This is a genomic window from Streptomyces sp. NPDC014995, from assembly GCF_043080745.1.
Classification (GTDB): Bacteria; Actinomycetota; Actinomycetes; order Streptomycetales; family Streptomycetaceae; genus Streptomyces.
The window spans coordinates 73,812-126,698 of sequence record NZ_JBIBVX010000023.1; the positions used below are offsets into that span (position 1 = coordinate 73,812).

Below are 52,887 nucleotides of genomic sequence, written 5' to 3' on the forward strand. Positions count from 1 at the left end.
CGACCCGGATCGCCGACAGGAGGTCCTCGGGCTGCGCGTCCTTCAGCAGGAACCCGGACGCCCCGGCGCGCAACGCCTCGTACACGTACGCGTCGAGGTCGAAGGTGGTGAGGACGAGCACCCGCGGCCGGCTCTCGAGCGCGGTGACGAGACGGGTCGCGGTGAGGCCGTCCATGCCGGGCATGCGGATGTCCATCAGCACGAGATCGGGCGCCTCGGTGGCGGCGAGCGACACCGCCGACGCCCCGTCACCGGCCTCGCCGACGACGGTCAGGTCGGGTTCGGCGTCCACGATGGCGGCGAATCCGGCACGGACCACCGCCTGGTCGTCGACGACCATCACGCGTACGGCGACGGGGACACCTCCTGGACGGGCGCCGGACTCGGCCCGGCCGGCAGCGACACCCTCACGATACCGGCCTGTTCGAACGCGATACGGCCCGGTCCGGAGCCGGCCTGCACCCGCAGCCGTTCGGCGACCGGCCCCGTCACGGCCAGCGGCACACCCGTCACCGTGATCCGCAGGCCGTCCCGGCGTCGCTTCAGGGTGACCCGGGCGGGTCCCCGGTCGCCCGCGCCGAGGGCCGCCTCGACGATCCGGTACGCCGACAGCGCCACCGACGCGGGCAGGTTCCGCGCGGCCTCCGGCAGGCCCCGCAGGGTCACGTCCCTTCCGGCCGCGCGCAGCTCACGGCAGAGCACGTCGAGGTCCGCGACCGTGGGCGCCGGCGCGAGCCGCTGCCCGGGGTCGTCCGACTCGCCCAGGCCGTGCAGGAGTTCACGCATCGCGGCGAGGGCCGACCGGGCCTCGGCGGCCACCTCGTCCAGCCGTCCCCGCCGGGCCTGCTCGACCAGGGCGGCCGTGCGGTCCAGCACGGCGTCGCGCAACTTCGCCGCCAGCCGCAGCCGTTCGGCGTCCGCGGCCCGCTCCGCGTGCCACAGCGAACTCGCCAGCGCGAAGTCCTCGTGGACCAGGACGCGCAGCCGTCGGCGCCGTACCGCCAGCCCGGCACCCCACACGGCGGCGAACCCGACGGCCAGCAACACGCACAGCGGCACGAACATCAGCGCGACGGCGACCCACACGGAGCCCTCGCCCGCCACCTCCCCGTCCGTGGCCGCCGTCGCGAGGAGCACCCCGGCGAGCGACACCGCCGCCGCGCCCACCGCGGGCCAGGTACGGGCCGCGCCCCGGCCGTAGACCGCCAGCGCGTACACCGCCAGCAGCTCCGCGAGCATGCCGCCCGCGAAGAACTGGGACACCCGCGACGGCACGGACGCCAGGGCGACGGTCAGGGGCCACAGCCACGCCGTGCCCAGCACACCGAGGAACACGGCCCACGGGGCACGCCGGCGCCACAGCAGCGGCACCGCGTGGACGGTCAGCAGCGCGGCCACGACGAGCAGGCCCGGCACCGCGCCCCGCAGCCGCGCACCCGTCCACTCCTCCGCGGTCACCAGCGCAACCGCCAGGGGCAGGGCCACCGCGGCGAACACCAGCGCGGGGTCGGTCAGCCGCTGCTCCCGCAGCACGTCACGCCGGTCCGCCGCCTCGGCCGGCTGCCACGGCCCGGTGCCGTCCGGCAGCGTCGCCCGCACCCGCCAGCCCCCGCCCGGCCCGGGACCGGCCGTCAGCTCACCGCCGGCCGCGGCCGCCCGTTCCCTCATCCCGGCGATGCCGCGTCCCGACCCCAGCCCGCCCACGGCGTGCGGCACCGGACCGCGCGGGGCGGCGTTGTCCACGGTCAGCTCCAGTACGCCGTCCCCGCGCCGCACGCTCACCCGCGCGGCGGCACCCGGGGCGTGCCGCAGGGCGTTGGTCAGGGCCTCGCGGACGATCCCGTGGACCGCCTCCGCCGCCGGACCGGCCAGGTCGTCGGGGAGTTCGGCGGCGATCGGACGCCCCAACCGGCCGAATCCCGCGATCAGTTCCTCGATGCGCGCGGTCATCGGACGCGGGTCGGGACGGTCGGCGTCCCGCATGAGCCCGACGAGCCGTCGCAGCGACGTCAGCGTCTCCGTGCCGGTGCGCTCCGCGAACGCCAGCGCCTCGGCGGCCATCGCGGGCCTGCTGCCGCCCAGCCGACGCGCGGCGTCGGCCGTGATGACGACCGACGTCAGATGGTGGGCGCTCACATCGTGCAACTCGCGGGCCAGCCGCCGCCGTTCGGTGTCGCCCGCCCGCCGCCGGGTCTCCTCCGCCCCGGCCAGCCGGCGCGCCGCCCGCAACCGGCCCTTGAGCCACTGGCGCCGGCCCTCGCCGAGCCCCGCGCAGACGACGTACACGAGCGCGCCCACCGCCCACTCCGAGGCGAGCGCGGGCCGCCACCCCATGTGGGCGAAGGACAGAAGCCACTCCGCGGCCACGACCGCGGCGACCGCGCGCAGCGTCACCGGCAGCGGGCGGCGGACCGCGACGGAGTACAGCGCGATGAGCGCGCCCAGCCCCAAGTGGCCTTCCTGCCAGGCCACCTGGCCCACCACGAGGGCGCCCAGCGCCCACGCCAGCGCCCGTACCGGTGCCTGTCGCCGACGGCCCAGCGCCACCGTCTCCACCACCAGCGCGCCCACCACGGCGACCAGGCGGGCCGTCCCGGGCACCTCCTCGCCGGCCAGGGCGGTCCCGGGCCACAGCCAGGCGGCCTGTCCGGCCGCGAGCAGGGCGGGGAGCAGCCAGTTCCGTGTCGTCTCCATGTCGCCACGAGCGTAGGACGCGGCGGAGGCGCACGGCACCCGTCCCCGGGACGAGGCCGGTCTCTACCCTGCGATGGAGACGCCGTTCGTGCCCGGGGCCGACGCCGGGAGCCGGGCCGCCGGGGAGGCTTGCTGCCATGACCCACCCACTGCCGGCCATGACCCCTGCCCCCGCCCCCGTAAGCGATCCGCACCGCCCCGAGCCGCTGGCGTACCACCGCCTGGCCCGCGTCTCGGCGCGCCACCGATGGTGGCGCCCCGTCCTCGGCACCCTCTTCGTGGCCGTCGCGTACGTGCTCGTCGTGGGCCTGCTCGACGTCCTCCTGTACGCCCTGGGATCCGCGAGGGGCTACCCCGAGGCCCCCGAAGGCACCGTGGAGTTCGGCCCCGTCTCGGGCACCGCCGTCGACCTGCTGATGCTCGCCGTGGCCATCCCCGTGGTCCTGCTCGCGGTGCGCTGGATCGGCCGCCGCCCGGCCGGCACGGTCTCGTCCGTGACCGGCGGCCTGAGATGGCGGCTCCTGGGCTGGTACGTGCTGGTGGCCCTCCCCGTCCTCGCCCTGACCACCGGGGTGATGTTCCTGCTGCCCGGGGACGACGGCCCGCCGTCGCGGTGGGCGGGCTGGGAGACCTTCGCGCCCGCGCTGGCCGTGCTGGTCGTCCTCGTGCCGCTCCAGTCGGCCGCGGAGGAGTACGTCTTCCGCGGCTGGCTCACCCAGGCCGTGGGCGGCTTCCTCCGCTCGCCCTGGTGGGCGATCGTCCCGCAGGCGGTCCTGTTCGCCGCCGCCCACGGCTGGGGCACCCCGTGGGGCTTCGCCGACCTGGTCGTGTTCGGTGGGGTGGCGGGCTGGCTGACCGTGCGCACCGGGGGACTGGAGGCGGCCATCGGGCTGCACGCCGTGAACAACCTGTTCGCCTTCGGCCTCTCGGCCGCCGTCGTCGACGGCCTCCGGAGCGACGACACCGCCGCCGACGCCCCCTGGCAGTACGTGGTCCTCGACGTGGCGGGCATCGCCCTCTACGCGGCGGCCGTCCTGTGGCTCGCCCGCCGCCGCCCGCCGACCCGGACCACCCGGGCAACGCCACCGGTCCCGCCGCCCACGCCCTTCCCGGGCACACCCGGCGGGCCGCCGGCCACCTACGGCCCCGTCCCCGGCTTCCCGGTGCCGTACGGCGGTCGGCCTTACGGCGGTCGGCCTTACGGGGGTCGGCCTTACTGGGGTCGGCCTTACTGGGGTCGGCCTTACTGGGGTCGGCCTTACGGGGGTCCGGTCGCGCCCGGCGGTGAACTGTCCGGTATTCCGGTCGCGCCCGGCGGGCAGCCCTACGGTGTTCCGGTCGCGCCCGGCGGTCATGTCTCGGGTGTTCCGGTGCCGTCCAGCCGCGCGGACGCGCCGGATCTGCCCCTGAGGGCAGCGCCCTCTGCCCCTGCGTCCGATGACGCCCACCGCGCCCCGCGCTAGCGTCCGTTCGTGAGCAACAGCATCTCCCCGCGGCGGCCGGTGGCGTGAGCGACGACGGCGCCCTCGAGACCCGACCGCACGAGACGCGCACCGCCGAGGAACCGCCGGACGCGGCCCGGTCGACGCCCGTCCCGCCCCGGCCGGAGCCGGCCGCGCGACGCACCCCTCGGCGCGGCCCCGGAGCCTTCACCCTGCTGGTGCTGCCCGGTCTGCTGACGCTCTCCGCGGTGGCCGGCTTCCTCGCCCTGACGGGCGGCCTCCCTGCCGACTGGACCCCGGGTGCGGACACCGAGCAGCAGGCGACGAGCGGCGTGAACGAGACCTACCTGCCGTGGCTGCGCAAGGCCGTCGCGACCTGCACGGTCGTCACCCCGTCCGTCCTCGCCGCCCAGATCGACCAGCTGTCCGGCTGGCGCGACGACACCGGCACCGCCTCCGGCGAACAGGGCATCGCCGGTTTCACGGACGCCGAGTGGCGGACCTGGGGCAAGGACGACGACGGCAGTGGGACCGCCTCGCCGCGCGATCCGGCCGACGCCATCATGGCGCTCGGCCGACAGGACTGCTCCCTCGCCGGGAAGGTCACGGACCTGCGCACCGAGGGCACCGTCACCGGCGACCTCGTCGACCTGACCCTCGCGGCGTACGCGGTCGGCACGGACGCGGTGGCCGAGGCCGGACGCGTGCCCGCCGGGGCCCGGACCTACCTCGCGGAGGTGAGGCAACTGCTGCCGCGTTACGAGGCGTTCGACCGCGAGGCCCCGAGCGGCGGCGGCCCCGCGGACGCGATCCTGGCCGCCCCCGTGACCACCCTCACCGTCACCTCCCCGTACGGCTCACGCGAACATCCCCTCACCGGCGTGACCAAACTCCACACCGGCGTCGACTTCGCCGCACCCCAGGGAGCCCCGGTCCTCGCCGCGCGCCAGGGCCGGGTCGTCTTCGCGGCCCCGACGAAGGCGTACGGCAACCGCGTCGTGATCGACCACGGCACCATCGACGGCAAACGGCTGGAGACGACGTACAGCCACCTCTCCGCCCTGGACGTCGCCGTCGGACAGAGCGTGCAGGGCGGGACCCTCGTCGGCCGGGCCGGCTCGACCGGTCTGTCCACCGGCCCGCACCTGCACTTCGAGGTCGTCTACGACGGCTACTACACCGACCCGCAGCCCTGGCTCGCCCTCGGCGGCTGAGACGGCCCGGACAACCGAGACCGCCCAGAGAACCGACACGACTCAGAGAACCGACACGGCTCAGAGAACCGACACGACTCGAGAACTGAGACAGCGCAGAGCGTAGAGCGCAGGGCGCAGGACTGGGGTCAGGGGCCCGGGCAAGGTGCCGCCCACGACGGAATTCGGACACCGGGGGCGCACGGGCGGCGGCCTCGTGCGCTCTGTACGCGCCCCCGCGGGCATGGGCAGAATGCCGGACTGCCAGTGATCACATGGCGGGGGAGTCGTCTCCTTTCCGCCAACTTCCAGGGAAGGCAGGTCGGTTGCCGTGTTGTTGCGTCTTCCCACCTCCATATCCGAAGCGCAGGAGTGCCTCGCTGAGGGGGCCGTACCGGTCGGGGGCGCCAGCCTGGTGTGGGCGACCTGGCAACGGGATGGCTTTCCCGAACTGGCCGTGTCCCTGCGGGAGGTGCCCGAGGCCAACGTGATCGGGGGCGGGACGCTCGGCGCGGCCGTGGTGCTCCACCGGATCGACGACACGGTGCCGGAGGTGCTGCGGCGGGCTGCCGCCACGGTGGGCACGGGAGCCGTGCGCCGGACGGCCACGGTCGGCGGCAACATCGTCGGCAGCACCCTGCGCTGCCTGCTGCCCGCCGCGCTCGTCCTCGACGCCCGGGCCACGGTGCTGGAGCCCGACCGCGTCCACGTGACCGATCTCGCCGAAGTCGTCGCCAAGCGCCCCCTCATGCTCGGCATCCACTGGCAGAAGCCCCTGATCAGCGGCTACCGCAAGATGCCCGCCGAAGCGGGCGGTCCGCCGCCCTTCGTGGTCGCCGTCGCCGTGCACGCGGACGACGACGGACGCAGGCTGCTGCGCGTGGCCGTCCGTGACGGCTACGAGGTGCTCAGCGAGAGCGCCCCGTGCGACGCGGGACGCGGACGGACCCTCGACGCCCTGGAGCGGACGGACATCGCCGCGCTCCCCGCGCAGGCCCGCGAAGCCGTCCGCCATCAGGTCACCGACGTGCTGAACCGCCTCTCCGACGGCTGACGGCCCGACCTCCCCGAGGGCGGCCCCACCGGGCCGAGGGCAGTGCCGGCCCTCCAAGGCCACCCGCCCGCCCTCGTCTACGTCTCCCGCAGCGGCGCGTACACCTCCGGGTGCAGTCCGAACGTCCACGCGACGCCCTGCCGGGCCGTCCGGGTCGACGGCGGGACCCGCAGCCAGTACGTGCGCCGGCTCCCGTCCGGCTCCGGCGTGGAGTTGAGGACCTCCACCATCACGACCGGCTCGTCACCGTCGAGGTCGATCCGCCACAGCGTGCCCGTCTCGTCCCGGTGGAGGGGACGGGCCCCGGAGTCGGCGAGATAGCGCTCGTAGCCGTAGTGCTCCAGCATCACGCGGCGCAACTCGGCGTTCTCCTCGGAGCGGATCCGCTCCGGTGTCAGCGCGCGCAGCTCCGTGAGGAAGGCGGCCGGAACCGGCATGCCCCGCCAGGCGTGCAGGGCGAAGCCGTCCGGGTAGGCGAGCGCCGGGCCGTCCCCGCGGTCCAGCCGGCCCGCCTCGTCGCGGTGCAGGGCGACGGGGCGTTCGCTCACGACCGCCACCCCGGCGAACGGCCACCACCAGCCGGCGCTGCGGCACACCTCGGCCAGTCCGGCGAGCGGACCGTCGTCCGTGGGGAACGCGGCGAGCCACGGGGCGTCGTGCTGGCCCAGCACGGCGTCCAGCAGGAGCAGCCGGATCTCCGCCTCGTTGCCGCGGCCGTCGGCCGACCCCTCCAGCACGCCCCGGCGGATCCGCTCGACGAGCGCCTCCGTGGACTCCCACAGCCGGCCGCCGGTCGCCGCCCAGTGCGCCGACCAGCCCGCGGCGCCCAACTCCTCGTGCAGCCGCCGCCGTTCGAGCGCCCAGGGCGCGGTCCGTACCGCCTCGCGCACGCTGGGACCCCTGTCCCGCAGACCCCGTATCAGCGCGACCGCCGCGCGCGGCGAGCCGGAGCACACCACCCGCTCCGGCTCCTTGAGACCGGCCTGCCGGTAGGCCCGGCGGACACCGGCCTCGGCGCGCGCCCGGTCGGCGGGAACGGCCGCCGCGGCGCACGCGCGCCAGAAACCCGCACCGTTGCCGACCGCGCCCCCCGCGCCCGCCCCCACCAGCTCGTCCGTCCCGGTCATCCGCCCCTCCGTCATCCTCTGCCCCACCCCGCTCAGTCCGCCACGATCCGCACGGACCCCGGCACGTACTCCCGCTGCCGGATCACCCGGTACCAGCCCCGGGGAAGGGGGATCGCCGCGTGCTCCTCGTGGACCACCCGGCCGCCCTGCGGCAGACGCAGCAGCAGCGGGCCGAACGGCCCCGGCTCCCGCACCATTTCCCCCGGCCCGACCACCGCGTGGGCGTGACCGGTGACCTCGCCCAGCGCCAGCACGAGCCGCCCGCGCCCGTCACGCGGCTCCCTCGGCGCGGTGGCGACATGCGGCGGCACCGCCTCCTCGGCCACGGGCACGATCAGCACGTCTCCCTGCCGGTACACGAAGCCCTCCCCTCCGCCGGCGCACCGCGCACCGGCCTCATGTCGCCGACAGTAGGGGCCGCCACCGACAACGGCCCGACCGCCGCCCCGGCCCCGGGCGTTGTCAGTGGCTGTTGGTAGAACTGCGGTCACACAGGAAGCACCCGTTCTCTCCCAGGAGCAGCCGCATGACCATCGGTGACCACCTCCACGCGCTGTACCGGCTGCCCGCCCGCACGTTCCCCGGCCCCGGTGCGCGCACGGACGACCTGCCCGAGGCGGACTCCTTCGCCTGGCGGATCACCAGCGACGTGTACGACGCCGACGAGGACTGGACGCAGGCCTTCGCCCGCTTCTGCGCCGCCGTCGACACCACCCGCGTGCGCGCCCTCATCGTCGGCGCCTGGCAGGAGGCGTACGACACGGACCCCACCCCCGTCATCGAGGCGCTGCTGGCCGCCCGGGACCGCTTCCCCGCCCTGCGGGCGCTGTTCCTCGGCGACATGGTCGGGGAGGAGTGCGAGATCTCCTGGATCCACCAGACGGACGTCACGCCCCTCCTGGCCGGCTTCCCCGGCCTGGAGGAGTTCGGCGTCCGCGGCGGCTCCGGCCTGCGCTTCCCCGCCCTGCGCCACACCGGCCTGCGCAGGCTGACCATCGAGACCGGAGGCCTGCCCGCGGAGGCCCTGCGGGGCGTCGCCGCCAGCGACCTGCCCGCACTGGAGCACCTCGACCTGTGGCTGGGCACCCCCGAGTACGGCGGCGACGGCGAGGCCGCCGACCTGGAGCCCATCCTGTCCGGCGCCCGCCTGCCGCGCCTGCGCCACCTGGCCCTGCGCAACAGCGAGATCCAGGACGCCGTCGCCGCCGCCGTCGCCTCCGCCCCGGTGGTCGCCCGCCTGGAGGTGCTGGACCTGTCCATGGGCGTCCTGACCGACGAGGGCGCCACCGCCCTCCTCGCCGGACAGCCGCTCACCCACCTCAAGAAGCTCGACCTGCACCACCACTACCTCAGCGAGCCCCTCCGGGAACGCGTCCGGCGGACCCTGGAATCCGCCGGCGTCGAGGTGGACCTCGACCGCGACGACGCCGACGAGGACCACGACGACGACGGCACGGTGTGGCGTTACGTCGCCGTGGGGGAGTGAAGACCGTCCCCATGCACCGACCCGTCACCTCGCCCCCGGCCGGCACCACCGGCACCCCGGGACGGGACGCCCTGCCCGCCTCCCGGCCACGCTTCGCGGTCGTCGGCAACCCCGGGAACCGCCGGGTCACGCTCTTCGCGGACGCGGTGCGCGCGGCCGGACTCCCGAGCCCGCGCGTCATCTCCTGGACGGACGTCCTCGGCGCCGGCGGAGCCGGGTTCGGCGCGGAGGAGATCGTCCGCGTCGACTCCCCCGGGGAGGACGCGGACGTCGACCGGCTGCTGCGCGGCACCCGGGACCCCACCCGGGTGGAGGGCTCGGCCCGCTGGTACGCCGCATTCACCGCCGCCCTGCGGGGCCTGCGCGGCGGCATCCGGCTCGACGACCCGGACGACCTCGCCGTGCTCTTCGACAAACGGCGCTGCCACGCCGTCCTCGACGCGGCGGGCGTACCGGTCCCCGCCTCGCCCACCTCGGGGCCGCGGGCCGCGCCGGTGCGCGGCTGGGACGACGTACGGGCCCTAATGCGCGAGCACCGGATGCCCCGGCTGTTCGTCAAGCCCGCGCACGGCTCCTCCGCGTCGGGCGTGCTCGCCGTGGAGTCGGGCGGCGCCGGACGGATCAGGGCCACCACGTCCGTGGAACTCGCCGCGGACGGCCGCCTGTTCAACTCCCTCAAGGTGCGCCGCTACGAACGCGAACGGGACATCGCGGCGATCGTCGACACGCTCGCCCCGGACGGACTGCACCTGGAACGCTGGCTGCCGAAGGCCTCCCAGCAGGGCCGCGCCGCCGACCTGAGAGTCGTCGTCGTGGCCGGCCGGGCCACCCACGCCGTGGTCCGCACCAGCCGCACCCCGCTGACCAACCTCCACCTGGGCGGCAGCCGCGGCGACCTCGACACCGCCCGGCAGGCCGTCGAGGCGGCGGGCGCCCGCTGGGCCGACCTGCTCGGCGTGTGCGAACAGGCCGCGGCCTGCTTCCCCCGCACCCTGTGCGTCGGCGTCGACCTGCTCCCGGCCATCGGCTGGCGCGCGGCCGCCGTCGGCGAGGTCAACGCGTTCGGCGACCTGCTGCCCCGCCTCACCGGCCTGCCCGGCAGCGGCGCCGAGGGCCTCGACACCTACGCCACCCAGGTCGCCGCCGCCCTGCGCGCCCACGCCCCCTCGCACCACCGGCACGGAAACAGAACAGGACCCACCCATGCCCTCGCCCGCCCCGACGCCTGAGCCGCTCCCACCGACCACGACGGCACCGGGCGAGCCGGACATGAACGAGATCGTGGGCAGCCACGACCTCCTCCTCGTCACACTCGACACCCTGCGCCACGACGTGGCCGCCGAGCTGGCCGAGGCCGGCCGCACCCCGAACCTCGCCCGCCACCTGCCCGGCGGCCGCTGGGAGCGGCGACACGCCCCCGGCAGCTTCACCTACGCCTCCCACCAGGCGATCTTCGCCGGCTTCCTGCCGACCCCGGCCGCCCCGGGACCCCACCCGCGCCTGTTCGCGGCGAGCTTCGCGGGCAGCGAGACCACCGCCGACAGGACCTTCGTCTATGACACCCCCGACCTCGTCTCCGGACTGGCGAAGGCGGGCTACCACACCGTGTGCGTCGGGGGAGTCGGCTTCTTCAACAAGCAGGGCGCTCTCGGCTCGGTCCTGCCGGGCCTGTTCCACGAGTCCCACTGGGCACCGGAGTTCGGCGTGACCTCGCCCACCTCCTTCGAGAACCAGGTGGCCCGCGCCGAACGCGTCGTCCGTGAACTCCGCGCCGAACAGCGGCTGTTCCTCTTCGTCAACGTGTCCGCCCTGCACCAGCCCAACTGGTTCCACCTGCCCGGCGCCACCCGCGAGGCCGGCGACACCCGGGAGACCCACGCCGCCGCCCTGGAGTACGTCGACCGGCACATCGGACGCCTCTTCGCCGCCGCGAGCAGCAGACGCCGCTGCTTCGCCATCGTCTGCTCCGACCACGGCACCGCCTACGGCGACGGCGGCTACACCGGCCACCGCCTCGGCCACGAGTCCGTCTGGACCGTGCCCTACGCCCACTTCCTCCTCGACCCCGCCGAGGCCGCCCGATGACCACCGCGCCCCGGACCACCCGCACCAGCCCCTACCAGAGCTACGTCTACGCCTACCCCCACAAGACCGCCTACCGGGCCCTGCGGGAGCGGCCCGCGCTCACGGACCTGTGGGCCGCCGAACCCAAGGACGCCCTCTCCCTCTACCTGCACATACCGTTCTGCGAGGTCCGCTGCGGCTTCTGCAACCTCTTCACCCGCATCGGCGCCCCGGACGGCCTCACCGGCGCCTACCTGGACGCGCTGGAACGCCAGGCGACGGCCGTCCGCGAGGCGCTGGGGGAGGGGGACGAGGTCCGCTTCGCCACCGCGGCCTTCGGCGGCGGCACCCCCACCTTCCTCACCGCCGCCGAACTGGAGCGCCTCTGCGACATCGCCGAACACCGCATGGGCGCGGACCTGGGCGCCGTCCCCCTGTCGGTCGAGGCCTCACCGGCCACCGCCACCGCCGACCGGCTCGCGGTCCTCGCCGCCCGCGGCGCCACCCGGCTGAGCCTGGGCGTGCAGAGCTTCGTCGACTCGGAGGCCCGGGCCGCCGTACGCCCGCAGCGCCGCGCCGACGTCGAGGCGGCCCTCGCCCGCATCCGCGACGCCCGCGTCCCGGTCCTCAACATCGACCTCATCTACGGCATCGACGGCCAGACCGAGGAGACCTGGCGGCACTCCCTGGACGCGGCCCTGGCCTGGCACCCCGAGGAGCTCTACCTCTACCCCCTCTACGTCCGCCCCCTGACCGGCCTCGACCGCCGCCGCACCGGCCCCGACCCCGCCTGGGACGAGCAGCGGCTGCGCCTGTACCGGGCCGGACGCGACCACCTCCTCGCGCACGGCTACACCCAGCGGTCCATGCGCATGTTCCGCCGCGCCGACGCCCCGCCCCACGGCGCGGACGACCACGCCTGCCAGACCGACGGCATGATCGGCCTCGGCTGCGGCGCCCGCTCCTACACGGCGGACCTGCACTACTCCTTCGACTACGCCGTCGGCATGCACGAGATCCGCGGGATCATCGACGACTACGTCTCCCGCCCGGCCGCCGACTTCGCCCACGCCGAGGTCGGCCACCCCATGGACGCCGACGAGACCCGCCGCCGTCACCTCCTCCAGTCCCTCCTCCAGGCCGAGGGCCTGGCCCCGGACGACTACCGCGCCCGCTTCGGCAGCACCCCTGCCGACGACTTCGGCCCCGAACTCGCCCGCCTCGCCGACCGCGGCTGGCTGAGCGACGACGACCCGGCCACCCTGAAGCTCACCCCGGAGGGCCTCGCCCACTCCGACGCCGTCGGCCCGGAGCTGTTCTCCCCGGCCGTCCGCGCCGCCATGGCCGCCTACGAGAGGAAGTGACCGGCCCGCCATGGACCTGACCCTCCTCTACCGCGGCCCCCTCGCCTCCTGCGACTACGACTGCCCCTACTGCCCCTTCGCCAAGCGGCGCGACACCGGCGCCCAGCTCCGCGCCGACCGCGCCGCCCTCGACCGGTTCGCCGCCTGGGCCGCGGACCAGGCCGGCGACCGCCTCTCGATCCTGTTCACCCCCTGGGGCGAGGGCCTGGTCCGCTCCTGGTACCGGCGCGCCCTCATCGAGCTGTCCCACCTGCCGCACATCCGGCGGGTGGCGATCCAGACCAACCTCAGCTGCCGCACCGACTGGCTCGCCGACGCCGATCCCGACACCCTCGCCCTGTGGTGCACCTACCACCCCGGCCAGACCCCCTACGACCGCTTCCTCACCAAGTGCCGCGGACTCACCGCGCGCGGCATCCGGTTCAGCGTCGGTGTCGTCGGCCTCCCCGACCACCTGGAGGCGGCCCGCCGCCTGCGCGCCGACCTCCCCGACCACGTCTACCTGTGGGTGAACGCCGCCGAGGGCCACACCTACCCGGACGCCGACGCCGACCGGTGGACCGCCCTGGACCCGCTCTTCCCCTACAGCCGCCACCCGCACCGCAGTGCCGGCCTGCCCTGCCGCACCGGCGACTCGGTGGTCTCCGTCGACGGCGACGGCACCGTCCGCCGCTGCCACTTCGTCCGCACCGAGCTGGGCAACCTCTACGACGGCTCCTACCGCGCCGCCCTGCGCCCCCGCCCCTGCCCGCTGACCGTCTGCGACTGCCACATCGGCTACGTCCACCTCGAGACGCTGCCCCTGTACGACGTCTTCGCGGGCGGCGTCCTGGAGCGCGTCCCCGCTACCGGCACCGACGGAACCGCCGTTCACCTGCCGCGTCCCGTGCGCAGGGGCGGCGCCGCGGAGGTTTGAATTCGCGCATCGGGTCAACCGGGAACACATGAGCCAGTCGACACGGGAGACGGAACGAAAATACGAGGTGCCGGCCCCGGGCGGCTTCCCCCGGCTGTCCGGCCTGACCGGCGAGGGCGACGGCACCTCACTCGTCGACGCGGGCACCCACGACCTGGACGCCGTGTACTACGACACCACCGACCTGCGCCTGACCCGCTCCGCCGCGACCCTGCGCCGCCGCACGGGCGGCTCCGACGCCGGCTGGCACCTCAAGCTGCCGCTGGCCGACGACTCCCGCGAGGAGATCCGCGCGCCGCTTCAGGAGGAGATCCCCGACGAACTGCGCGAGTTGGCGCTCTCCCGCACCCGCGGCGCCCGTCTCGAGCCGGTGGTCCGCATCCGCTCCCACCGGACCGTGCGCGACCTCGTCGACGCCGACGGAGCCCGAGTCGCCGAAATCGTCCTCGACCAGGTGGCGGCCGACTCGCTGCGGCCCGAGGGCGGACACACCGCCTGGACGGAACTGGAGGTCGAACTCGTCGAGGACGGCGACCCGGCCCTCCTCAAGCGCGTCGACAAGGCCCTCGGCAAGGAGGGCTTCGCGCGGCTGAGGACCCCGTCCAAGCTGGCCCGCGCCCTCACGGAGACGGCCCCCGACAAGGAGACGCTCCCGGACACCGGGCCCGCACCGGACCGGCCCGCCGACGTGACCGCGGGCTCGGCGGGCGACCACGTGCTCGCCTACGTCTCGGAGCAGGTCCGCACCATCGTGGACCTCGACCCGGCCGTACGGCGCGGGCTGCCCGACGCGGTGCACAGGATGCGGGTCGCCTGCCGGCGCCTGCGCAGCTGCCTGCGCTCCTACCGCTCCCTGTTCGACCGCGAGGTCACCGACCCGCTCCGGGAGGAGCTGAAGTGGCTCGGCGGCGAACTGGGCGTCGAACGCGATCAGGAAGTGCTGTCGGACCGGTTGCGCGAGGGCGTGGCGAAGCTGCCGCCCGAACTGGTCCTCGGCCCCGTCTCCGCCCGCCTCCAGGCCTGGGACGCCACCCGGTCCTCCGCGGCCCGCGAACGCTCCCTCGCCGCGCTGTCCTCCCCCCGCTACGTGACCCTCCTGGAATCGCTGAACCGGCTGACGACCCACCCGCCGCTGCGCTCCAAGGCCTCCCGGAAGCCGGCGAAGGCCCTGCCCCGGGCGATCCTGAAGGAGCACGACCGGCTTGCCGGCCGCATCGAACGCGCCCGGCGCATGCCGCCCGGCCCGGAGCGTGACGCCGCCCTCCACCACGCCCGCAAGGGCGCCAAACGCCTCCGCTACGCCGCCGAGGCCGCCCGCCCCGCCCTCGGCACGTCCGCCTTGGCCCAGCACGTCAAGGCGGTGCAGAAGGCACTCGGCGACCACCACGACAGCGTCGTGGCCCGTGAGGACCTGCGCCGCCAGGCGGTGGCCGCCCACGCCGCGGGCGAACCCGGCTTCACCTGGGGCCTGCTGTACGGCCAGGAGCAGGCCACGGCCGCCGACCGGGAGCGGGAGCTGCCGCAGCTGTGGGAGCGGGCCTCGCGGCGCCGCCTGCGGAAGGCGCTGCGCTCCTGACGGACATGCCGGCGCCCGCACCGTGACGGACACGGTGCGGGCGCAGGTCTTCACGGCGCTGCCAGGAAGGTCAGGAGGTGCCCTGGCCGCTCACCGTGCCGGTCACGTCCGTCACCCTCCACCGCTGGTTCGCACCGGAGTTGGGCTGCCACGTCGTGACGGCTGCTCCCTCGTTCGTGGCCTGGCCGCCGACCTCGAGGACGCGGCCGGTGGCGGCGTTCACCAGGGTCCAGGTGCCGTCACCGGTGGTCGACATGATCCACTCGGTGGCCGGGTCCCGCTCGCCGGTGTCGGGCTCCACCACGGGCACGTTGTCACGGACGGCCAGCCGCTCGCCCTCCGCCGGGTTGGCGAACACGTACCGCTGACGGGCGCCGGTCTCGCCGTAGCGGGCGTCCAGCTGCCACTGCTGCGCGGTGGTGCCGGTGCCGGTGCCGATGACCAGGTTGGTGCCGTTGGCGGCCACGGTGACCGCCTTGCCGCTCTGCACGCCGGTCAGGGTGTAGGTGTGGCCCTTGCGGATCAGCGGGGCGTCCTTCGCCACGCCGGACACGCCCTTGACGGCGAAGGAGGTCACCGACTGGGCGGGCACCGTGAAGGTGGCCTTGCGGTCGGCCACCCTGATCGGCGCCTGCGGCTGGAGCTTGCCGTCGGCGCTGGTGACGACCGGGGTGACGGTCGCGTCGTCGCTGATCCTGCGGAACTTCGACAGGTCGATGGTGACCGTGCGGGCCTCGGTGGTGCTGTTGACGTGGACCAGCGAGGCACCCTTGCCGTTGGCGGTGACGGCGGCGGCGCTGGAGGTGTCGTTCACCTTGATCAGCTTGTCGCCGGGCTTGATGAAGTGGGTGAAGTTGCGGGCGGTGTCGAACTTGGTGTTCGTGTGGATCGGGCAGGACTCCAGCGTGTCCGTCGACGTGCAGCTGAACGGCAGCTGGATGCTGCCCCAGTTGCCGCCCTTGGCGGACTCGCCGCCGGGCTTCATGTTGTCGTAGTCCTCGACCGGCTGCCAGAACACCCAGGCCTTGGGCTCGAGTTCGCGCAGGTCGTCGACGATGCGCTGGGCGAGCCCGAGACCGGGGCGCATGTCGGTGAAGCTCTGCCCGTCGCCCCAGTCGCCCTCGACCTCGCTCATCCACAGCGGCTTGTCGGCGGCCTTGGCCAGGTCCCGCACGGTGGTGCGCTGCCCGGTGCCGTAGGTGTGGACGTTCATCTGCTCGACGACGTCACGCGCCTGCTGCGAGTAGGCGTTCCAGTTCTGCGCGAAGATCGACGGGTTGGTCTCGTCCATCGCGGAGATCTCCGCCTTGGTCTTCGCCTTCTTCAGCGCGGGCGCCAGGGCGGCGAGGACCTTCTGCTGGAGTTCGGGGCCCATGTGGGCGCCCTCCTGACGGCCGCCGACCGGCTCGCCGTCCGCGCCCAGCCGGGTGCTCCAGTAGCCGGTGTTCGGCTCGTTGAACGGGTCGACGGTGTCGACCTTGATGCCGTGCGCCTTCTCCAGCCGCTTGGTCGCCTCCGCCATGTAGGCGGCGAAGTCGTCGACCGACTCGGGCTTCAACTGGTCGGCGGTGGCGTTGAACCCGCCGGAGACGTAGCCGCTGACGGTCATGAACCACGGCGGGGAGTTGCTGAAGGTCTCCCAGTGGTCGATGTCGTTCTTGATGCGGTCCACCCACCAGCGCTGGGTGGCGTCGGCGTTCTTGTTCCAGTCGGCCGGGTCGTCGGCGCTCCACCAGTCGGTGTCCTCGCGGGTGGTGCCCTCGGGCGCCTGCCACCAGCCCTCGACGGCACCGCCGGCGCGCAGGTAGTCCTTGACGTCCGGGGCGTTGCCGCCGCCGATGTTGTACCGGGCGATGTTCAGCGCCAGCCCGTCGTCGCCGAAGAGGAGCCGGGCGAGCTTCTCGCGTATCTCCGGCGGGTAGTCGCCGGTCGCGTTGGCGAACCAGACCAGGCTGGTGCCCCAGCCCTCGAACTTCTCCTGCCGGTACGACGGGTCCGGCTGGACGGTGACGGAGGCGGCGGCCTCGGCCTGCGCGGGGACGCCGAGCAGGGTGGCCCCGGTGGCCAGGGCGGTCAGGGTGGCGGCCCCGAGGGATCGTCTGCTGCGGGTACGGCGTGCCATCGTGTGCTCCCAACTGCGGTGCGGTCGCTGCGTGGGCCCCTCCCGCCACCGAGGCGGAAGGGGATGGCCCCCGACACGGGTGCGTGCCGTGCCGAGGAGTCGAGGGGGTGGGGGTGCGGGGGCGGTGCGTGTGCGGCCCGGGGTCAGCCGGCCGGCTGCCGCAGTACGGCGACCTCCCTGGGGCCGAGGACGAGGGTGCCGTCGGCGTCGGTGCTCCCGTGCAGGACCTCGCCGTGCAGGCCGGTCACCGGCACGGTGTCGTCGGTCCGGTTGACCACGAACAGGAAGCGGCCCGCCGCACCGCGCCGGACGGTCAGCTCGACCCGTCCGCGCAGGCCGGCCGGCAGTTCGCTGGTCACGCCGGCCGGCTCCAGCAGCCGCGGCAGCAGCGAGACCAGCCCGTCGACGCCGAGCCGCGTGGAGACGTAGGAGGCCGAACCGCCGCCCGTGGCGCGCCGGGTGACGGCCGGACGGCCGGCGTGCGCTCCCGTCCGGTAGCGGGCCAGGACCTGCGTACCGGCGTCGGTCGCGGTGACCTGGTCGGTCCACAGGGTGCCCGTGGTCGCGTCGTCCAGTTCCACGCTCTCCCCGGCCAGGAGCGGCCCGAACTCCTCGACCCGGATGCCGAGCAGCTCGCGCAGGGCCCCCGGGTAGCCGCCGAGCCAGACGTGGTCGTTCTCGTCGACGACCCCGGAGAAGTACGTGGTGACGAGGTGGCCGCCCTGCTCGGCGTAGCGCGTCAGCTCCTTGGCGAGCCCGGCGGGGACGACGTGCAGCACGGGGGCGATCAGCATCCCGTACCGGGCGAGGTCGGCGCGGGTGGTGACGAGGTCGGCGCGGATGCCGAGGGCCAGGAGCGCCGAGTACCAGTCGAGCGCCTCCTGACGGTAGTCGAGCAGGGAGGTGGGGTGGGAGTCCTGTTCACTCGCCCACCACGACTCCCAGTCGAAGAGGACGCCGACCCGGGCGGGCTCCCGTTCGGACCCGGCGACCGGCGCGAGCGTCTTCAGGGTGGCGCCGAGACCGGTCACCGCGCGGAAGAGGTCGCTGTCCGCGCCGGCGTGCGGGACCATCGCCGAGTGGTACTTCTCGGCGCCGGCCGCCGACTGCCGCCACTGGAAGAAGCAGACCGCGTCCGCGCCGTGCGCCACGTGCAGCAGCGAGTCGCGGGCCAGATCGCCGGGCCGCTTCGCCACGTTGACGGGCTGCCAGTTGACGGCGCTGGTGGAGTGCTCCATCAGGAACCAGGGGCGCCCGCCCGCGATGCCGCTGACCAGGTTCGCCGAGAAGGACAGCTCGTCGCGGTCCTGCGGACCGGGGTGGACGTAGTGGTCGTTGGAGACGAAGTCGATCTCGTCCGCCCAGTCCGGGTAGTTCATGCCCTTGGTGCCGCCCATCACCATGAAGTTGGTGGTGACCGGCACGTCGGGCGTGATCTCCCGCAGGATGTCGCGCTCCGCGCGCAGATGGTCCTTCAGCGCGTCCGAGGAGAAGCGCTTGAAGTCCAGCTGCTGCGTCGGGTTGGGATGCGAGGCGGCGAGCCGCGGCGGCAGGATCTGCTCCCAGTCGCTGTAGCGCTGCGACCAGAAGGCCGTCCCCCAGGCGTGGTTGAGGGCGTCGAGCGAGCCGTAGCGGGCGCGCAGCCAGTCGCGGAAGGCGCGGGCCGCGTCGTCGGAGTAGTCGTAGACGTTGTGGCAGCCCAGCTCGTTGGAGACGTGCCAGGCCACCAGCGCCGGATGCTCCCGGTAGCGGTTCGCGATCTCGCGGACCAGGCGCAGGGCGTGCTCGCGGAAGACGGGCGAGGTGGGCCGCCAGTGCTGCCGGGCGCCCGGCCACACCGTCTCGCCGTTCGCCGTCACCGGCAGGATCTCCGGGTGGGCGGTGGTGAGCCAGGGCGGCGGGGAGGCGGTCGCGGTGGCGAGGTCGACCCCGATGCCGCCCGCGTGCAGCAGGTCCATGACCTCGTCGAGCCAGCCGAAGTCCCAGGTGTCCGGGCCCGGTTGGATACGCGCCCAGGAGAAGATCCCCACGGACACGACGGTGACGCCGGCCTCGCGCATCAGCCGGACGTCCTCCTCCCACACGTCCCGGGGCCACTGCTCGGGGTTGTAGTCGGCGCCGTAGGCCAGACGCGGGGCGGGGTCACCGTCCGCCCCGCGGCGGCGGGACTGGAGGGTGGAGATCATGGCGGTCCTTCCGGGTGTGGTGCACGGGGGCGGCGCGGCCCAGCGCCGCGCCGCCCGTCGTCTCTTGCCTGCCGACTACTTCTCGACGGTGAAGCCCTGCTCCTCGCCGTACTTGACCGAGGCGTCCTGCCAGGCCTTCAGACCGTCCGCCAGCTTGGTGCCGGAGACGTAGGCCTTGCCGACGGTGTCGTTGAAGATCGAGTTGGCGTACTGCTGGAAGGGCAGGTACGACCAGTCGTCGGCGACGTTCGCCGCGGACTCGGCGAAGATCTTGTTGGCCTGCTGTCCGCCGAAGTAGTCGAACGCGGTGTTCTGGAACTCGGTGGACTCCAGCTCCGCGGTGGTCGCCGGGAAGGCACCCTGCTTGACCCGGGTCTGCACGCCGTCACCGGCGTTCGCGTACTCGACGAAGGCGTAGGCGAGTTCCTTGTTCTTGCCCAGCGCCGGCAGTGCCAGGGAGCTGCCGCCGTTCTCCGCGCTCGCCTTGTCGCCCTTGGTCCAGGCCGGCATCGGGGCCGCGCGCCAGTCGCCGGCCGCGTTCGGCACGCCGGTGACGAAGTTGGCGGGCATCCAGGCACCGGTGGCCAGGGTGGCGATGGTGCCGTCACCCAGCCCCTTGTACCAGTCGTCGGTCCAGCCGTTGATGGGCGCGAGAAGCTTCTCGTCGATGAGCTTCTGCCAGGTGTCGGTGTACTTCTTGGCGCCCGCGTCGGAGAAGTCGATCTTCACCTTGGTGCCGTCGACCTGGTAGGGGCGCGAACCGGCCTGCCACAGCATGCTGGTGGTGAAGCCCGCGTCGCCGGCGTCGTTGGCGATGTAGACCTTCGGATCGGCCTTGTGCAGCTTGCGGGCCGCGTCGACGTACTCGTCCCAGGTGGTCGGGACGGCGATCTTGTACTTGTCGAAGACCGTCTTGTTGTAGAACAGCGCCATCGGGCCGGAGTCCATCGGCAGGCCGTAGACGGCCTTGCCGTCGTTCACGGCGTTCCACGGACCCGGGGTGTACTTCGAGGCGAGCTTGTCGGCGCCGAAGGGGGCCAGGTCGGTGAGGCCCTTGGTGAGCGCGTACTGGCTCAGCGCGAAGTACTCGACCTGCGCGACGTCGGGCACGCCCTTCTCGGCCGATATGGCGTTCGACAGGGCGGTGTAGTGCTTGTCACCGGACCGCTCGCTGACGAGGTTGATCTTGACCTTGGGGTACTTCTTCTGGAAGTCGGCGGCGACCGTCTTGAGCGTGGGTTCCCAGGCCCAGACCGTGACCGTGCCGCCCTTCTCGAGGGCCGCCTGGATGTCCGAGGCGGAGACCGCCTTCTGGTCGGAGCTGTCGTCGGAGCCGCCGCAGGCGGTGGCGCCCAGGGCGAGGGTGGAGAGGAGGGCGATGCCGCGCAGCAGGCGGCTGGTCTTTCTGCGCATGGAGGTGCTTCCACTTCTTCGTGGGTGGGACAGGTGAGGGTGGGGGTGCGCAAGGTGGGGCTTGGGGGGAGTGGCGCCGGGCTGGTGGCGCGGCGTCACTCCTTGACGCTTCCGGCGGCGAGCCCGGACTGCCAGTACTTCTGGAGCAGCAGGAACGCGGCGATCAGCGGCAGGATGGTGAGCAGCGAACCGGTGATCACCAGGTTGAAGATCACGTCACCGCCGATCGTCTCCGCCTGGGAGTTCCAGACGCTCAGGCCCAGGGTCAGGGGATACCAGTCCGAGTCCTTGAGCATGATCAGCGGCAGGAAGTAGTTGTTCCAGGTCGCGACCGTGGTGAACAGCAGCACGGTGACGATGCCGGGGGCGAGCAGCGGCAGCGCGACCGTGAAGAAGGTGCGCGCCTCGCCGGCCCCGTCGATCCGGGCGGCCTCCAGCAGTTCGGTGGGGATGGCCTCGGCGGCGAACACCCACATCAGATACAGGCCGAACGGCGAGACCAGCGACGGGATGATCACCGCCCACGGGGTGTCGGTCAGGCCCATCTTGCTGAACATCAGGAAGGTGGGCACCGCGAGCGCCGTGCCCGGGACGGCGACGGCCCCGATGACCACGGCGAAGACGCCGCGCTTGCCGGGGAAGTCGAACTTCGCCAGCGCGTAACCGCCCAGGATCGCGAGGAAGGTGGCACCGCCGGCGCCGAGCACCACGTACATCAGGGTGTTCAGCAGCCAGCGCGTGAACACGCCGTCGTCGTACGTGAACGTGTCGCGGATGTTGTCCCACAGGGCGAAGTCGTCGCTGAACCACAGCCCGGACGAATCGGCCAGGCCCGACTGGGTCTTGGTGGCGTTGATGGCCAGCCAGATCAGCGGGACCACCGTGTAGAGGACCACCAGGGAGGTCAGCACGGTCAGCAGCGTGCTGCGCCGGGGCCGTCCGGCGGTGTGCCGGCGCGGACCGCGCAGTCGCGGCGCGCTCCTGCCGGGGCCCTGGGCCTTGGCCGGCGCGGCGGGGGAGGCGGTGGTGAGAGGGCTGCTCATCTGGTCACGCTCCCTTGCGCATGCCGCGCAGCTGCACGACGTAGGCGATCAGCATCGTGATCAGCCCCATGATGATGGCCACCGTCGCGGAGTAGTTGTGCTGCTGGCCGTTGAAGGACAGCGAGTACGTGTAGTAGTTCGGGGTGTAGTCCGTCGTGATGGCGTTGCGTGCCAACGGCCGCAGGATGTTCGGCTCGTTGAAGAGCTGGAAGCTGCCGATGATGGAGAAGATCGTCGCGATGACGAGGGCACCGCGGATCGCGGGCAGCTTGATCGCGGTGATGACCCGGAACTGTCCGGCGCCGTCGATCTCCGCCGCCTCGTAGAGCGAGTTCGGGATGACACGCAGCGCCGAGTAGAAGATCAGCATGTTGTAGCCGACGAACTCCCAGGTGACGATGTTGCCGATCGACGCCAGCACCAGGTCGGGCGAGAGCGGGTCGGGCAGGGTGACGCCGAACGCCCCGTTGATGTCGCCGACCAGTCCGTACTTCGTGCCGTACATGAAGCCCCACATCAGGGTGGCGACCACGGCGGGCACCGCGTACGGCAGGAAGATCGTGATGCGGAAGAAGCTCTTGCCGTAGAGCCGCCCGCTGTCCAGGGCCAGGGCCACCAGCAGGGCGATGCCGAGCATGATCGGGACCTGGACGGCCAGGAAGAGCGACACCCGGCCCAGCGAGGCCCAGAACCGGTCGTCCTTGAGCGCCTGCGTGTAGTTGTCCAGGCCGACGAAGGTGGTGCCGCCGATGAGCTGGTCGCGGAAGAGACTGAGGTAGATCGAATACGCGATCGGAGCCAGGAAGACCAGGGCGAACACGGCCACGAAGGGACCGATGAAACCCCACCCCGTCCAGGAGCGGCGGTCCCGTTTCGCCGGAGGAGGTGCCGGCCGCGGTTCGGCGGCCGCCGGCGGTTGCAGCGTCGTCATGTCGTTCCTCGCTCGTCCAGTCCTGGAACCGGCGGCGCCGCACCGAGGGACAGGGCTGCACCGCCACGATGTTTACGCAAACATCAGTCACCGCATGTGCCCGATGGGCTGTTATGTTTACGTAAACATCTGATGGCGGCATGTCTACACTGCCCCGATAACCACGGTCAAGGGTCCCTTGGGGCGACGGTGGAACCTGCGGCGACAGAGAGGTGGGGCTACGGGTGGAGATGGCTGAAAGAGCCCTGGCGGCGGGAGCCGGGACGGCCGGCGGACCGGCCGGAGGCCCCGCCGAGCCAGGCGGCGCCCTCCAGCGCGCCCGCACCCGCGGCCGCGCCACCGCCTCCATGGCGGACGTGGCCCGCCTGGCGGGCGTCTCGTCGCAGACGGTGTCCCGGGTGTCCAACGGGTACGCCGGGGTGAACGAGGAGACCCGGCAGCAGGTGCTGGCGGCCATGAAGGAGCTGGGCTACCGCCCCAACAGCGCGGCCCGCGCACTCAAGCGGGGCGAGTTCCGCACCATCGGCGTCATCACCTTCACGCTGTCCACCACCGGCAACGTGCGCACCCTGGAGGCGATCGCCACCTCCGCCGCCGCCGAGGGGTACGCGGTGACACTGCTGCCGGTCGCCGTCCCCACCCAGGACGAGGTGCGCGGCGCGTTCTCCCGGCTGGAGGAACTGGCCGTCGACGCGGTGATCGTCATCATGGAGGTGCATCTGCTGGACGCGGCGATCGTCACGCTCCCGCCGCACGTCCAGGTCGTGGTCGTCGACTCCGACGCCGGCAGCCACTACACGGTCGTCGACACCGACCAGGCCGGCGGCACCCGCACCGCCGTCCAGCACCTGCTCGGCCTCGGCCACCGCACCGTCTGGCACCTGGGCGGTCCGGAGGACTCGTTCGCCGCCCAGCGGCGCGCGGACGCCTGGCGCGAGGCCCTCGTCGAGGCCGGCCGCACCCCGCCGCCCCTCGTCCGCGGCGACTGGTCGGCGGAGTCCGGCTACCACGCGGGCCTCGACCTCGCGGCCCGCGAGGACTGCACCGCCGTCTTCGCGGCCAACGACCAGATGGCCCTCGGCCTGCTGCGCGCCCTCCACGAACGCGGCCGGCGCGTCCCCGAGGACGTCAGCGTCATCGGCTTCGACGACATCCCCGAGGCGAGTTCCTTCCTGCCGCCCCTGACCACGCTCCACCAGGACTTCGCCGAGGTCGGCCGCCTCTGCGTGCAGGCCGTCCTGCGCAAGATGCGCCACGAGGGCCCCGAACGCGGCACCACGCTCGTGCCGACACGGCTGGTCCTGCGACAGAGCACGGCACCGCCGCCTCGGGCGCACTGAGGGGGCGAGGCGATCCGGGGGAGGGGAGGAGCCCGCGCTGAGGGGGCGAGGCGATCCGGGGGAGAGGAGGCGGCGTAGGCGTCGGTGCCGGTGCCGATCGGACGGGGGGAGCCGCCGGACGGCTACGCCGCCCGCTGTTCCGCACGTCGCTCGCCGACGCCGCGTTCGTCCACACCCCGCTCGCCCACCGCCCGTACCGCCGTACGCCAGGCCGCCGCGACGGCGTGCCGGGCGGCCGCCGTACCGGTGCCCACCTCCCTCGGCAGTCGCAGCGGGGCGCCGACGTGGACGTGGCAGCGGGGGCGGCGCAGCGGTGCCGTGAGCGCGCCCGCCAGTTGCTTCGGCGTCGAACCGGAGGAGATCCGCCGGGCGCCGGCGTGCCCCACCGGGACCACCAGTGCGCCGGACGCGTGCGCGAGCCGCGCGAGTCCGGTACGGAACGCCTGCGGCGGACCGGGGGCCGCGTCCAGGCGGTCCGGCAGCCCGCCCTCCCCGTAGAGCAGGACGTGCCGGCCACCGGCGAGCGCCTCGGCGGCGGCGTCGAGCGCGAGCGCGGCGTGCGCCGACCGGCGGCGGACGGGGATGTGCCCCTCGCGCGCCAGCGTCCGCCCGAGCAGCGGGACACGCCAGAGACCGGCGGTCGCCATGACCACCGGCTCCACGCCCAGTCCTCGCAGCGCGGCCAGGACGACGGCGGGGTCGGCCAGGGAGTCGTGGTTGGCCACGAAGATGGTGCCCGCGGGCAGGCGCAACCGCAGCTCGCTGGTCACGGTGAGGCGGCCGAACAGGGGCGTCAGGGCGGCGGCGGCACGGCTGAGCACGGAGGGGCCTTTCCGGTCGGGGCGTTGTGCTCCACAGTGTCGCGGCGACACGACGGCCGCGCCTGAGTACGGCTACTCAGGCCGTCGGCGGCCGTCCTGGGCGTTCCGCCGTGTTTCCGGCCCGGTCGGGGGCATCCGGAGGAGAACGGACGAACAAATCGACACTTCGAAGGGACGGACACCATGCTGGCCATCATCGCGGCGGTGGCGTTCTTCATCGCCTTCCTGATCAACGCGGCGGAGATCTCGACCAACGACATCTTCACCTCCACCAACGTCATGCTCCTCGGCCTGACCCTGCTCGCCCTCCACGTCGCCGGCATCGGCGGCGGCTGGTCGGGGCGCGGCCGCAGACGCTGACCCGGCGGCACGAGGTTCACGGCCGCGGGCCGGAAGGACATCGCGCATTCGTGGGTAGGCGGGGCGACAGCCGAGGAAGGGATCTCCATGACGACCTACGTGATCACCGTGCCCGGTACGTTCACCTCCGGGATCGAGGAGGACGCGCGGGCGCGGCTGACCCGCACCCTGCGTCCGGCCGATCCGCACCGCACCCGGATGGGGAACACCGAGGATCTCGACGCGCTCACGGTGAACGAGGACGACACGTTCACCATCCGCCTCACCGTCGAGGCGGACAGCGCTCCCCGTGCCGAGGAGGCCGCCCGACGGCTCGCCGACTCCGCCCTGCGGGAGGCGGGCCTCGACGACACCAGCGCGCCCCTCGGGCCCGCGGTGGTCACGGGCATCGACTCCGACGTCTGAGCCGGCGCGCACCGGGTCCGCCGGCGTGTCGGGACCGCCCCGACCACGCCGGCCGACCCGGACCCGCCTCCGGCACGTCTACGGCGGGTTGTCGTGGGCACTCACAGGGCCAGCAGAGCAGGGAGGACACCGTGAGCGAATTCAGTGGCCGCCGTGTGCCCACGGCGGGGCACACACCGGACGACGACCTGACGGGCTACCGGGTGATCGCGCCCGACGGCCGCGCCGGAAGGGTCAGCAAGTACTCCCGGGACCTCGGCCGGGGCTTCCTCGTCGTGCGTACGGGAAACCGGTTCTTCGGCAGGGACGTGGTCCTCGCCTCGGACGTGGTGGTCGGCGTCCGGCACGCCGACCGGACCGTGCGGCTGTCCCGCACCAGGAGCGAGATCAGGTCGGCCCCGGCCTTCGACGTGGACACCTACCTCGGCGACCCGGCCCACCGCGACCAACTGGGCGGCCGGCACGGCTCCGGCCACTGACCGCACGGTCGCTCGACGATCGGGCCGCGCGCGTCCGGGACGTCTGCCGGACGGTCCGGCCGCGGGACCCGCCCGCAGAAGGCGCCCGACGAGCCCCCGTGGGATCTCGCCGGTGGACACCGGGCGGGTGCCACGGCCTTCCTGACGCCGTGTCGGCGTCTGCGGCATCGGTCCGGGCAGTCGGTCCGCGGGACGGCCCGAACAGGCCGCACCGGACGGACCCGCCCTCGCGCACCGGTGCCGTGACGGGGAAAGATGAGGCGTCGAGCGACGGATCAACCATGCGGAGGAACGGACCATGCAGCACGAACGAGCGGGCCGGCCGGCCGGCCCCGAGGACCTCGCCGACGTCGCACGGCTGGTCACCGCGTACTACGCGCTGCACCCCGACCCGGCCGACCCGGCGCAGCGGGTGGCGTTCGGCACGTCGGGACACCGCGGATCGTCCCTGAACACGGCGTTCAACGAGGACCACATCGCCGCCACCAGCCAGGCCATCTGCGAGTACCGCACCGCCCAGGGCACCGACGGCCCCCTCTTCCTCGGCGCCGACACCCACGCCCTGTCCGAGCCCGCCCGGGTCACGGCCCTCGAGGTGTTCGCCGCCAACGACGTCACCGTGCTCATCGACAGCGCCGACGGCTACACGCCCACCCCGGCCGTCTCGCACGCCATCCTCGCCCACAACCGCGGCCGTTCCACGGGCCTCGCCGACGGTGTCGTCGTCACCCCGTCCCACAACCCGCCCGCCGACGGCGGGTTCAAGTACAACCCGCCCAGCGGCGGCCCCGCCGGCTCCGACGCCACCTCCTGGATCCAGGACCGGGCCAACGAGATCATCGCGGCCGGCCTCAAGGACGTACGCCGCATCCCCTACACCCGGGCGCTCGCCGCCCCCGGCACCGGCCGCCACGACTTCCTCGGCACCTACGTCGCCGACCTCCCGAACGTCCTCGACCTGGACGCCGTCCGCGCCGCCGGCGTCCGCATCGGCGCCGACCCGCTGGGCGGGGCCTCCGTCGCCTACTGGGGCCGTATCGCCGAACAGCACCGGCTCGACCTGACCGTGGTCAACCCGCTCACCGACCCCACCTGGCGGTTCATGACGCTGGACTGGGACGGCAAGATCCGCATGGACTGCTCGTCGCCGTACGCGATGGCCTCCCTCATCGACCAGCGGGACCGCTTCCGGATCGCCACGGGCAACGACGCCGACGCCGACCGGCACGGCATCGTCACACCGGACGCGGGCCTGATGAACCCCAACCACTACCTGGCCGCCGCCATCGCCTACCTGTACGCCCACCGCGAGCAGTGGCCCGAGGGCACGGGCATCGGCAAGACGCTCGTGTCGTCCTCGATGATCGACCGTGTCGCCGCCGACCTCGGCCGTCGGCTCGTCGAGGTGCCCGTCGGCTTCAAGTGGTTCGTGGACGGCCTGGTCGACGGCTCGCTCGGCTTCGGCGGCGAGGAGTCGGCCGGCGCCTCCTTCCTGCGCCGTGACGGCTCGGTGTGGACCACCGACAAGGACGGCATCATCCTGGCGCTGCTCGCCTCCGAGATCACCGCGGTCACCGACCGGACACCGTCGGAGCACTACGCCACCCTGACGGCGCGCTTCGGCGAGCCCGCGTACGCCCGTATCGACGCCCCGGCGACCCGCGAGGAGAAGGCGCTGCTCGCCAAGCTCTCGCCCGCCCAGGTCACCGCGGACACCCTCGCCGGGGAGGCGGTCACCGGCGTGCTCACCGAGGCTCCGGGCAACGGCGCGGCCATCGGCGGCATCAAGGTGACCACCGCCAACGCCTGGTTCGCCGCCCGCCCCTCCGGCACCGAGGACGTCTACAAGATCTACGCCGAGTCGTTCCAGGGGCCCGACCACCTCCGGCAGGTCCAGGAGGAGGCCAAGGACGTGGTCATGGCGGCACTCGGCGGCTGAGCGGACGGCACGCGGGCGGGGCCGGGCGACGGCGAACCAGGACGCGCCGCCGCTCCCGCCCGGTGTCAGCCGCACCGGCCCCGGGACGGGTGGGCTCGCAGGGTGAGGTGTCGCAGTCGTGTGTGCGGCTGACGCGCGCCATGACGTCGAGTGAGCCGTCCGGGGGCGGTCCATCGCGGTCCATCGCGGTCCATCGCGGTCCGCGAGGATCGCTCGGTGGGTGATGCCAGGCTGCCGGCCTCTGGCCGCCGACCGCCGAGGCGGTCGAGTCACACGTGCGGGCGTTCTTCGAGGGGCACTCCGTTGAGGTCGTCGACCACGACCACGACCACGACCACGACCTCGGGCCGGGGCGGCGAGAGGTGGTGCCCGCTCCGCGCGTTCTCGTCGTGGGGCCAGGCCCCCGCAGCGACAGCTGGGCCCATGTGACCGCCGGGTGCCGGGCCGCGATGGAGAACGGCGGTCACGGCTGGAGTTCGTCATGACCGCCCACGTCCGCGACCAGCGGTTCATCGAGCTCATGAAGAGGGTCGCCCGAGGCCCCGGCCTGGCACACGCGCGGCAGCGCGGCCCATCGCCATCGCCCGGATGCGGCACCAGGCGGGCATGCGGCGGGCGACGCGGGTACACGTAGCGCACCCGCAGAACCTTCCGTTCGTCAGGAGACCTGCCGCGATGAGCGCACCGGCCCGGCCCGTCCCTTCCGACGCCCGCCCGCAACCGGGGCGGTCGCTGGCCGTGTGCGGGCTGATCGGCGTGGCGGTGATGGCCGCCGTCGACGAGATCGTCTTCCACCAGATCCTGCACTGGCATCACTTCTACGACCGCTCCACTCCGGGCATCGGCCTGCTGTCCGACGGCCTGCTGCACACCGCCGAGCTCCTCGCGCTGGTCGCCGGGTTCTTCCTCTTCGCCGACCTGCGCCGACGCCGCGCCCTGGCCCCCGCCCACGCCCGGGCCGGCTTCCTCCTGGGGCTGGGCGCCTTCCAGCTCTTCGACGGGATCGTCGATCACAAGCTGCTGCGCCTGCACCAGATCCGCTACGGCGTCGACGTCACCCCCTACGACTGGGCGTGGAACACCGGCGGCCTCATCCTGCTCCTCGTCGGCGTCGCCCTGACCGTGCGCGCCCACCGCCGCACCCGGAACCGGCCGCCGGCGGCGGCGTGATCCTCGCCCACGCCCACCCCGGTCACAGCGGCAGCGGCGTCTTCGGGCCCGTCATCACCACGGCCGCGCTGCTGTCCGCCCTCGCCTACCTGCTGTCCGCCGCCCGGCTGCGTCGACGTGGCGACGCCTGGCCCCGCCACCGGGACGCGTCCTTCACCGCCGGCAGCGCCGCCCTGGCCGTCGCGCTCACCGGCACCCTGCCCGGCGAGCCGTTCACCTCCCACGTGGCCCAGCACCTCACCGTCGCCATGGCCGCCCCGCTGCTGCTGATCCTCGCCCGCCCCCTCGCCCTCGCCCTGCGCACCCTGCCGCCCGGACCGGCCCGCCGCGCTCTGCCGGCCGCAGCCCATTCCCGGCCCGTCACCTGGCTGCTCTTCCCACCCCTGGCCGCCGTCCTGGACATCGGCGGCCTGTGGCTGCTCCATCGAACGGACCTGCTGGCCACCACCCACCACCAGCCGCTGCTCGGCACAGTCGTGCACGCCCACGTCCTGGCGGCCGGGCTGCTGTTCACCTTCACCATCTGCCAACTCGACCCGGTCCGCCGCCGGTGGAGCCTCGCCTTGCGCGGCACCACCCTGCTGGCCGCCGGATCGGCCCACGCCGTCCTCGCCAAGACCCTCTACACCACACCGCCGCCCGGTACTGCCTTCACCACCGGCGACCTGCACACCGCGTCCCAGCTGATGTACTACGGCGGCGACCTCGTCGACCTCGCCCTCGCCGGCGTCCTCGCCGCCCGCTGGTACGCCACCACCGGCCGCGCCCACCGCCGCGGGAGTCCGGCGAGAGACGCCGAGCCGATCACGTCTTCGCCGGTCACCGTCGGCAGAAGGCCCCTCCGGTCGGGCCGCGAACGCGGCAGAGCGAAACGACCGTCCGAAGGGTGAGCCCCGGCGGGAAGTGCGCGCCGCACCCGCGGCGGGAGATGCGCGACGAAGTGACGGCCGGCCCGGTGAGCGGCCGCCGCCCGGCACGGCGCAGGACCGGCCCCACATCAGCCGGCCGGCCGCGCCGACGTCGCGCGTAGGCGTCGCGCGCCGGCGTCTGCCTCCGGCCGAGGATCCTGCCGGCCGCGCCGCTGGGCCGCTTGAACGGCGCCGCCGAAGGGTCCGGCGCGGCGACATCGCGTGGGCGCAGCCGGAACGCGCTCGACCGGTCCCCGCCCGCGTCACGAGCCGGCCGGACCGCCGACGACTCTCGGTGGCCGGTGGCCGGTGGCCGGCGGGCGGTCGGCAGGGAGGCCGGCGTGGATGCCAAGGCCGCGCCGCGCGCCGGCTCGGGGCCGACGCCTGCGTGGGGCCGGCGGCCCCGCCGATCCGGGCGGCCGGCGGGAGAGGCCCGCGGCCAGGCCCGGAGCCGCCCCCCGCTGCACTTGGCGGCGGCCCGCCGCGCACACCGCCCTCCGCGCACCGCCCTCCGCGCACTGCCCGCCGCGCACACCGCCCGCCGCGCACCGCCCTCCGCGCACTGCCCGCCGCGCACACCGCCCGCCGCGCGCCCCCGAGCCGCACCCCCCTGCGCCACACCACAAAGCGGCGCACCCGGCCGCCCGGGCCCTCCAAGAGCACTACGGCGACGACCCCGCTGCCCGAGAAGCCCCTGCGTGAAGTTCCTCTCCGAACGCCTCCAGCGCGCCGACTCGCCCTGCGCATCTCTCGCGACGCGGCTCTTCTGAGCCCCTGCGGCCGGCCGACCGCCCCACGAGGAACGGGCCCGCGCACTGCTCGTACCGGAGACCGAGCCGGAGACGACCCACGCCTGCGGCACCACGTCCGGGCCCGTCGTCCCGGAGCCGGCCGGCCCGCTCGCACTGTCAGACCCCACACCTGGGTCGCTATCATCCTTTAAGCGCAATATGTGACTTTCGCCCCGAAGGGGCTCCCGTCCTCTCCGGAGTGATCCATGTCCCGCAAGCGCCCCACGGACGACGGCGACGAGCTGCTGGCCAGACTCGGATCGCTCACCGCCCAGGCGCGCGAACGCGCGGAACTGCAACGCTCCCGCGTCGAGCTGGCCATCGCCCTGCAACGCGGCATGCTTCCGAGGGACCTCCCCACCGCCCGCGGCGTCCGCCTGGCCGTCCAGTACGCGCCCGCCTGCTACGGCCTCAACGTGGGCGGCGACTGGTACGACGCCTTCGCCCTGCCCGACGGCCGCATCGGCCTGTCCATCGGAGACGTCCAGGGCCACAACATCGAGGCGACCGCCTTCATGGGCCAGGTCCGCGTCGGACTGCGCGCCCTGGCCTCCGTCACCGGCGAGCCCGGCGAACTGCTCGCCCGCACCAACGACCTGCTGCTGTCCCTCGGCAGCGACCTCTTCGCCACCTGCACCTTCATGCGCCTCGACCCGGTCACCGGCGTCCTGGAGAGCGCCCGGGCCGGCCACATCCCCTGCGTCTGGGCCACGGCCGACGGCCAGTCCGGTGTCACCGAGGACGAGGGCGGACCGCCCCTCGGCGTCCAGGAGGGCATGGACTACCCCGTCACCCGCTACCGGCTCACCAAGGGCGGTGTGTTCGTCCTGCTCACCGACGGCGTCGTGGAAGGGCCGTCCATGAGCGTCGAGGAGGGCCTCGACCAGGTGGTCCGCCTGGCGGGCATCGCCGCCGTCGCGGGCCTGGAGGCCGGCTCGCTCGCCGCCGCCGTGATCAAGGGCGCCGAACGGGTGGGACACGAGGACGACGCGGCCGTCCTCGTCGTAGGACACGACGGGGTCCTGGGGGAGTACGGGAGCCCGGTTCAGCCATAGGGCCGGACGGGAGCCCTCTCACCTCGCCGACGGCGCCGCGCCGGTGTCTGATGGCTGCTGTGGTGGGTACCAGCGATCTGCGCCGGCCGGCCGTCCTCGCCCTCGAGACGGCGGCCGTGGCCGCCTGTTACTACGCGGCCGGGCGGCTCGGTCTGCTGCGGCAGCTCGTCGTCGAGGGAGCCGTCTTCACCCCCATCTGGCCGCCCTCGGGCGTCGCCGTGGCCTGCCTGCTGATCTTCGGCATCCGGGTGTGGGCGGGCATCGCCCTCGGGGCGCTCCTCGTCATCATGTCGCTGACCGCGCTGCGGCCTTACGCGCTCGTCAACCTGGTGGGCAACACGGCCGCCCCCGTCTGCGCCTACCTCATGCTGCGCAGGGTGGGGTTCCGCAAGGACCTCGCCCGTTTACGGGACGGTCTCGCCCTGGTCTTCCTCGGGGCCCTGACCGCCATGCTGATCAGCTCCACCCTCGGCGTCGGCCTCCTCGTCGTCACCGACAGGCTGGCCACGGACAGCTTCTGGCCCGTCTGGCTGGCGTGGTGGGTCGGCGACGCGATGGGCGTCCTGCTCGTCACCCCCGTCCTGCTGCTCCTGTACACCCTGCGCAGCCCGCCGCCGCTGACCCGCTGGAAGGAGGCCACGGGCCTGGCCCTCATCACCGTCGCCCTCGTGCCGTTCGCCACCCACAGCCACATCAGCCTGCTCTTCCTCGTCTACCCCCTGCTGACCTGGGCGGCGCTGCGCTTCCAGCTCGCGGGCAGCATGCTGTGCGCCCTGTTCACCTCGGTCATGGCCACCATCGCGGCCACCGACGAGGTCGGCCCCTTCGCCGAGCTGACCCGCATCGAAGTCATGATCAAACTGCAGGCCTTCAACGGCACGATGGCGCTGACCGCCCTGCTGCTCTCGGCCGTCATCACCGAACAGCGCAACACCAGGCGCTCCGTGGAACGCGCCTGCCAGGAACTGGTCGAGGTCCTGGAACACCTCACCGCCGGGGACGCCTCCCACGGACGGCCCCCGAAGGACAGCGACGGCATACCGCCGCAGGACCACTGACCAGGCGTGAGTGAACTCGGGGTCCCGGGTACCCGGACGACCCTCAGCCCCGGCGGCGGTTGCCCGGCAGCCCCGCACCCTCGCAAGCGTGGGGGACGAGCCCAAGGAGCCCAAGGACATGACGGACGTATCGAGCAAGGGGCCCGCTCCCGGAGACGACCGGAAGGTGCTCACCAACCGGCAGGGTCATCCCGTCTACGACAACCAGAACCAGCGCACCGTCGGCGCCCGCGGCCCGGCCACGTTGGAGAACTACCAGTTCCTCGAGAAGATCAGCCACTTCGACCGCGAGCGCATCCCGGAGCGCGTCGTGCACGCCCGCGGTGTCACGGCGTACGGGTACTTCGAGGCGTACGGCACCTGGGGCGACGAGCCGATCAGCCGCTACACCCGCGCCAAGCTCTTCCAGGAGCGGGGCAAGCGCACCGACCTGGCCGTCCGCTTCTCCACCGTGATCGGCGGCCGCGACTCCTCCGAGGCCGCCCGCGACCCGCGCGGCTTCGCCGTGAAGTTCTACACCGAGGACGGCAACTGGGACCTCGTCGGCAACAACCTGGGCGTCTTCTTCATCCGGGACGCGATCAAGTTCCCGGACGTCATCCACGCCCTGAAGCCCGACCCGGTCACCTTCGAGCAGCAGCCGCGCCGCATCTTCGACTTCATGTCGCAGACCCCCGAGGCCATGCACATGCTCGTCAACCTCTTCAGCCCCCGCGGCATCCCCGCCGACTACCGGCACATGCAGGGCTTCGGCGTCAACACCTACAAGTGGGTGAACGACGCGGGCGAGACCAAGCTGGTCAAGTACCACTGGATGCCCAAGGCAGGCGTGCGCAGCATGACCGAGGAGGACGCGGCGAACGTCCAGGCGGAGTCCCTCGGCCACGCCACCAAGGACCTGTACGAGGCGGTGGGACGCGGTGACCACCCCGAGTGGGAGCTGCTCGTCCAGATGATGGACGACCACGACCACCCGGAACTGGACTTCGACCCCCTGGACGACACCAAGACCTGGCCCGAGCAGGAGTTCCCGCCCAAACCGGTCGGGAGGATGGTGCTCGACCGCATGCCGGAGAACTTCTTCGCCGAGAACGAGCAGATCTCCTTCGGCACCGGGGTCCTCGTCGACGGCCTGGACTTCTCCGACGACAAGATGCTCGTCGGCCGGACGTTCTCCTACAGCGACACCCAGCGGCACCGCGTCGGCCCCAACTACCTCCAACTGCCGGTCAACCATGCCAAGAACGCGAACGTCCGCACCAACCAGCGCGACGGGCAGATGACTTACCACGTGGACGGCGGGGGCGAGAACCCGAGCGTCAACTACGAGCCCTCGATCACCGGTGGGCTGCGGGAGGCGCAGCACCCCACGCACGACGAGCAGGGCCCGGAGATCCGCGGCCGCCTCACCCGCAAGCGGATCCCCCGCACCAATGACTACCTCCAGGCCGGCCAGCGCTATCTGCTGATGGAGCAGTGGGAGCGCGACGACCTGGTCAAGAACCTCACCGCCGCGCTCGCCCAGTGCGACCGCCCGGTGCAGGAACGCATGGTCTGGCACTTCCTCCTGGTCGAGAACGACCTCGGTCTCCGGATCGGTGAGGGCCTCGGCATCACCCCGGAGGACGTCGCCGACCTCGAGCCGCTGGCGAGCCAGGACCTCACGGAGGAGGACCGCGAACGCCTCGCCCACCTCGGCAAGAACCCGCCCCGCGACGTGGAGGGCCTCACGATGACCCACTGCGTCCCGGACGAACGGCACGTCGTGACCCGCTGAGCGACCCAGCCGTCGGCCACTCCGTCACCGCCACGGAGTGGCCGACGGCGTGTGTCCGGGCGTCCGGTGCGTACGCGCCGGCGTGTTGGGTGGACCGACGGGGTCGGTCACGGACGTCCTGCGCGATGGCTTGACGTGTACTTGGCACAGTGGCTTTATGGGAGCGCTCCCACCCTTTCTTCTGATGCCTGAGTTTCTGGCGCTCACTCCCTGGAGTCGCAGTGAGAAGAGCACGAAGCACGACACGAAAAAGGTTCCTGCCCACCCTGGCCACCCTCCTCGGCCTCGCCGTGGTCCTCGGCTTCCTGGCCCCGGCCGCGCAGGCCGCCCAGTCCCCCCGGGCCCTGGCCACCGGCCTGCACATCAGCAACGGCCGGCTGGTCGAGGGCAACGGCAACGACTTCGTCATGCGGGGCGTCAACCACGCCCACACCTGGTACCCGGGCGAGACGCAGTCCCTGGCCGACGTGAAGGCGCTCGGCGCCAACACCGTCCGCGTTGTCCTCTCCAACGGCCACCGCTGGACGAAGAACAGCCCGGACGACGTCGCCAACGTTATCGACCAGTGCAAGGCCAACCGCCTCATCTGCGTCCTGGAGGTGCACGACACCACCGGTTACGCGGAGGAGGCCGCGGCCGGCACCCTCGACCAGGCGGCCGACTACTGGATCGGACTGAAGGACGTCCTGGCCGGCGAGGAGAACTACGTCATCGTCAACATCGGCAACGAGCCCTGGGGCAACACCAACCCCGAGGGCTGGACCGCCCCGACGATCGCCGCGATCAAGAAACTGCGCAACGCCGGTCTCGAGCACACGATCATGGTGGACGCGCCGAACTGGGGCCAGGACTGGCAGGGCGTCATGCGCGCCAACGCCCAGACCGTGTACGACGCCGACCCCACCGGCAACCTGATCTTCTCGATCCACATGTACAGCGTCTTCGACACGGCCCAGGAGATCACCGACTACCTGAGCGCCTTCGTCAACGCCCGGCTTCCTCTCCTCATCGGCGAGTTCGGCGGACCCGCAGACCAGTGGGGCGACCCCGACGAGGACACCATGATGGCCGAGGCCCAGCGGCTGCGCCTCGGCTACCTGGCCTGGTCCTGGAGCGGCAACACCGACCCGATCCTCGACCTGGCCATCGACTTCGACCCCAGCCGGCTCAGCGCCTGGGGCCAGCGCATCTTCAACGGCGCCAACGGCATCGCCCAGACCGCCAAGGAGGCCACCGTCTTCGGCGGCACCGGCCCCGGCGACACCCAGGCCCCGACGGCCCCCGGCACCCCGGCCGCCTCCGCCGTGACCGCCACGTTCGCCAAGCTGACCTGGACCGCGTCCACTGACAACGTTGGCGTGGCCGGCTACGACGTCGTCCGTGTCAGCGGCGGCACCGAGACCAAGGCCGCCGCCTCGACGACGAACAGCGCCACGCTGACCGGCCTCACCGCCAACACCCCGTACACCTTCGCCGTCTACGCCCGCGACGCGGCCGGAAACCGCTCACCCCGCTCGGCGACGGTCAACGCCACCACCAGCGCCGCACCGGCCGGCGGCTGCTCCGTCGGCTACCGCGTCGTGGGGGAGTGGTCCGGCGGCTTCCAGGCCGAGATCGTCCTCCGCAACACCGGCACCGCCCCCGTCACCGGCTGGACGCTCGCCTTCGCCTTCGCCAACGGACAGACCGTCACCAACATGTGGGGAGGCACCCCCGCGCAGAACGGCGGCACGGTCACCGTCACCCCCGCCTCCTACACCTCCACCATCCCCGCCGCCGGCTCGGTCACCGTCGGCTTCATCGGCAGCAAGGGCGCCACCAACACCGCACCGACCGCGTTCACCCTCAACGGCGCCACCTGCGCCACCGCCTGACCGCCGGTCCGTTCCCCACCGGTCGGCGGGGGGTCCGTGACCTCCCGCCGACCGGCATCCCCCGCGCGTCCCGGTCACCCGCACCGGGGACCGGTCCGGGGACGCTCCCGGCGCCCCGGAACGCCCGCCCCAACATCTTGACCTCGCTCCACAACCAGGCTTAACGTTCCGGCGCTCATGCTGACTGAATCGATTCAGTCGCTCATGAACCCTTGGGGGCGCCTCGTGCAGGAACGCAGGAACTCGTCTCGCAGCCCGGCGGCATGTCCCGCCGCGCGATCCTCGCCACCGGACTGGCCGCGGGTGTCGTGGCGGCCGTCGGCTCCGGCGCCCCCGCCGGGGCCACGCCCTCCGCCCCCGCCGGGGCCACGCCCTCCGCCGCCGACGGGCCCGGGCCGACGGCCGACTGGTTCACCGACCCCGCACGGGCGGTGCGCCCGAGGTTCCGGTGGTGGTGGCCGGACGGGCTGGTCGACGCCGACGAGATCGCACGCGAGATCGACCAGATGGCGGACGCGGGCTTCGGCGGCGCCGAGATCGCCGCGGTCCACCACAGCGTCAGGGACAAGTCGGTCCTGGACACCGCACGCCACGGCTGGGGCAGCGGACCGTGGCGCGAGGGAGTCGAGGCCGCCCTGCGCCGCGCCGCGCGACGGGGCCTCACCCTCGACCTCACGCTCGGCCCCAGCTGGCCCGTCGCGGTCCCCGGCGTCACCCCGGACGACGAGGCGGCCGCCAAGGAACTCGTCCACGGACGCGTGTCGCTGGCCGGTGGAGCGACCTACGAAGGCCCCGTCCCGCCCCCCGTCCACGCACCCGCCGCCGGAGTGACCGGCCGGCGGCTCCTCGCCGTGCAGGCGGCCCGCGTCGAGACCGCGTACTCCACCCGCAAGGAGACCGGACTCGACCCCACCAGCGTGCGCGACCTCACCGCCACCGTCGTCGACGGCTCCCTGACCTGGACGGCGCCCGAGGACGGCGCGTGGGTGCTCCTCTCCTACTGGTGGCGTGGCTCCGGCCAGCAGCCGGAGTCCGGTCCCCACTCGGCGCCGCCCGCCCATGTCGTCGACCACCTCAGCCCCGCCGGAACCGCGGCCGTCACCGGCTTCTGGGAGCGGCACCTGCTGACCCCGTCCCTGCGGGGCCTGCTGAGGGCGGCCGGCGGCGCGTTCTTCGAGGACTCCGTCGAGCTGGAGACCGACGGCCTGACCTGGACACCGTCACTGCCGGACGCGTTCGAGGAGCACACCGGCCGGCCCCTGCTGCCGTACCTGCCCGTGGTCGTCCTGGACCACGGCAACCAGGTCTTCGCCTACGAGGCGCAACTCACCCGCCAGATCAGGCACGACTTCTGGGAAACCGTCTCGGGCCTGTTCAACCGCCACCACCTGGGCGCCCTGCGCGACTGGGCGCACACCCTGGGCATGACCCTGCGGTCCCAGCCCTACGGCCTGCAGACCGACGCCATCGCGTCGGCGGCCGTCCTCGACGTCTGCGAGGGCGAATCGCTGGGCTTCAAGAACCTCGACGACTACCGCTGCCTGGCCGGAGGCAGGGACATGGCGGGGCACACGGTGCTGTCCTGCGAGGCGGGCGCCTACAACGGCTCCGCCTACAGCACCACCTGGGACCGCTTCCTGCGCACCATGGGCGGCGCCTACGCGGCCGGCGTCAACCAGACCGTCGTCCACGGCTTCTCCTACGCCACCGCTCCCGGCGCCCCCTGGCCGGGCTTCGCCGCCTTCAGCCCGTACAACGGCACGCCCGGGTACGGCGAGTCGTGGGGACCCCGGCAGCCCACCTGGCAGCACATCCGGGACATCTCCGGGTACCTGGGACGGGTGCACGCCGTCCTGCGGACCGGCACCGCCCGCGCGGACGTCGCCGTCTTCCGGCAGACCGGCTACACCGCCACCGGCATCGGCGCCTCCTGGTTCACCGCGACCGGCGTCCCGCTCGGCTGGACCCACCAGTTCCTCAGCGGCCCCCTGCTCGACCTGCCCAACGCCACCGTCAGGGACGGCCGGCTGGCACCCGACGGACCCGCCTACAAGGCGCTGTTCGTCGAGGGCGACTTCTTCCACGGCTCCACGCCCACCCTGGCCCCGGCCGACGCCCGCCGGCTGCTCCATTTCGCCGAGGCGGGACTGCCGGTCGTCCTCCTGGGCGCCTTCGACCAGGCGCTGACCCCCGGGGTGTCCGACGCGGACGAGACGGACCGCCTCCGCGAAGTCCTCGCCCGCCTGCTGGCCCTCCCCAACGTCGTCCGGGTCACGGACAGGACGGCGGTCGGTGACGCCCTCGACCGGCTCGGCGTCGTCCCGGACGTCCGCCACGCCACCGCCTCCACCCTCCTGAACGCGCACCGCGTCACGCGGGACGCCGACTTCTACTACCTCTGCAACGGCAAGCACGCGGAGACCGTCAAACCGCCCGTCGCCGCGATCGACCACGAGGTGACGCTGCGCCGTACGGGCGGCACGCGCGCGGGAACGACGGTCCCGTACCGCCTCGATCCGTGGACCGGCGAGGTCGTGCGGATCGCCCGCTACACCGAGGCCGACGGCGAGGTCACCGTCCGCGTCGCCCTCCAGCCCGGACAGGCGACGATCGTCGCGCTCGGACGGCCCGGACTCCTCGGCGACCGCACCGGAGCCCGGCCGCACGTCCTCGACACGGACGCCCCCGAAGTGCTGTTCCACGACGGGCGGCTGACCGTCCGCGCCGACACGGCGGGCACGTACACGACACGACTGTCCCGGGGACGCCCGCGCACCACGACGATCCCGCCCGTGCCCGCCCCGATCACCCCGAGCCGATGGCGGCTGGAGGTGGAGGACTGGTACCCGGGCGCCGCCCCCACCCTGACCGACCGGGTCCGGCGCACGCTGACCCTCGACACCCTGCTGCCCTGGTCACGGATCCCGGACCTGGCCGACTCCGCCGGCATCGGCCGCTACCGCACGACGATCGTCCTGCCGCCGGAGTGGACGTCGTCCCACGGCGCTCGTCTGGAACTGGGGCAGGTCGCCGACACCGTGCGCGTGAAGGTCAACGGCAGAGCGGCGCCCCCCGTCGACCGGCTGCGCCCGGTCGTCGACGTCGGCACGCTGCTCCGCGCCGGCCGCAACGTCATCGAGGTGGAGGTCGCGACCCCCCTCGTCAACCGCCTCCGGGTCACCCGGCCCGCTGTGTTCGGCACCGCGTCCCGTCAGGAGTACGGCCTCGTCGGCCCCGTCCGCCTGGTTCCCTACGGGCAGGCGGTGGTCGCCGGCTGACGCCGGACGACGCGCCGACGTGACCAGCGGAAACGGGGGCCCGGTCCGCAGGCTCGGGGGACCGGGCCCCACTCCTGTGGTGAGTCGGCGCCCGGCGCCCGTGCCTCCGGGCGTCCCCACGGCGGCCGGCCGCGACCGCACCCAACCGAACAGCACCATCGGGCAGACGGCGGCGAGCGCGCACCAGGTCGAGACGAACTCCAGCCGCCACAGCGTCCAGCAGGCCGACGCGCCCACCGCGACCAGCGCCCCCAGCACCAGCAGGCGGCGGTCACCGGACAGGAGCAGCGAACCCACCGTGGCCACCAGATAGCCCGCGACGAGCAGGGGCGTCTGGGGAAGGCCGAACGCGTAGCCGACCGTGCGACCGCGGATCTCGGCCGTCACCGGCCCGGTGGCGAGGCCGTACGCGAGCACCGCCGCAGTCGCCGCGCCCACCGCGAGCAGGAGGAACAGCCGGCGCGGGGCCCGCCGCGGGGCGGCACACCACACTCCGGCCGGCACCCATACCGCCAGCACCGGCAGCGCGATGACGGCCCAGACGACCGTGGCGGGCCCACCGCCTCCCCCCGCGTCCCAGACCACCGCCTCCACGATCTGATGGGCCCCAGCAACAGCGGCAGTGCCGCCGGCGGCAGATCCCGGCCGGCGCCGACCCGCGTCACACAGGCCACGCCGACCGCCGCGACGCCGGCGCCCGCCACCAGGTCGGCCGTCGCACTCCAGCACATGACGCCACCCCGGGGTCGCTCTCGCCGCGCGTGTCCGCCCCTGTCGCGGCCACGCTATGTGCCGCCCGGCGGCCGGCCCGGGTGACACGACGGCTTCCCTGCCCGGCCACCGGGTGAGACGGGACCGGACCGGGGTGAGACGGGACCGGACCGGGGTAGACGCATGCATACCCAGGCCTTGCCGCACCGGCCTGGCCTCGACCGATTCAGGAGGACAGTCGTGCCAGGGATGCTGGAGAAGATCAAGCAGTTCAGCAGGAGCCCGCAGGGGCGTCGCACCATCGAGCAGGTTCGCCGCGCGTCCGCCGACCCGAGGCGCCGGGCCCAGGCCCGGCGACTGTTCGGCAAGTTGCGGGGGCGCCGCTGAGGTGACCGGCCCCGGGCGACAGGGGGACCCGTCAGGACGTGGTGGACGGCGGACGGAAGCACGCGATGACCGTCTTGCCGTGCGGGCACGGACGGGTCTCCCAGCTGTCGGCCAGGGCGTCGACGAGCAGCATCCCGCGTCCGCCCACGCGTTCCGTGCTGGGCGGACGCGGGGTCGGCAGGACGGCCGACGAGTCGTGGACGGCGATGTGCAGACAGCGGCTGTCCCAGGTCAGCACCAGCTGAGCGCTGCCGCGTGCGTGCCGGTGGGCGTTGGTGACGAGTTCCGAGACGGTCAGCAGCACGGCGTCCACCGTCTCCGGGGCGCCGGTGGTCCACCCCAGGGTGTCGAGGTGCTGGCGGGCCCAGTCACGTGCTTCCTTGACCGTGCTGTTCATCGGCAGGGTGCGGGCCCAGCCCACGGCCCGCATCGCTGATCCGTCCACCGTTTCGTCTCCCTCGGTCGGTGCCACTGAGGCAGCGTGTACCCGCCGGAAAGGCGGTGAAGCCGCGCGACCGCGGTCCGCACCGGGCCGACCCGGTATCGAGGACGGGCCGTCACCTCCCGGAAGCCACGTGACCGAGACCGAATCCGCGCCGCGCCGCGGCGCTCCTCCCCGCCCGCGCCGCCCGCTCCTCCCTGCCTCACGGAGGGCCCGCCGCGCCGGCCCGGTCTCGCGACCTCCGCCCGCGTCGCCGCCATCCGGGCCGCCATCGCCGGCCGCCTGCACGTCACCGTCGAGGATGTGGCCCCGGGTGGCCGTCGGCGCCGTGATCCGCAGTCGGTCGTCCGGGACACGCCGGAAAACGACGAGCCCGTTGTCAGTGGTCTGCAGAAGAATGCTTGCAACAGGGATCAACACCGGCGCCGAACGGGGTAAGCGGTGTCCAGTTCCCGATCACGGTCCCCTCCCGGAAAGGCCACGCCGATGCAGCTCACCCACGATCACGCGCACCCCCTCGTCCCGGGCGCCGCCGACGCGCGCCGCGCCGTCTGCCCCCTCCAGCGCGGTCGACGCGAACCCGCGCGCCCGGCAGGGCGTTCGCTCACCCCCAGGACGCCACCGGACCCACAGCACGAGGACCGGCCGGCGATACGCAAGAGCCCCGTGGGCGACGCCCCCGTCCCGTACCGCCCTCGCCCCTCGGTCCCGCGCAGCGCCGCCGAGGCCGACGTCCTGCGGGTCGTCTCCGACTCCCGTACGGCCGTGTTCGTGACCCAGTACGCGGACGGGCGCCGCCGGTACAGCTACTGGCGGCCCGTCGACTCCGACACCGGCCGCGGTGGGTGCTACGTCGCCCTGCCGACCGACGTGTGCGAGCAGCTGCGCGCCTCCGGTCGGATCACGCTCGGCGATCCCGTCACCGACCCGGCGAAGACCACCTACCGGGTCCGGCCCGCCCGCACACCCGCGGCGTCCGCGGGGGCGCCGGCACGGGAACGCAGGCGCGCGGCCTGAACGGAACCCGCCGGCTCCAGGGCGCGATGATCACCCGTCCGGCCGAGACTGCGGTCATCGGCGGGGGGAAACCGGATCCCGGGCCGGGCGCCCGTGCTCCGCGTCCCGGTCCCGGGTGGCCGCGGTCGATCATCCCCGAGTCGACGGCGGCCACCCCCCTCACGGCGCACGGCAGCGGGCTTCGCCGCCCGACGGGGAGGATCCGCACCGATCCCGTGACCTGCTGTCCTAGAGTGGCTGCCGTCAGTCAGTTCCGGACGTCTGGGACCGAGAGGTAGTCGCGAACCATGCCGACCGAAACGTTTGAGTTTCAGGTGGAGGCCCGTCAGCTCCTGCAGCTGATGATCCACTCGATCTACTCGAACAAGGATGTCTTCCTGCGTGAACTCGTCTCCAACGCTTCCGACGCGTTGGACAAGCTGCGCCTCGCATCCCTGCGGGACGACACGCTCGACGTCGACGTGTCCGACCTGCACATCGAGCTCGAGGCCGACAGCGACGCCCGCACCCTCACGGTGCGGGACAACGGCATCGGGATGTCGTACGACGAGGTCGCCCTACTCATCGGCACGATCGCCAACTCCGGCACGGCCAAGTTCCTGGAGGAGCTGCGGCAGGCCGAGGACGCCGCCGGCGCGGAGGGGCTCATCGGGCAGTTCGGCGTCGGCTTCTACTCCAGCTTCATGGTGGCGGACGAGGTCGTCCTGGTGACCCGGCGGGCCGGCGAGAGCCAGGGCACGCGCTGGTCGTCACGCGGGGAGGGCACGTACACGCTGGAGACGGTGGACGACGCCCCGCAGGGCACGGCGATCACCCTGCACCTGAAGCCGGCCGATCCCGAGAACCAACTCCACGACTACACCTCCGCGTGGAAGATCCGGGAGATCGTCAAGCGCTACTCCGACTTCATCACCTGGCCCATCCGCATGGTCCCGCAGCCGCCGGCCGCGACGGACGGCGGTGACGCCGAGGCCGCGCCCGAGCCCGAGACGCTGAACTCGATGAAGGCTCTGTGGGCGCGTTCGCGTGACGAGGTGAAGGACGAGGAGTACCACGAGCTCTACAAGCACATCAGCCACGACTGGACGAACCCCCTGGAGACGATCCGGCTCCAGGCGGAGGGCACCTTCGAGTACCAGGCCCTGCTGTTCATCCCGTCGCACGCCCCTCACGACCTGTTCACCCAGGGGTACAAGCGGGGCGTGCAGTTGTACGTCAAGCGCGTCTTCATCATGGACGACTGCGAGGCGCTGCTGCCGCCGTACCTGCGCTTCGTCAAGGGCGTCGTCGACGCCCAGGACCTCTCGCTCAACGTGTCCCGCGAGATCCTCCAGCAGGACCGCCACATCCAGATGATGCACCGCCGGCTGGCGAAGAAGGTGCTGTCCACGGTCAAGGACATGATGACCTCGGCGCCCGACCGGTACGCCACCTTCTGGCGGGAGTTCGGCGCCGTCCTCAAGGAGGGACTCGTCACCGACGCGGAGAACCGCGACGCCCTCCTCGCCGTCTCGTCGTTCGCCACCACGCACGACGACACCGAACCGACCACGCTCAAGCAGTACGTGGAGCGGATGAAGGACGGGCAGGACACCATCTACTTCATGACGGGCGAGTCCCGCGCGGGCATCGAGAACTCCCCGCACATGGAGGCGTTCCGGGCCAAGGGCATCGAGGTCCTGCTGCTCACCGACCCGGTCGACGAGGTGTGGACCGACGCGGTGGGCGAGTACGAGGGCAAGCGGCTGCGCTCCGTCGCCAAGGGCGAGATCGACCTGGACTCCGACGGGGAGACGGCGTCCGACGAGGACCGCGAGAAGCAGGGTGCGGAGTTCGCCGGCCTGCTCGGCTGGATGAAGGAGCAACTCGGCGAGGACATCAAGGAGGTACGCCTGTCCTCCCGCCTCACCGTCTCCCCGGCCTGCCTGGTCTCCGACACGCACGACCTGACCCCGGCGCTGGAGAACCTGTACCGCGCGATGGGCCAGGAGGTGCCCCGCACCCAGCGCATCCTCGAACTGAACCCCGACCACACGCTGGTCAAGGGCCTGAACCAGGCCTTCACGGACGGCAAGGACCGTACGGCCCTGGCCGAGAGCGCCGAACTCCTCCACGGCCTCGCGGTACTCGCCGAGGGCGGCCGGCCGGCCGAGCCGGCGAGGTTCGTGCAACTGCTGGCGGAGCGCCTCGAGCGCGCGCTGTAGAACACGGGCCGCGCGGACGGCACGCCCGTCCCCACGGGCGCCGTCCGCACGGCCGACGGGACGGGCGGGCACGCCGAGGCGTGCCCGCCCTCCGCCTCCGCTCAGGGCAGCGGTGTGCCGCCGGTCGCGTTGAGGATCTCGGCGGTGATGAAGCTCGCCTCCTGGGAGGCGAGGTACACATAGGCCGGGGCCAGTTCGGCCGGCTGCGCCGGGCGGCCCAGCGGACTCTGCTTGCCGAACTCGGCCGTGTCGGGCATGGTCGCGGGAATCAGCGGCGTCCACACGGGGCCCGGCGCGACCGCGTTGACGCGGACACCGCGCTCCGCGACCATCTGGGCGAGTCCCTGCGTGAACGTGACGATCGCGCCCTTGGTCATCGCGTAGTCCAGCAGGTGCGGGCTGGGCTTGTAGGCCTGCACCGACGTGGAGTTGATGACGCTGCCGCCCGCCGGGATGTGCGGCAGCGCGAACTTCGTCAGCCAGAACATGCCGTAGAGGTTCGTGCGCAGGACCCGGTCGAACTGCTCGGTCGTGATGGCCTCGATGCCGTCCGGCTGTGACATCTGGTACGCCGCGTTGTTCACCAGGACGTCGATGCCCCCGAACTCCGCGACGGCCCGGTCGATCAGCGCACGGCAGGCGCTCTCCTCACGAATGTCGCAGGACACGGCCACGGCCTTGCGCCCGGCGTCCTCCACCAGCCGGGAGGTCTCGCGTGCCTCGCCCGCCTCCTCCTCGAGGTAGGTGAACAGCACGTCGGCTCCCTCGCGGGCGAAGGCCAGGGCCACCGCCCGCCCGATGCCGGAGTCCCCGCCCGTGATCACCGTCCTGCGGCCCTCCAGCCGGCCGGAACCACGGTAGGACTCCTCACCGTGGTCGGGCGGCGGGTCCATCGGCCCGGTCCGCCCCGGGTGCGGCTGGTCCTGCTGGGGGAAGTCCGGGCGCGGGTGCTGGGTGGTCGGGTCCTGACGAGTGCTGCGCTCGTCTGTCACGTCGGCCTCCTCCTGTCGGCGGGCATGTGCGGGAGACCGGGTTCCCTGACCGCGCAGAGCGAAAAAGGCGGACTCGGTCCTGCATCGGAAAGTCTTCGAATGTTTCGAAGTCCGACGCTTTCCAATTGATCTCGAATTCGCGACCTAAGTGCGGGAGGTAGGCCTACTGCCACATCAATGGCCAGCGAACAGGGAGGATAACGAGTGACGGTGATCCCCGCTGGACGAACGTTTCGAAACTCGGACCGAAACTGTTGACTGTTGATGGGGTCAGGTCAACACTTTCGCCACTGACAGGGCTTGCCCGCACCCGTCCCGCGAGGAGGAAGCACGGACATGCACCCTTACGTCGAAACCGAGAGCCGCGGCCGCGGCCGTCGCCTGCCGTTCGTTCGCAGCGCCTGGGCCATCGCGCTGGCCGCCGTGATCACGCTGCTGCTGCCGAACGCCGCGAGCGCCGACACGGTCGTCACCACGAACCAGACCGGCACCCACAACGGCTACTACTACTCGTTCTGGACCGACAGCCCCGGAACGGTCTCCATGAACCTGGCCTCCGGCGGCAACTACAGCACCTCATGGCGCAACACCGGCAACTTCGTGGCGGGCAAGGGCTGGAGCACCGGCAGCCGCAGGAGCGTGACGTACTCGGGCGGCTTCAACCCGTCCGGCAACGCCTACCTGACCCTCTACGGGTGGATGTCGAACCCGCTCGTGGAGTACTACATCGTCGACAACTGGGGCACCTACCGGCCCACGGGAACGTTCAAGGGCACCGTCACCAGCGACGGCGGTACGTACGACATCTACCAGACCACGCGCTACAACGCCCCGTCCGTCGAAGGCACCCGCACCTTCAACCAGTACTGGAGCGTGAGGCAGTCGAAGCGGACCGGCGGAACCATCACCACCGGCAACCACTTCGACGCCTGGGCCCGCGCCGGAATGCCCCTGGGCAGCTTCAGCTACTACATGATCATGGCGACCGAGGGATACCAGAGCAGCGGGAACTCCAACATCACGGTGGGCGGCACCGGTTCGGGCGGTGGTGGCGGCAGCGGCTGCACCGCGACCCTGTCCGCGGGCCAGCAGTGGAGCGACCGGTACAACCTCAACGTGTCGGTCAGCGGTTCCAGCGACTGGACGGTGACCATGAACGTCCCGTCCCCGGCGAAGGTGCTCTCCACCTGGAACATCAGCGCCGGCTACCCCAGCGCGCAGGTGCTGACCGCCAAACCCAACGGCAGCGGCAACAACTGGGGCGTGACCATCCAGCCCAACGGCAACTGGACCTGGCCGACGGTTTCCTGCACCACGACCTGACCCGCGCATCCCCACGCTGGAGGACCACCTCATGAGAGCCGGACCGCGTCACCCGAATCGCCTACTGGTCACGGCACTGGCCGTGGCCGCGACGGCCGCCGCGACCACCCTCACCGCCGGCACCGCCCCGGCACGAGCCGCCGCCTGCAACGGGTACGTCGGGCTCACCTTCGACGACGGCCCGTCCGGCAGCACGCCGAGCCTGCTCAACGCACTCAGGCAGAACGGGCTGCGGGCCACGATGTTCAACCAGGGCCAGTACGCCGCCGCCAACCCGGCCCAGGTCCGGGCCCAGGTCGAAGCCGGCATGTGGGTCGGCAACCACAGCTACACCCACCCCCGTCTCACCCAGCAGAGCCAGGCGCAGATCGACTCGGAGATCTCCCGGACCCAGCAGGCGATCGCGGCCGCGGGCGGCGGCACACCGAAGCTGTTCCGGCCCCCGTACGGCGACACCAACCCGACGGTGAAGTCGGTCGCGGCCAAGTACGGCCTGACCGAGATCATCTGGGACGTCGACTCCCAGGACTGGAACGGCGTCGGCACCGACGCCATCGTCCAGGCCGCCGGCCGGCTCACCAACGGCCAGATCATGCTCATGCACGACTGGTCGGCCAACACGCTCGCGGCGATCCCGCGCATCGCCCAGGGTCTGGCCGCCCGCGGGCTGTGCGCCGGAATGATCTCTCCGCAGACCGGCCGCGCGGTGGCCCCCGACGGCGGCGGCACCGGCGGTGGCGGTGGCGGCGGTGGCAGCAGTTGTACGGCGACGCTGACCGCGGGCCGGCAGTGGAGTGACCGGTACAACCTGAACGTCTCGGTCAGCGGGTCCAGTGCGTGGACGGTGACGATGAACGTGCCGTCCCCGGCGAAGATCATCGCGACCTGGAACATCAGCGCCGCCTATCCCAGCGCCCAGGTCCTGACGGCGAAACCCAACGGCAGCGGCAACAACTGGGGCGTCACCGTCCAGACCAACGGCACCTGGACCTGGCCCACGGTCTCCTGCGGCACGACCTGACCTCCGGTGAAGTGACCTCACCCGTTCGGGACCTTCAGCCGCTGTTTCCGTCGTGACCGGTGATTCCGCGGGTACGCGAGGGAACATGACGGATGCTCTGGTCGCCGGTGGGTGGGGACTCCTCGCCGGGTCGGCTCTGCTGGTGGGTGCGCTCCTGGGCTATGCGTTGCGGGTACCGCAACGGGTGATCGCCTACGTCATGGCGTTCGGTGCCGGGGTGCTGTTGTCCGCGGTCTCCTTCGAACTACTGGAGGAGGCGCACCGGGAGGCGGGTCTGATCCCCACGGCGCTCGGAACGCTGCTCGGCGCCGCGGCCTACACCGGCGGCAACGTGTGGCTGGCCCGGCGCGGCGCCCGGCACCGCAAGCGGTCCGGCCACGGAGCCCGGCAGCCGTCGGAGGAACAACAGGCGGGGTCGGGCAACGCGCTGGCGCTCGGCGCGCTCCTGGACGGCGTTCCGGAGTCGGCGGTCATCGGCGTGAGCCTGCTGAACGGCGGATCGGTGAGCCTCGTGACGGTGGCGGCCGTGTTCGTCAGCAACGTGCCCGAGGGACTGTCGAGTTCGGCGGGCATGCGGAGCGCCGGCCGCGGCGCGCGCTACGTCTTCGGGGTGTGGGGGGCGATCGCGGCGGCCAGCGCGGTCTCCGCGGTGCTGGGATACACGGTCGTCGGAGCACTGCCGGAGACCGTGGTCGCCACGGTGACGGCCCTGGCGGCAGGAGCGATCCTCGCCATGGTCGCGGACACGATGATCCCGGAAGCCTTCGAGGAGACCCATCTGGCTCTCGGGCTGATCACCGCGTCCGGCTTCCTGGCGTCCTTCGCCCTGTCGCACCTCTGAACGGCCGGGTCCCCGGTCCACCGGCACCGGGGACCCGCCGCACTGCGTGCGGTCGCCTCAACAGATCGACTGCGTGCTGTTCACCAGGGTGTTGTTGCGGAAGGTCGTGTTCGTGCCGCACGGGCTCTCGCGTATGGCGGAGTTGGTCACCGTGAGGTTCTGGACGGTGATGTCGGAGTTGTTGGGGAACTCCGAGCGGGCCGCCAGCCGGATCTCACCACCGCCGGTGACACTGCCGCCGCGGGCGGCGACGTTCACGTTGTAGCAGTTCTCGATCAGGATCGCGTTGTTGCCGGTGTGGGAGAGGGTCACCCGGTCGATGACCGCGCCCCCGCTCTCCGAGACGCAGAAGACTCCGCGCCCGCCACCACGGGCCACGACCTCGCCGACGCGGATGTTCGTCGGGTAGGAGCTGCCGATCCGGCCGTTGCGGTTGGCCATGCGGAAGGCCGCGTAGCCGGTGCCGGTACCGGCGTTCTCCGCGTCGACCTTGGTGACCGTGGCGTTGACGGTCTGGTTGAGGAGGAGGCCGGACTCGCCGACGTTGCGGGCCGTCACCGTGCCGATGGTGATGCCGTCCACGCCGTACGTCTCCACCGCGTGGCTGCTGGCGCCGGAGACGTAGACGTTGTCGATGCGGACGTTCCTCGTCCACTGGCTGGTGTCGCCGCGGTTGTCGATGCGCACGCCGAGGCCGGCCGACAGGCGCATGTCGATCTGGCCGAGGACCACGTTCTGCACGTTGCGCAGGAAGATGCCGTACAGCGGGGTGCCCGTGACGTTCAGGTGCTGGACCTCCACGTCCCGGGTGCCGCGGGAGTAGACCGGGGCCTGGTCGCCGGTGCCTGTGCCGGTGACGTTGATCGTGCCGCAGACGTCGAGCGTGGTGTAGCTGGGCAGTGAGATGCGCGAACCGGCCGACATCGAGCCCGAACCGCGGACGACGACCCGTTCCTTGGCCGTGCGGCCGGCGGTGAGGCTGTTCACCGCCGCCTGGACGGCCGCGCGCATGTCGGTTCCCGTGTACACGGTGCTGCCGCCGCGCCGGGCGGTCCAACTGCCGCCGTTGAGCACGGCCTCCGCGTGGTAGGAACCGTCACCGCAGGCGGCGACAGCGCGCGTGGGGGCGGCGCCGGCGGGGGCGGTGAGCGTACCCGCGGTGCTGAGGAGGGCGATGGCCCCGGTGGCGGCGAGGAGTGCGGCTCTGCGTCCCATGAGGGTCTGTCCTCTCGTCGAACCGATTTCGACTGAATCGATTCATCCTGTGGGGGAGGGCGAGTCTGGCAACGCGGTGGCGGCGGGTCAATGGGTGTGACCCGGTACGTCGCACACCGCCTCGAACACTCCAGGTGTGAGGGGCGGTTCCGTGGGCAGGCGCGGTGGTGTGGGAACGCGGGGCGGCGCACCTGGGGAGGTCTGCGCCGCCCCGCCGTAGTGGCGACGAACACTGTGCGGTGTGACATCGCCTTCCCGGGGAAACCGGTGGCGGAGTGCGTCAATATGCCCAAAGGGGTCGAACGGGACGCACGTTGCACGATGCACGGTCGAGGAAAGGTGCTTGGGTACCGTGGCCGACGTACCGCCGGAAGGCTCCCCGGGGCCGCACAGCACACGGCATCCGGGCGGCACATCGACGAAGCTGCCCGACCATGTGCGCAGGGACCTCGTCCGCAGGCTCAGGCGCAACAAGCGCGCCTTCCGCCAGGACGACGTGCAGGTCGTGGAGCGTCCGCTGCTCCGCCGCGCGGTCGGCGCCTCGGCCCTCGGCAACTGCATGGAGTGGTTCGACTTCGGCGTCTACAGCTACCTCGCCGCCACCATCGGCAAGGTCTTCTTCCCCGGAGCCTCCCCGGCCGCCCAACTGATCTCCTCCTTCGCCACGTTCGCCGCCGCGTTCGTGGTGCGCCCGCTCGGCGGTCTCGTCTTCGGCCCGCTCGGCGACCGGCTCGGGCGGCAGAAGGTGCTCGCCACCACCATGATCATGATGGCCGTCGGCACCTTCGCCATCGGCCTCATCCCCAGCTATGCCACGATCGGTGTCGCCGCTCCCGTCCTGCTCCTGCTCGCCCGCATGGTGCAGGGCTTCTCCACGGGAGGCGAGTACGGCGGAGCGACGACCTTCGTCGCCGAGTACTCACCCGACCGGCGCCGCGGCTACCTCTCCAGCTGGCTCGACTTCGGCACCTTCGTCGGATACGCCCTCGGTTCGGCCCTGGTCACCGTGCTGAACCTCGCCCTGACCGACGATCAGATGCTGGCCTGGGGCTGGCGCATCCCCTTCCTCATCGCCGGCCCCCTGGGTGTGATCGGTCTGTACATGCGGCTCAAGCTGGAGGAGTCGCCCGCCTTCCAGCGACAGCTCGACGAACACGAGCACAGCCTGGCCCAGGCGTCGGCGGGCAGCGAGTTCCGCACCATTCTCCGCAACCACTGGCGGGCCCTGCTGGTCTGCACGGGCCTCGTGCTCCTCTACAACGTCACCAACTACATGGTCACCGGGTTCCTGCCGACCTATCTGACGCAGGACCTGAACCGCTCGAGCAGCTTCGCGGACACCCTGGTGCTGGCCGGCATGGTGTGGATCGTGCTGCTGATCACCTTCATCGGCCGGCTCAGCGACCGCGTGGGCCGGCGCCCGGTGTACGGCGTCTCGGCCGCCGCGATGATCATCCTGGCCGTGCCCGCGTTCCTGCTGATCAAGTCGGAGGCGACCTGGCCACCCGTCCTCGGAGTGCTCGTCCTCTCGACCCTGCTGGCGGGCTTCGCCGCACCGAGCGCCGCCACCCTGCCCGCGCTCTTCCCGACGGCCGTCCGCTACGCCGCCATGGGCATCGGCTTCAACTTCGCCGTCGCCGCGTTCGGAGGCACCACCCCGCTGGTCACCGAGGCGCTCGTCGAGGTCACGGGCAACGACATGATGCCCGCCTACTACCTCATGGCGGCCGGAGCCATCGGTCTGCTGACCGTCAGGTTCCTTCCGGAAAGTGCCCAGGTACCGCTGAACGGCTCGCCGCCCATGGTGGGTTCCGACACGGAACGCAAGGAGCTGATCGCCGCCTCCGGACAGCTCTACCGGGCGACCAGCGGCGCGCCCTCCGCCGGCCGCTGACCGCGATCCGGCCACGGCCCGCGAGCGGCGGCCGTCCCGGACCGCTCGCGCCCGTCCCCCGGCTGCTCCCTCCGCCCCGGGAGGGCGCCGCCGCTCAGTCCTTCCGGCCCCGGAGGCGTGACGCCGGTGCTCACGGCCGTCGGCGTGCGGCGCTCCGGGGCTGTGCGGTGACGTGCGTCAGCGGGTGGTCCCCCAGGTGTGGGCGACGTCGATGACGAGGTGGTCGGCCAGCCGCAGTACCCGGAAGGGCAGCCGGGCGCGTACGCCGAGCCCGATCTGCGTGTCACCCTCGAAGCTGCCGACGAACCGGGCGTCGCGGAAGGTGGAGTAGCCGGTGAGGTTCACGCCCGGCAGCGGCCGGCCGGGGCGCCCCGCATAGGTGGGCTCGCCGGTCTCGGGGTCGTACGACGGCGCGTGCACCCTGACCTCCAGGACGGCCCCGCCGGCGACCGGAATGTACTGGCCCGACCCGTCCTGGTAGATGCGGTCGACGTACCGGACGGAGTAACCGAGGGTCTCGCTGCCCGCGCCGGGGATGTCGATGACCATCCGGTCGTAGCAGTCGTGCCGGCCGGTCCTGACGTTCCGCACCGGCTCCGCCGAGGAGGCGGGGTACGTCTTGTCGAGGCTGCCCCAGCCGGTGGGACAGACGACGGCGGCCCGGGGGGCGGCGACGGGAGCGGCCTCCGCCGGTACCACGGCCACGCCCAGGGTGGCGGTCATGAGAGCGGTGGTCGCCCAGAAGGTTCTGTTTCGTACCATTGTGTCCCCCCGAGTCAGTGTGACTGATATCAGGTGAGACAACCTGGTTCACTCAAAGGTTGCACGGGTTTTACCGAAATTTCCACCCCTCTCCTTGGCGCGGCAGCTGAGCGGGGAGTGGGGGGCGGGCCGGGGCCGCCACGGGGTGCGTCGTGGCGGCCGCGGCTGCTATCGCGTCGGGCATGGTCAGGCCAGGCCGTGGGCGGACTTCT

Annotated in this window: 43 protein-coding genes and 1 pseudogene (1 of these 44 cut by a window edge); 28 read left to right on the forward strand and 16 right to left on the reverse strand. The window is 72.7% G+C overall.

The genetic code is table 11. The features are described 5' to 3' along the window. Both ACF1A1_RS35450 and ACF1A1_RS35455 read right to left on the reverse strand, forming a co-directional pair. Nucleotides 1–340: the 5' portion of a response regulator gene (locus ACF1A1_RS35450; protein ID WP_392005679.1), read on the reverse strand. It extends 317 nt beyond the left edge of the window; 340 of the gene's 657 nt are visible here — the first part of the coding sequence; the start codon lies at nucleotides 338–340; its stop codon lies beyond the left edge, outside the window. Continuing rightward, complete coding sequence (locus ACF1A1_RS35455; protein WP_392005681.1) at nucleotides 340–2,694, reverse strand: histidine kinase; 2,355 nt, start codon at nucleotides 2,692–2,694, stop codon at nucleotides 340–342. The genes ACF1A1_RS35450 and ACF1A1_RS35455 overlap by 1 nt, the downstream gene beginning before the upstream one ends. Before the next feature lie 137 nt (nucleotides 2,695–2,831). Between ACF1A1_RS35455 and ACF1A1_RS35460 the strand changes: the two genes are divergently transcribed. The 3 genes from ACF1A1_RS35460 (at nucleotide 2,832) to ACF1A1_RS35470 (ending at nucleotide 6,383) form a co-directional block, all read left to right on the forward strand. Beyond that, nucleotides 2,832–4,157: a CPBP family intramembrane glutamic endopeptidase gene (locus tag ACF1A1_RS35460; protein WP_392005683.1), complete on the forward strand. Its 1,326-nt coding sequence runs from the start codon at nucleotides 2,832–2,834 to the stop codon at nucleotides 4,155–4,157. A 44-nt stretch (nucleotides 4,158–4,201) separates the two neighbouring features. Continuing rightward, nucleotides 4,202–5,350, forward strand: coding sequence for a M23 family metallopeptidase (locus ACF1A1_RS35465; protein WP_392005685.1), 1,149 nt, complete (start codon nucleotides 4,202–4,204; stop codon nucleotides 5,348–5,350). A gap of 310 nt (nucleotides 5,351–5,660) precedes the next feature. After that, nucleotides 5,661–6,383 (forward strand): FAD binding domain-containing protein, encoded by a 723-nt coding sequence (locus ACF1A1_RS35470; RefSeq protein ID WP_392005687.1) that lies wholly within the window; start codon nucleotides 5,661–5,663, stop codon nucleotides 6,381–6,383. A 77-nt stretch (nucleotides 6,384–6,460) separates the two neighbouring features. On the opposite strand, the gene ACF1A1_RS35475 is transcribed toward ACF1A1_RS35470, so the two are convergent. Beyond that, complete coding sequence (locus ACF1A1_RS35475; protein WP_392005689.1) at nucleotides 6,461–7,510, reverse strand: DUF6745 domain-containing protein; 1,050 nt, start codon at nucleotides 7,508–7,510, stop codon at nucleotides 6,461–6,463. A 32-nt stretch (nucleotides 7,511–7,542) separates the two neighbouring features. Further along, complete coding sequence (locus ACF1A1_RS35480; protein WP_392005691.1) at nucleotides 7,543–7,869, reverse strand: hypothetical protein; 327 nt, start codon at nucleotides 7,867–7,869, stop codon at nucleotides 7,543–7,545. Between the two features lie 167 nt (nucleotides 7,870–8,036). On the opposite strand from ACF1A1_RS35480, the gene ACF1A1_RS35485 reads away from it, so the two are divergent. The 6 genes from ACF1A1_RS35485 to ACF1A1_RS35510 are packed head-to-tail and all read left to right on the forward strand — an operon-like array spanning nucleotide 8,037 to nucleotide 14,916. Further along, nucleotides 8,037–8,996 carry an STM4015 family protein gene (locus ACF1A1_RS35485; protein ID WP_392005693.1) on the forward strand — a complete coding sequence of 320 codons (960 nt, stop codon included), beginning with the start codon at nucleotides 8,037–8,039 and terminating at the stop codon, nucleotides 8,994–8,996. A gap of 11 nt (nucleotides 8,997–9,007) precedes the next feature. Then, nucleotides 9,008–10,225: an STM4014 family protein gene (locus ACF1A1_RS35490; RefSeq protein WP_392005695.1), complete on the forward strand. Its 1,218-nt coding sequence runs from the start codon at nucleotides 9,008–9,010 to the stop codon at nucleotides 10,223–10,225. 40 nt (nucleotides 10,226–10,265) lie between these two features. Further along, a complete protein-coding gene (locus ACF1A1_RS35495; RefSeq protein ID WP_392005697.1) occupies nucleotides 10,266–11,081 on the forward strand; it encodes an STM4013/SEN3800 family hydrolase in 816 nt (271 codons plus the stop codon). Further along, nucleotides 11,078–12,424, forward strand: coding sequence for an STM4012 family radical SAM protein (locus ACF1A1_RS35500; RefSeq protein ID WP_392005699.1), 1,347 nt, complete (start codon nucleotides 11,078–11,080; stop codon nucleotides 12,422–12,424). The genes ACF1A1_RS35495 and ACF1A1_RS35500 overlap by 4 nt, the downstream gene beginning before the upstream one ends. A 10-nt stretch (nucleotides 12,425–12,434) precedes the next feature. Next, a complete protein-coding gene (locus tag ACF1A1_RS35505) occupies nucleotides 12,435–13,340 on the forward strand; it encodes an STM4011 family radical SAM protein (protein ID WP_392005701.1) in 906 nt (301 codons plus the stop codon). Nucleotides 13,341–13,368: 28 nt separating this feature from the next. Further along, entirely contained in the window at nucleotides 13,369–14,916 is a 1,548-nt protein-coding gene (locus ACF1A1_RS35510; RefSeq protein ID WP_392005703.1) for a CHAD domain-containing protein, read from the forward strand. Nucleotides 14,917–14,986: 70 nt separating this feature from the next. On the opposite strand, the gene ACF1A1_RS35515 is transcribed toward ACF1A1_RS35510, so the two are convergent. The 5 genes from ACF1A1_RS35515 to ACF1A1_RS35535 form a co-directional block, all read right to left on the reverse strand. Beyond that, on the reverse strand, nucleotides 14,987–17,038 hold the full coding sequence (locus ACF1A1_RS35515) for an RICIN domain-containing protein (protein WP_392005705.1): 2,052 nt from the start codon (nucleotides 17,036–17,038) through the stop codon (nucleotides 14,987–14,989). 143 nt (nucleotides 17,039–17,181) lie between these two features. After that, nucleotides 17,182–19,224: a beta-galactosidase gene (locus ACF1A1_RS35520; protein ID WP_392005707.1), complete on the reverse strand. Its 2,043-nt coding sequence runs from the start codon at nucleotides 19,222–19,224 to the stop codon at nucleotides 17,182–17,184. Nucleotides 19,225–19,299: 75 nt separating this feature from the next. Next, on the reverse strand, nucleotides 19,300–20,637 hold the full coding sequence (locus tag ACF1A1_RS35525; protein WP_392005709.1) for an ABC transporter substrate-binding protein: 1,338 nt from the start codon (nucleotides 20,635–20,637) through the stop codon (nucleotides 19,300–19,302). Nucleotides 20,638–20,732: 95 nt separating this feature from the next. After that, entirely contained in the window at nucleotides 20,733–21,680 is a 948-nt protein-coding gene (locus ACF1A1_RS35530; protein WP_392005711.1) for a carbohydrate ABC transporter permease, read from the reverse strand. Between the two features lie 4 nt (nucleotides 21,681–21,684). After that, the gene (locus ACF1A1_RS35535) at nucleotides 21,685–22,611 is read right to left on the reverse strand and encodes a carbohydrate ABC transporter permease (RefSeq protein ID WP_392005713.1); all 927 of its coding nucleotides are present in this window, start codon (nucleotides 22,609–22,611) and stop codon (nucleotides 21,685–21,687) included. Between the two features lie 347 nt (nucleotides 22,612–22,958). Here ACF1A1_RS35535 and ACF1A1_RS35540 point away from each other — a divergent pair, with 347 nt between their 5' ends. Next, complete coding sequence (locus ACF1A1_RS35540; RefSeq protein WP_392005758.1) at nucleotides 22,959–23,951, forward strand: LacI family DNA-binding transcriptional regulator; 993 nt, start codon at nucleotides 22,959–22,961, stop codon at nucleotides 23,949–23,951. Between the two features lie 122 nt (nucleotides 23,952–24,073). Here ACF1A1_RS35540 and ACF1A1_RS35545 read toward each other — a convergent pair whose 3' ends face one another. Beyond that, a complete protein-coding gene (locus tag ACF1A1_RS35545) occupies nucleotides 24,074–24,772 on the reverse strand; it encodes a lysophospholipid acyltransferase family protein (RefSeq protein ID WP_392005715.1) in 699 nt (232 codons plus the stop codon). 183 nt (nucleotides 24,773–24,955) lie between these two features. Between ACF1A1_RS35545 and ACF1A1_RS35550 the strand changes: the two genes are divergently transcribed. The 4 genes from ACF1A1_RS35550 (at nucleotide 24,956) to pgm (ending at nucleotide 27,955) form a co-directional block, all read left to right on the forward strand. Beyond that, nucleotides 24,956–25,132 (forward strand): hypothetical protein, encoded by a 177-nt coding sequence (locus ACF1A1_RS35550; protein ID WP_392005717.1) that lies wholly within the window; start codon nucleotides 24,956–24,958, stop codon nucleotides 25,130–25,132. Nucleotides 25,133–25,219: 87 nt separating this feature from the next. Then, entirely contained in the window at nucleotides 25,220–25,537 is a 318-nt protein-coding gene (locus tag ACF1A1_RS35555; protein WP_392005719.1) for a hypothetical protein, read from the forward strand. Between the two features lie 131 nt (nucleotides 25,538–25,668). Beyond that, complete coding sequence (locus tag ACF1A1_RS35560; RefSeq protein WP_392005721.1) at nucleotides 25,669–26,016, forward strand: PRC-barrel domain containing protein; 348 nt, start codon at nucleotides 25,669–25,671, stop codon at nucleotides 26,014–26,016. A 298-nt stretch (nucleotides 26,017–26,314) separates the two neighbouring features. After that, nucleotides 26,315–27,955 (forward strand): phosphoglucomutase (alpha-D-glucose-1,6-bisphosphate-dependent), encoded by a 1,641-nt coding sequence (gene pgm / locus ACF1A1_RS35565; RefSeq protein ID WP_392005723.1) that lies wholly within the window; start codon nucleotides 26,315–26,317, stop codon nucleotides 27,953–27,955. A gap of 269 nt (nucleotides 27,956–28,224) precedes the next feature. Here pgm and ACF1A1_RS35570 read toward each other — a convergent pair whose 3' ends face one another. Further along, nucleotides 28,225–28,380, reverse strand: a complete 156-nt coding sequence (locus ACF1A1_RS35570) for a hypothetical protein (RefSeq protein ID WP_392005725.1) — start codon at nucleotides 28,378–28,380, stop codon at nucleotides 28,225–28,227. A gap of 250 nt (nucleotides 28,381–28,630) precedes the next feature. Between ACF1A1_RS35570 and ACF1A1_RS35575 the strand changes: the two genes are divergently transcribed. From ACF1A1_RS35575 to ACF1A1_RS35605, 7 genes are all read left to right on the forward strand, one after another. Continuing rightward, nucleotides 28,631–29,125 carry a DUF2243 domain-containing protein gene (locus ACF1A1_RS35575; protein ID WP_392005727.1) on the forward strand — a complete coding sequence of 165 codons (495 nt, stop codon included), beginning with the start codon at nucleotides 28,631–28,633 and terminating at the stop codon, nucleotides 29,123–29,125. After that, nucleotides 29,122–30,015, forward strand: a complete 894-nt coding sequence (locus ACF1A1_RS35580; protein ID WP_392005729.1) for a cytochrome c oxidase assembly protein — start codon at nucleotides 29,122–29,124, stop codon at nucleotides 30,013–30,015. Before ACF1A1_RS35575 ends, ACF1A1_RS35580 begins: the two co-directional genes overlap by 4 nt. 1,015 nt (nucleotides 30,016–31,030) lie before the next feature. Then, on the forward strand, nucleotides 31,031–31,879 hold the full coding sequence (locus tag ACF1A1_RS35585; protein WP_392005731.1) for a PP2C family protein-serine/threonine phosphatase: 849 nt from the start codon (nucleotides 31,031–31,033) through the stop codon (nucleotides 31,877–31,879). Nucleotides 31,880–31,929: 50 nt separating this feature from the next. Beyond that, nucleotides 31,930–32,937, forward strand: a complete 1,008-nt coding sequence (locus ACF1A1_RS35590; RefSeq protein WP_392005732.1) for an MASE1 domain-containing protein — start codon at nucleotides 31,930–31,932, stop codon at nucleotides 32,935–32,937. Between the two features lie 118 nt (nucleotides 32,938–33,055). Further along, on the forward strand, nucleotides 33,056–34,714 hold the full coding sequence (locus ACF1A1_RS35595; protein ID WP_392005761.1) for a catalase: 1,659 nt from the start codon (nucleotides 33,056–33,058) through the stop codon (nucleotides 34,712–34,714). A gap of 221 nt (nucleotides 34,715–34,935) precedes the next feature. Next, nucleotides 34,936–36,588: a cellulase family glycosylhydrolase gene (locus tag ACF1A1_RS35600; protein ID WP_392005733.1), complete on the forward strand. Its 1,653-nt coding sequence runs from the start codon at nucleotides 34,936–34,938 to the stop codon at nucleotides 36,586–36,588. Between the two features lie 263 nt (nucleotides 36,589–36,851). After that, nucleotides 36,852–39,866 (forward strand): glycosyl hydrolase, encoded by a 3,015-nt coding sequence (locus ACF1A1_RS35605; RefSeq protein WP_392005734.1) that lies wholly within the window; start codon nucleotides 36,852–36,854, stop codon nucleotides 39,864–39,866. A gap of 105 nt (nucleotides 39,867–39,971) precedes the next feature. Here the strand turns inward: ACF1A1_RS35605 and ACF1A1_RS35610 are convergent. Continuing rightward, a pseudogene (locus tag ACF1A1_RS35610) lies at nucleotides 39,972–40,597 on the reverse strand (DUF6629 family protein); the annotation flags it as partial. 220 nt (nucleotides 40,598–40,817) lie between these two features. Here ACF1A1_RS35610 and ACF1A1_RS35615 point away from each other — a divergent pair. Next, the gene (locus ACF1A1_RS35615; protein WP_392005766.1) at nucleotides 40,818–40,964 is read left to right on the forward strand and encodes a hypothetical protein; all 147 of its coding nucleotides are present in this window, start codon (nucleotides 40,818–40,820) and stop codon (nucleotides 40,962–40,964) included. Nucleotides 40,965–40,995: 31 nt separating this feature from the next. Here the strand turns inward: ACF1A1_RS35615 and ACF1A1_RS35620 are convergent, their stop codons facing one another. Further along, entirely contained in the window at nucleotides 40,996–41,361 is a 366-nt protein-coding gene (locus ACF1A1_RS35620) for an ATP-binding protein (RefSeq protein WP_392005762.1), read from the reverse strand. Nucleotides 41,362–41,892: 531 nt separating this feature from the next. Here ACF1A1_RS35620 and ACF1A1_RS35625 point away from each other — a divergent pair. Next, nucleotides 41,893–42,423 carry a hypothetical protein gene (locus tag ACF1A1_RS35625; RefSeq protein ID WP_392005735.1) on the forward strand — a complete coding sequence of 177 codons (531 nt, stop codon included), beginning with the start codon at nucleotides 41,893–41,895 and terminating at the stop codon, nucleotides 42,421–42,423. A 287-nt stretch (nucleotides 42,424–42,710) separates the two neighbouring features. Beyond that, a complete protein-coding gene (gene htpG / locus ACF1A1_RS35630; protein ID WP_392005736.1) occupies nucleotides 42,711–44,627 on the forward strand; it encodes a molecular chaperone HtpG in 1,917 nt (638 codons plus the stop codon). 101 nt (nucleotides 44,628–44,728) lie between these two features. Here the strand turns inward: htpG and ACF1A1_RS35635 are convergent, their stop codons facing one another. Beyond that, nucleotides 44,729–45,619, reverse strand: a complete 891-nt coding sequence (locus ACF1A1_RS35635) for an SDR family oxidoreductase (RefSeq protein ID WP_392005737.1) — start codon at nucleotides 45,617–45,619, stop codon at nucleotides 44,729–44,731. A gap of 336 nt (nucleotides 45,620–45,955) precedes the next feature. Between ACF1A1_RS35635 and ACF1A1_RS35640 the strand changes: the two genes are divergently transcribed. The 3 genes from ACF1A1_RS35640 to ACF1A1_RS35650 all read left to right on the forward strand — a co-directional run bounded on the left by ACF1A1_RS35640 (nucleotide 45,956) and on the right by ACF1A1_RS35650 (nucleotide 48,804). Then, nucleotides 45,956–46,942: a glycoside hydrolase family 11 protein gene (locus ACF1A1_RS35640; protein ID WP_392005738.1), complete on the forward strand. Its 987-nt coding sequence runs from the start codon at nucleotides 45,956–45,958 to the stop codon at nucleotides 46,940–46,942. Nucleotides 46,943–46,973: 31 nt separating this feature from the next. Then, complete coding sequence (locus tag ACF1A1_RS35645; protein ID WP_392005740.1) at nucleotides 46,974–47,963, forward strand: polysaccharide deacetylase family protein; 990 nt, start codon at nucleotides 46,974–46,976, stop codon at nucleotides 47,961–47,963. Between the two features lie 85 nt (nucleotides 47,964–48,048). Continuing rightward, the gene (locus ACF1A1_RS35650) at nucleotides 48,049–48,804 is read left to right on the forward strand and encodes a ZIP family metal transporter (protein ID WP_392005742.1); all 756 of its coding nucleotides are present in this window, start codon (nucleotides 48,049–48,051) and stop codon (nucleotides 48,802–48,804) included. 57 nt (nucleotides 48,805–48,861) lie between these two features. Here ACF1A1_RS35650 and ACF1A1_RS35655 read toward each other — a convergent pair whose 3' ends face one another. Further along, on the reverse strand, nucleotides 48,862–50,019 hold the full coding sequence (locus tag ACF1A1_RS35655) for a hypothetical protein (RefSeq protein WP_392005744.1): 1,158 nt from the start codon (nucleotides 50,017–50,019) through the stop codon (nucleotides 48,862–48,864). A 424-nt stretch (nucleotides 50,020–50,443) separates the two neighbouring features. Here ACF1A1_RS35655 and ACF1A1_RS35660 point away from each other — a divergent pair, with 424 nt between their 5' ends. Then, nucleotides 50,444–51,913: an MFS transporter gene (locus ACF1A1_RS35660; RefSeq protein ID WP_392005764.1), complete on the forward strand. Its 1,470-nt coding sequence runs from the start codon at nucleotides 50,444–50,446 to the stop codon at nucleotides 51,911–51,913. Between the two features lie 177 nt (nucleotides 51,914–52,090). Here ACF1A1_RS35660 and ACF1A1_RS35665 read toward each other — a convergent pair whose 3' ends face one another. Then, complete coding sequence (locus ACF1A1_RS35665) at nucleotides 52,091–52,636, reverse strand: hypothetical protein (RefSeq protein ID WP_392005746.1); 546 nt, start codon at nucleotides 52,634–52,636, stop codon at nucleotides 52,091–52,093. Nucleotides 52,637–52,887 lie beyond the last annotated feature (251 nt).

Excerpts from the sequence above, each read along its gene's own strand:
- ACF1A1_RS35455 (WP_392005681.1), bottom strand. The coding sequence starts at position 2,694 with ATGGAGACGACACGGAACTGGCTGCTCCCCGCCCTGCTCGCGGCCGGA.
- ACF1A1_RS35460 (WP_392005683.1), top strand. The coding sequence starts at position 2,832 with ATGACCCACCCACTGCCGGCCATGACCCCTGCCCCCGCCCCCGTAAGC.
- ACF1A1_RS35475 (WP_392005689.1), bottom strand. The coding sequence starts at position 7,510 with ATGACCGGGACGGACGAGCTGGTGGGGGCGGGCGCGGGGGGCGCGGTC.
- ACF1A1_RS35485 (WP_392005693.1), top strand. The coding sequence starts at position 8,037 with ATGACCATCGGTGACCACCTCCACGCGCTGTACCGGCTGCCCGCCCGC.
- ACF1A1_RS35490 (WP_392005695.1), top strand. The coding sequence starts at position 9,008 with ATGCACCGACCCGTCACCTCGCCCCCGGCCGGCACCACCGGCACCCCG.
- ACF1A1_RS35495 (WP_392005697.1), top strand. The coding sequence starts at position 10,266 with ATGAACGAGATCGTGGGCAGCCACGACCTCCTCCTCGTCACACTCGAC.
- ACF1A1_RS35500 (WP_392005699.1), top strand. The coding sequence starts at position 11,078 with ATGACCACCGCGCCCCGGACCACCCGCACCAGCCCCTACCAGAGCTAC.
- ACF1A1_RS35505 (WP_392005701.1), top strand. The coding sequence starts at position 12,435 with ATGGACCTGACCCTCCTCTACCGCGGCCCCCTCGCCTCCTGCGACTAC.
- ACF1A1_RS35510 (WP_392005703.1), top strand. The coding sequence starts at position 13,369 with ATGAGCCAGTCGACACGGGAGACGGAACGAAAATACGAGGTGCCGGCC.
- ACF1A1_RS35515 (WP_392005705.1), bottom strand. The coding sequence starts at position 17,038 with ATGGCACGCCGTACCCGCAGCAGACGATCCCTCGGGGCCGCCACCCTG.
- ACF1A1_RS35520 (WP_392005707.1), bottom strand. The coding sequence starts at position 19,224 with ATGATCTCCACCCTCCAGTCCCGCCGCCGCGGGGCGGACGGTGACCCC.
- ACF1A1_RS35525 (WP_392005709.1), bottom strand. The coding sequence starts at position 20,637 with ATGCGCAGAAAGACCAGCCGCCTGCTGCGCGGCATCGCCCTCCTCTCC.
- ACF1A1_RS35530 (WP_392005711.1), bottom strand. The coding sequence starts at position 21,680 with ATGAGCAGCCCTCTCACCACCGCCTCCCCCGCCGCGCCGGCCAAGGCC.
- ACF1A1_RS35535 (WP_392005713.1), bottom strand. The coding sequence starts at position 22,611 with ATGACGACGCTGCAACCGCCGGCGGCCGCCGAACCGCGGCCGGCACCT.
- ACF1A1_RS35540 (WP_392005758.1), top strand. The coding sequence starts at position 22,959 with ATGGCGGACGTGGCCCGCCTGGCGGGCGTCTCGTCGCAGACGGTGTCC.
- ACF1A1_RS35550 (WP_392005717.1), top strand. The coding sequence starts at position 24,956 with ATGCTGGCCATCATCGCGGCGGTGGCGTTCTTCATCGCCTTCCTGATC.
- ACF1A1_RS35555 (WP_392005719.1), top strand. The coding sequence starts at position 25,220 with ATGACGACCTACGTGATCACCGTGCCCGGTACGTTCACCTCCGGGATC.
- pgm (WP_392005723.1), top strand. The coding sequence starts at position 26,315 with ATGCAGCACGAACGAGCGGGCCGGCCGGCCGGCCCCGAGGACCTCGCC.
- ACF1A1_RS35570 (WP_392005725.1), bottom strand. The coding sequence starts at position 28,380 with ATGGGCCCAGCTGTCGCTGCGGGGGCCTGGCCCCACGACGAGAACGCG.
- ACF1A1_RS35575 (WP_392005727.1), top strand. The coding sequence starts at position 28,631 with ATGAGCGCACCGGCCCGGCCCGTCCCTTCCGACGCCCGCCCGCAACCG.
- ACF1A1_RS35585 (WP_392005731.1), top strand. The coding sequence starts at position 31,031 with ATGTCCCGCAAGCGCCCCACGGACGACGGCGACGAGCTGCTGGCCAGA.
- ACF1A1_RS35590 (WP_392005732.1), top strand. The coding sequence starts at position 31,930 with ATGGCTGCTGTGGTGGGTACCAGCGATCTGCGCCGGCCGGCCGTCCTC.
- ACF1A1_RS35595 (WP_392005761.1), top strand. The coding sequence starts at position 33,056 with ATGACGGACGTATCGAGCAAGGGGCCCGCTCCCGGAGACGACCGGAAG.
- ACF1A1_RS35605 (WP_392005734.1), top strand. The coding sequence starts at position 36,852 with ATGTCCCGCCGCGCGATCCTCGCCACCGGACTGGCCGCGGGTGTCGTG.
- ACF1A1_RS35620 (WP_392005762.1), bottom strand. The coding sequence starts at position 41,361 with ATGAACAGCACGGTCAAGGAAGCACGTGACTGGGCCCGCCAGCACCTC.
- ACF1A1_RS35625 (WP_392005735.1), top strand. The coding sequence starts at position 41,893 with ATGCAGCTCACCCACGATCACGCGCACCCCCTCGTCCCGGGCGCCGCC.
- htpG (WP_392005736.1), top strand. The coding sequence starts at position 42,711 with ATGCCGACCGAAACGTTTGAGTTTCAGGTGGAGGCCCGTCAGCTCCTG.
- ACF1A1_RS35640 (WP_392005738.1), top strand. The coding sequence starts at position 45,956 with ATGCACCCTTACGTCGAAACCGAGAGCCGCGGCCGCGGCCGTCGCCTG.
- ACF1A1_RS35645 (WP_392005740.1), top strand. The coding sequence starts at position 46,974 with ATGAGAGCCGGACCGCGTCACCCGAATCGCCTACTGGTCACGGCACTG.
- ACF1A1_RS35650 (WP_392005742.1), top strand. The coding sequence starts at position 48,049 with ATGACGGATGCTCTGGTCGCCGGTGGGTGGGGACTCCTCGCCGGGTCG.
- ACF1A1_RS35655 (WP_392005744.1), bottom strand. The coding sequence starts at position 50,019 with ATGGGACGCAGAGCCGCACTCCTCGCCGCCACCGGGGCCATCGCCCTC.
- ACF1A1_RS35665 (WP_392005746.1), bottom strand. The coding sequence starts at position 52,636 with ATGACCGCCACCCTGGGCGTGGCCGTGGTACCGGCGGAGGCCGCTCCC.